The 57,671-nt window shown below is 61.7% G+C and carries 42 protein-coding genes and 4 pseudogenes (2 of these 46 only partly in view); 10 read left to right on the top strand and 36 right to left on the bottom strand.

What is annotated here, in order from left to right; all coding sequences use genetic code 11:
- The 16 genes and pseudogenes from tssI to PQR32_RS17030 all read right to left on the bottom strand — a co-directional run.
- Window positions 1-756, bottom strand: partial view of a type VI secretion system tip protein TssI/VgrG gene (gene tssI / locus PQR32_RS17105; protein ID WP_408228953.1) — the 5' portion only. It extends 1,158 nt beyond the left edge of the window; only the first 756 of its 1,914 coding nucleotides appear in the window; it begins with the start codon at window positions 754-756; the stop codon falls past the left edge of the window.
- A gap of 1 nt (window position 757) precedes the next feature.
- Entirely contained in the window at window positions 758-3,448 is a 2,691-nt protein-coding gene (tssH, locus tag PQR32_RS17100; RefSeq protein WP_408228950.1) for a type VI secretion system ATPase TssH, read from the bottom strand.
- A gap of 21 nt (window positions 3,449-3,469) precedes the next feature.
- Complete coding sequence (gene tssG, locus PQR32_RS17095) at window positions 3,470-4,660, bottom strand: type VI secretion system baseplate subunit TssG (RefSeq protein WP_408228947.1); 1,191 nt, start codon at window positions 4,658-4,660, stop codon at window positions 3,470-3,472.
- Complete coding sequence (gene tssF / locus PQR32_RS17090) at window positions 4,615-6,378, bottom strand: type VI secretion system baseplate subunit TssF (RefSeq protein WP_408228944.1); 1,764 nt, start codon at window positions 6,376-6,378, stop codon at window positions 4,615-4,617. Before tssF ends, tssG begins: the two co-directional genes overlap by 46 nt.
- A 1-nt stretch (window position 6,379) precedes the next feature.
- Window positions 6,380-6,835: a type VI secretion system baseplate subunit TssE gene (tssE, locus tag PQR32_RS17085; RefSeq protein WP_408228941.1), complete on the bottom strand. Its 456-nt coding sequence runs from the start codon at window positions 6,833-6,835 to the stop codon at window positions 6,380-6,382.
- 62 nt (window positions 6,836-6,897) lie between these two features.
- Window positions 6,898-7,389, bottom strand: coding sequence for an Hcp family type VI secretion system effector (locus PQR32_RS17080; RefSeq protein ID WP_408183459.1), 492 nt, complete (start codon window positions 7,387-7,389; stop codon window positions 6,898-6,900).
- 69 nt (window positions 7,390-7,458) lie between these two features.
- Complete coding sequence (tssC, locus tag PQR32_RS17075; RefSeq protein ID WP_408228938.1) at window positions 7,459-8,955, bottom strand: type VI secretion system contractile sheath large subunit; 1,497 nt, start codon at window positions 8,953-8,955, stop codon at window positions 7,459-7,461.
- Between the two features lie 51 nt (window positions 8,956-9,006).
- Window positions 9,007-9,570: a type VI secretion system contractile sheath small subunit gene (tssB, locus tag PQR32_RS17070; protein ID WP_408228935.1), complete on the bottom strand. Its 564-nt coding sequence runs from the start codon at window positions 9,568-9,570 to the stop codon at window positions 9,007-9,009.
- Window positions 9,571-10,255: 685 nt separating this feature from the next.
- Window positions 10,256-10,585 (bottom strand): annotated as a pseudogene (locus PQR32_RS17065) (DUF188 domain-containing protein); the annotation flags it as partial.
- 217 nt (window positions 10,586-10,802) lie between these two features.
- Entirely contained in the window at window positions 10,803-11,105 is a 303-nt protein-coding gene (locus PQR32_RS17060) for a YuaX family protein (RefSeq protein ID WP_408228932.1), read from the bottom strand.
- A gap of 795 nt (window positions 11,106-11,900) precedes the next feature.
- Window positions 11,901-13,028, bottom strand: a complete 1,128-nt coding sequence (locus tag PQR32_RS17055; RefSeq protein ID WP_408228929.1) for a zinc-dependent alcohol dehydrogenase family protein — start codon at window positions 13,026-13,028, stop codon at window positions 11,901-11,903.
- Window positions 13,028-14,689: an acetolactate synthase large subunit gene (locus PQR32_RS17050; protein WP_408228926.1), complete on the bottom strand. Its 1,662-nt coding sequence runs from the start codon at window positions 14,687-14,689 to the stop codon at window positions 13,028-13,030. Before PQR32_RS17050 ends, PQR32_RS17055 begins: the two co-directional genes overlap by 1 nt.
- A 39-nt stretch (window positions 14,690-14,728) precedes the next feature.
- Window positions 14,729-16,762, bottom strand: a pseudogene (locus PQR32_RS17045) (acyl CoA:acetate/3-ketoacid CoA transferase).
- A gap of 56 nt (window positions 16,763-16,818) precedes the next feature.
- On the bottom strand, window positions 16,819-17,613 hold the full coding sequence (locus tag PQR32_RS17040) for a class I SAM-dependent methyltransferase (protein ID WP_408228923.1): 795 nt from the start codon (window positions 17,611-17,613) through the stop codon (window positions 16,819-16,821).
- A gap of 107 nt (window positions 17,614-17,720) precedes the next feature.
- Window positions 17,721-18,308 carry a polyhydroxyalkanoate granule-associated phasin gene (locus PQR32_RS17035; RefSeq protein WP_408228920.1) on the bottom strand — a complete coding sequence of 196 codons (588 nt, stop codon included), beginning with the start codon at window positions 18,306-18,308 and terminating at the stop codon, window positions 17,721-17,723.
- A gap of 36 nt (window positions 18,309-18,344) precedes the next feature.
- Window positions 18,345-18,551: a hypothetical protein gene (locus PQR32_RS17030; RefSeq protein WP_408228917.1), complete on the bottom strand. Its 207-nt coding sequence runs from the start codon at window positions 18,549-18,551 to the stop codon at window positions 18,345-18,347.
- Window positions 18,552-19,239: 688 nt separating this feature from the next.
- Here PQR32_RS17030 and PQR32_RS17025 point away from each other — a divergent pair.
- Window positions 19,240-20,049: a transglutaminase-like domain-containing protein gene (locus PQR32_RS17025; RefSeq protein ID WP_408228915.1), complete on the top strand. Its 810-nt coding sequence runs from the start codon at window positions 19,240-19,242 to the stop codon at window positions 20,047-20,049.
- Window positions 20,050-20,149: 100 nt separating this feature from the next.
- Here PQR32_RS17025 and PQR32_RS17020 read toward each other — a convergent pair whose 3' ends face one another.
- The 5 genes from PQR32_RS17020 to PQR32_RS17000 form a co-directional block, all read right to left on the bottom strand.
- Window positions 20,150-20,587, bottom strand: coding sequence for a response regulator (locus PQR32_RS17020; RefSeq protein WP_408228912.1), 438 nt, complete (start codon window positions 20,585-20,587; stop codon window positions 20,150-20,152).
- Between the two features lie 450 nt (window positions 20,588-21,037).
- Window positions 21,038-22,021, bottom strand: a complete 984-nt coding sequence (locus PQR32_RS17015) for a helix-turn-helix transcriptional regulator (RefSeq protein ID WP_408228909.1) — start codon at window positions 22,019-22,021, stop codon at window positions 21,038-21,040.
- A gap of 128 nt (window positions 22,022-22,149) precedes the next feature.
- Entirely contained in the window at window positions 22,150-22,386 is a 237-nt protein-coding gene (locus PQR32_RS17010; RefSeq protein WP_408228906.1) for a hexameric tyrosine-coordinated heme protein, read from the bottom strand.
- Between the two features lie 462 nt (window positions 22,387-22,848).
- On the bottom strand, window positions 22,849-24,183 hold the full coding sequence (locus PQR32_RS17005; RefSeq protein WP_408228903.1) for an MFS transporter: 1,335 nt from the start codon (window positions 24,181-24,183) through the stop codon (window positions 22,849-22,851).
- Between the two features lie 339 nt (window positions 24,184-24,522).
- Window positions 24,523-25,785: a citrate synthase gene (locus tag PQR32_RS17000; RefSeq protein WP_408228900.1), complete on the bottom strand. Its 1,263-nt coding sequence runs from the start codon at window positions 25,783-25,785 to the stop codon at window positions 24,523-24,525.
- Window positions 25,786-25,960: 175 nt separating this feature from the next.
- On the opposite strand from PQR32_RS17000, the pseudogene PQR32_RS16995 reads away from it, so the two are divergent.
- Together PQR32_RS16995 and PQR32_RS16990 are read left to right on the top strand one after the other, a co-directional pair.
- Window positions 25,961-26,341: pseudogene (locus tag PQR32_RS16995) on the top strand (cupin domain-containing protein); the annotation flags it as partial.
- Window positions 26,327-27,316 (top strand): PDR/VanB family oxidoreductase, encoded by a 990-nt coding sequence (locus PQR32_RS16990; RefSeq protein ID WP_408229165.1) that lies wholly within the window; start codon window positions 26,327-26,329, stop codon window positions 27,314-27,316. The pseudogene PQR32_RS16995 and the gene PQR32_RS16990, both read left to right, overlap by 15 nt.
- Window positions 27,317-28,008: 692 nt before the next feature.
- Here the strand turns inward: PQR32_RS16990 and PQR32_RS16985 are convergent.
- Window positions 28,009-30,033, bottom strand: a complete 2,025-nt coding sequence (locus PQR32_RS16985) for a YcaO-like family protein (RefSeq protein WP_408228897.1) — start codon at window positions 30,031-30,033, stop codon at window positions 28,009-28,011.
- Window position 30,034: 1 nt separating this feature from the next.
- Entirely contained in the window at window positions 30,035-30,262 is a 228-nt protein-coding gene (locus tag PQR32_RS16980) for a hypothetical protein (RefSeq protein WP_408228894.1), read from the bottom strand.
- Between the two features lie 605 nt (window positions 30,263-30,867).
- Here PQR32_RS16980 and PQR32_RS16975 point away from each other — a divergent pair.
- Complete coding sequence (locus PQR32_RS16975) at window positions 30,868-31,134, top strand: hypothetical protein (RefSeq protein ID WP_408228891.1); 267 nt, start codon at window positions 30,868-30,870, stop codon at window positions 31,132-31,134.
- 95 nt (window positions 31,135-31,229) lie between these two features.
- Here PQR32_RS16975 and PQR32_RS16970 read toward each other — a convergent pair whose 3' ends face one another.
- The 4 genes from PQR32_RS16970 to PQR32_RS16955 form a co-directional block, all read right to left on the bottom strand.
- Window positions 31,230-33,095 (bottom strand): S8 family serine peptidase, encoded by a 1,866-nt coding sequence (locus PQR32_RS16970; protein WP_408228888.1) that lies wholly within the window; start codon window positions 33,093-33,095, stop codon window positions 31,230-31,232.
- Between the two features lie 420 nt (window positions 33,096-33,515).
- The gene (locus PQR32_RS16965; protein ID WP_408228885.1) at window positions 33,516-34,754 is read right to left on the bottom strand and encodes a phosphatase PAP2 family protein; all 1,239 of its coding nucleotides are present in this window, start codon (window positions 34,752-34,754) and stop codon (window positions 33,516-33,518) included.
- 51 nt (window positions 34,755-34,805) lie between these two features.
- Entirely contained in the window at window positions 34,806-36,527 is a 1,722-nt protein-coding gene (locus PQR32_RS16960) for an adenylate/guanylate cyclase domain-containing protein (RefSeq protein ID WP_408228882.1), read from the bottom strand.
- A 408-nt stretch (window positions 36,528-36,935) separates the two neighbouring features.
- Entirely contained in the window at window positions 36,936-37,958 is a 1,023-nt protein-coding gene (locus tag PQR32_RS16955) for a LuxR C-terminal-related transcriptional regulator (RefSeq protein ID WP_408228879.1), read from the bottom strand.
- A 512-nt stretch (window positions 37,959-38,470) separates the two neighbouring features.
- Here PQR32_RS16955 and chrA point away from each other — a divergent pair.
- Both chrA and PQR32_RS16945 read left to right on the top strand, forming a co-directional pair.
- Window positions 38,471-39,799, top strand: a complete 1,329-nt coding sequence (gene chrA / locus PQR32_RS16950) for a chromate efflux transporter (RefSeq protein WP_408229162.1) — start codon at window positions 38,471-38,473, stop codon at window positions 39,797-39,799.
- An 814-nt stretch (window positions 39,800-40,613) separates the two neighbouring features.
- On the top strand, window positions 40,614-41,909 hold the full coding sequence (locus tag PQR32_RS16945; protein WP_408228877.1) for an NRAMP family divalent metal transporter: 1,296 nt from the start codon (window positions 40,614-40,616) through the stop codon (window positions 41,907-41,909).
- 1,611 nt (window positions 41,910-43,520) lie between these two features.
- On the opposite strand, the gene PQR32_RS16940 is transcribed toward PQR32_RS16945, so the two are convergent.
- Complete coding sequence (locus PQR32_RS16940) at window positions 43,521-43,985, bottom strand: PRC-barrel domain-containing protein (protein WP_408228874.1); 465 nt, start codon at window positions 43,983-43,985, stop codon at window positions 43,521-43,523.
- A gap of 21 nt (window positions 43,986-44,006) precedes the next feature.
- Here PQR32_RS16940 and PQR32_RS16935 point away from each other — a divergent pair, with 21 nt between their 5' ends.
- A complete protein-coding gene (locus PQR32_RS16935; RefSeq protein ID WP_408228872.1) occupies window positions 44,007-45,287 on the top strand; it encodes a hypothetical protein in 1,281 nt (426 codons plus the stop codon).
- Between the two features lie 41 nt (window positions 45,288-45,328).
- Here PQR32_RS16935 and PQR32_RS16930 read toward each other — a convergent pair whose 3' ends face one another.
- The 3 genes and pseudogenes from PQR32_RS16930 to PQR32_RS16920 form a co-directional block, all read right to left on the bottom strand.
- The gene (locus PQR32_RS16930) at window positions 45,329-45,793 is read right to left on the bottom strand and encodes a hypothetical protein (RefSeq protein ID WP_408228869.1); all 465 of its coding nucleotides are present in this window, start codon (window positions 45,791-45,793) and stop codon (window positions 45,329-45,331) included.
- 204 nt (window positions 45,794-45,997) lie between these two features.
- A complete protein-coding gene (locus tag PQR32_RS16925) occupies window positions 45,998-46,873 on the bottom strand; it encodes a VOC family protein (protein ID WP_408228866.1) in 876 nt (291 codons plus the stop codon).
- A 55-nt stretch (window positions 46,874-46,928) separates the two neighbouring features.
- Window positions 46,929-47,478: pseudogene (locus tag PQR32_RS16920) on the bottom strand (MFS transporter); the annotation flags it as partial.
- A 7-nt stretch (window positions 47,479-47,485) separates the two neighbouring features.
- Here PQR32_RS16920 and PQR32_RS16915 point away from each other — a divergent pair.
- The gene (locus PQR32_RS16915; protein ID WP_408228863.1) at window positions 47,486-47,833 is read left to right on the top strand and encodes an NAD(P)-dependent oxidoreductase; all 348 of its coding nucleotides are present in this window, start codon (window positions 47,486-47,488) and stop codon (window positions 47,831-47,833) included.
- 160 nt (window positions 47,834-47,993) lie between these two features.
- Here the strand turns inward: PQR32_RS16915 and PQR32_RS16910 are convergent, their stop codons facing one another.
- The 3 genes from PQR32_RS16910 to PQR32_RS16900 all read right to left on the bottom strand — a co-directional run bounded on the left by PQR32_RS16910 (window position 47,994) and on the right by PQR32_RS16900 (window position 52,692).
- A complete protein-coding gene (locus PQR32_RS16910; protein WP_408228860.1) occupies window positions 47,994-49,460 on the bottom strand; it encodes an MFS transporter in 1,467 nt (488 codons plus the stop codon).
- A 181-nt stretch (window positions 49,461-49,641) separates the two neighbouring features.
- Entirely contained in the window at window positions 49,642-51,591 is a 1,950-nt protein-coding gene (locus PQR32_RS16905; protein ID WP_408228857.1) for an aconitase family protein, read from the bottom strand.
- 198 nt (window positions 51,592-51,789) lie between these two features.
- Complete coding sequence (locus tag PQR32_RS16900; RefSeq protein ID WP_408228854.1) at window positions 51,790-52,692, bottom strand: LysR family transcriptional regulator; 903 nt, start codon at window positions 52,690-52,692, stop codon at window positions 51,790-51,792.
- A 278-nt stretch (window positions 52,693-52,970) separates the two neighbouring features.
- Between PQR32_RS16900 and PQR32_RS16895 the strand changes: the two genes are divergently transcribed.
- The gene (locus PQR32_RS16895) at window positions 52,971-54,530 is read left to right on the top strand and encodes a serine hydrolase (RefSeq protein WP_408228851.1); all 1,560 of its coding nucleotides are present in this window, start codon (window positions 52,971-52,973) and stop codon (window positions 54,528-54,530) included.
- Window positions 54,531-54,541: 11 nt separating this feature from the next.
- On the opposite strand, the gene PQR32_RS16890 is transcribed toward PQR32_RS16895, so the two are convergent.
- Complete coding sequence (locus PQR32_RS16890; protein ID WP_408228849.1) at window positions 54,542-54,862, bottom strand: DUF1330 domain-containing protein; 321 nt, start codon at window positions 54,860-54,862, stop codon at window positions 54,542-54,544.
- A 138-nt stretch (window positions 54,863-55,000) separates the two neighbouring features.
- Window positions 55,001-55,666: a GntR family transcriptional regulator gene (locus PQR32_RS16885; RefSeq protein WP_408228847.1), complete on the bottom strand. Its 666-nt coding sequence runs from the start codon at window positions 55,664-55,666 to the stop codon at window positions 55,001-55,003.
- A gap of 243 nt (window positions 55,667-55,909) precedes the next feature.
- Here PQR32_RS16885 and PQR32_RS16880 point away from each other — a divergent pair, with 243 nt between their 5' ends.
- Window positions 55,910-57,671, top strand: the 5' portion of a protein-coding gene (locus PQR32_RS16880; RefSeq protein ID WP_408228844.1) for an alpha/beta hydrolase domain-containing protein. Its footprint extends 509 nt past the window's final position; the window shows 1,762 of its 2,271 coding nt (coding positions 1-1,762); it begins with the start codon at window positions 55,910-55,912; the stop codon falls past the right edge of the window.

Below are 57,671 nucleotides of genomic sequence, written 5' to 3'. Positions count from 1 at the left end.
GATGCCGCTCGCGCCGTGCGTTTCCGCGGAGGTCTGCGCGCTCAGCGTGCTCGCGCTTTTGTAGTCGTAGTCGCCAACCACATAGGTGGCCGCGACGAGCCCCGTCGACATCTCGAAGCTGCTCACGCGCTCGCTCGCGTCATGTCCGACCGAGTCGCCAGAAAACCGCAGCGTCGGGACCGCGCCGGGCTGGTGCGCCGACGGACTGTCCGCGAGCACCATGGTGTGCGCGCCGTTCGCGAAGGTGAAGAAGTAAAAGATGCCCTCCTCCTCCATCAGCCGCGAGATGAATTGCAACGCGCTTTCGTCGTACTGCACGCAGTAGTCGCGCACCGCATAGCTGCCGGTCACGCGCGATTCGACCGCGATGTTGAACGTGGACAACACCTGCTGAACGATGGCGAGCGCCGTCATGTTCTGAAAGATCGCGCGGTCGCTGCCGAGCGAAAGCAACCAGAGCCGCGGCGCGAGTTCCGCCGAGTAATAGCCGTACTGCGCGTTGGCGCCGACCTGCGCGAAACGCGTAACGATGCCGTTGAAATAGCGCGGCGCCGCAGCCGGCCCCTCGATCGTCACCGTCGCGTTCTGGCCGATGATGGTCTGCGCATCGAGCGCCGGGTTCGCCGAGCGCATGCGCAGGTTGAAGCGAAACGGCGCCGAGATCGCCTCGTGTCCGCCAAAGCCGTCGAGCAATAGCACGTCGGCGCCGAACGGCGAAGTGATCGAGAGCAGGCAGCCGGTTTGCGTCACAGCCACGTTACTGGTCTCCCCGCGGCGCGAAACGGAATGTCACGCCGCCGGCCGGGTCGAAACCGAGATGCACACCGCCGAACGGTTCAGCGACGGAAATGCGCTCGAGCACCTCGCGCGCCAGTTCGGGCAATACAGATTGCGTGAGGATGTGATCGACGTTGCGCGCGCCGCTGTCCACTTCCTTGCAGCGTTCGGTGATCGTGCTGGCGAACGCGTCGTCCCAGGTGAGCGGTGCGTGATGATTGCGCTCGAAGCGGGCGGCGAGCCGCGCGAGCTTCAGGTTGACGATCGAGGTGATCTGCGCGTCGCCGAGGTGATAGTACGGCACCAGCACGAGACGGCCCAGGAACGCCGGGCTGAACTGCTTGAGCAGCGCCGGGCGCAGACGCTCGATCAACTCGGCCGGCGGCGGCCGGCGGCCGCCCTGGCTGGCTTCGGTGATCACGTCCTGCGCGGCATTCGAGGTCAGCAGGATCAGCGTGTTGCGGAAGTCGATCGGCACGCCTTCGCCGTCTTCCATCACGCCTTTGTCGAACACCTGGAAGAACAGCTCCAGCACGTCCGGATGCGCTTTTTCCATTTCGTCGAGCAGCACGACGCTATACGGGCGGCGCCGCACGGCTTCGGTCAGCACGCCGCCGCGCCCATAGCCGACGTAGCCCGGCGGCGCGCCCTTGAGTCCCGAGACGCTGTGCGCTTCCTGGAACTCCGACATGTTGACGGTAATCATGTTGCGCTCGCCACCGTAGAGCGTGTCGGCCAGCGCCGCGGCGGTCTCGGTCTTGCCGACGCCGCTCGGTCCGATTAGCAGGAACACGCCGACCGGTTTGCCCGGATCGTCGAGATCCGCGCGGAAGGTGCGCACGCGCCGCGCAATCGCATCGAGCGCTTCGTCCTGGCCGACCACGCGCTCCGCGAGCTTGTCGTGCAGATACAGCACCGTGTGCAGTTCGTCGGCGAGCATGCTGCCGACCGGGATGCCAGTCCAGCCGGAGATCACCTTGGCGACCATTTCCGAGTCGACGCACACCGGCACCATCGGCTCGTCGCTGCGCACGGCTTCGAGGCCTTTTTCCAGTCTGCCGAGATTGGCGGCGAGCGAAGCGCTGTCATCTTCGTCGATGGACAGATCGGTGCCCGCCACATGTTGGGCGATCCTGGCACGCCACGCGAGAATCTCGCCAACCGCATGCCGTTCTGTCGCCAGCTTGTCGCTCATGCGCGCGTGCTGCGCGCGCTGGTCCTCGAGCTGGCGCGCGAGCGTGGCGATCGCTTCGGCGCGCTCGGCGCCCGTCGCCGCTTCGTGACGCAGAATGCGCAACTGGTTTTCGGCAGCGTCGATGGCTCGTCCCAGTGACTCGATCTCTTCGGGGACGCCGTTCTGCCCGATCGCTACGCGCGCGCAGGCCGTGTCGAGCACGCTGATCGCCTTGTCCGGCAACTGGCGCCCGGAGATATAGCGCTGTGACAGTTTGACCGCGTCGCGCACCGCTTCATCGAGAATCTCGACACCGTGATGCGCGGACAGCTTCGCCACCATGCCGCGCAGCATTTCGATCGCGACCGCTTCGGCCGGCTCTTCGACCTTGACCACCTGGAAGCGCCGCGCGAGCGCCGGGTCGCGTTCCACATACTTCTTGTATTCCGCCCAGGTGGTGGCCGCGATCGTGCGCAGTTCGCCGCGCGCGAGCGCCGGCTTCAGCAGATTGGCCGCGTCGCCCTGGCCTTCGCTGCCGCCCGCGCCGATCAGCTGATGCGCTTCGTCGATGAACAGAATCACCGGCACCGGCGAAGCCTTCACCTCGGCGATCACCGACTTGAGACGGTTTTCGAACTCGCCCTTCACGCCGGCGCCGGCCTGCAGCAACGCCAGGTCCAGCGAGCGCACGGAGACGTTGACGAGCGCGGGCGGCACTTGACCCAGCACGATCCGTTGCGCGAAGCCCTCGACGACCGCCGTTTTGCCGACGCCCGCTTCGCCTGTGAGAATCGGGTTGTTCTGGCGGCGGCGCAACAGCACGTCGATCAGTTGACGGATTTCCGCGTCGCGTCCGTAGATCGGATCGATCGCGCCCGAGCGGGCTTGCGCGGTGAGGTCGATCGTGTATTGCGCGAGCGCGGACGCGCGGCCGCCGTTGTTCAGATCGGCGGACGGCATCGCCGCTGGCTGGGCCGCGCCAGCCGATGCCTTTGCCGCGCCTGCGCCAGCCGCCACGCTGCCTTCGGACGATCCCGCGAGAATGTCGGACAGCCCATCACGCAGCGCGCCACGCGCGATCTTGAGCAAGGCCGGCGCGGAATCCATCAGCATGCCGCGCAGGCTGTCCACTTCCAGCAGCGCCAGCACCAGCGTGCCAGAACGGATCTGCTGCTCGCCGAGCAGCATCGAACTGAGCAGCCACGCTTCCTGGAAGAGCGGCGAAAAGTTCGGCGACAACGCCGGCGTGCGGCCATTGCCGCGCTTGAAGTGGTCCACGGCGTTCTGCAACTGCGCGCTCAGATCGGCGGCGCGAATTTCAAAGCGTTCGAGGATCGCTTTCAGATCCGGGGCATCCGATTCAATCAGCTGCAGCAGCAGATGCTCGATGTCCACGTTGTAATGCGTGTGCCGCACGCACAGTTGCGCGGCCTGTTCCATCGCCAGTTTGCAGACCGGATCAAGCCGGCTCAGCAAGGTTCGAATGTCGATATCCATGGGGTCTCAGTGGCCTTCGTCTTATCGGCGACCCATGGCTGCGGCCATGGCGTTCGCTGCTGCTCGCATGCTGGTGCGGGCCGCCGTGGCGGTATGGAGCGGCGCCTCGCCCGTGCGCATCGCCAGCCGGACCGCTTGAGGCCGGGCAGTGGCGGCGCGTGAGGTATCGCGCTGGCCGCCGACCCACGAGGTCCAGCCAAGCCGTGCCGCCGCCGCGCCGCCCAGTGCGCCCGCGCTGGCCGGTTTCGCGCGATGCAACACGAACGACACCTCATGATCCTGCTGCAGATAGCTGCGCACGAGCCACGCCGCGAGTTCGTGCGCGTCGCCGCCCGGCAGCAGCGCGGTGAACAATGTCTCGGACAGGTCGAAGAATTCGATGCGCAACCCTGCCGACTGACTCCACGTCCGCCGTCCGAGCACCGCAAGTCCGCCGAGTCGCGGCGCGCGCGTGCCGGGGCGCACGAGACGCAGCGAATCGGCCGCATCGACCGTATGCCAGCCGCCGACGAATTGCGCGCCGCGCACCGTCACACCGAGCCGGTCGGAGAGCAGCGCGAGCAGGCCCGTCATCGAACGCGGCGCGCCGCCGAGCAGGCCGGCATGACGCAGCCACAACGACGCGCCGCGCGGACCACGCGGGCCGCCGTGCAGTCCGAGGTTGCCGAGCGCATCGAGGCAGGCGGCGAGTTCGGCGTCGCGCGGCGAGCGGCTCGTCAAGGACGGCGCGAGCTTCTGCCGGCTCCGGTAAAGAAACGAGAGAAAGCGATGATTGAAGATGTCGAGCAGGTCGCCCATCGCGGTTTCGCGCGCGGCGCGCCGCGCGAGCACCATCTCCGTGAACGGCATCGGCAATGGACCATTGGCGCCGGCGAGCGTCATCACCGGCGTGGTCAGCGTATAGGTTTCGCGCGGCGGCTCTACGTCGTTAGCCTCTGCATGATCGGCTTGCGCGCTGTGCGGTTGCGCGTCGTTCGCCTGCGGATGACGCTGCGCGCTGCGGATATCGCTCGCTTCGAACGCGAGCGAGACGAAGCCGCGCAGACGCACGGCCTCGTCGGTGCCGTCGCCATAGCCGAGCGCGCGCGTCCACGGCTGCGCGCGTTCGAGCAGATGGATCGCCTGAAACAGGTCGAAGCCTTGCGGCTGCGCGACGAGACGAGCGATCAGAGCGTTTGCTGGCTGCCGGTCATCGGCGCCCATTGCTTCCATGTCTCATCTCCGCGGCGCACGACCAGCCGCACAAAGGAATTGACCGACGTGTACATCGCGAAGAAACGCGCGAGTACGGCACCCATCAGCAGCGGCGAGCCGCCGACGAAGGTATCGGCGTCGAACTCGATGCTGACCTCGGTGCCGCGGCAATAGCCGCGCCAGGCTTCGGTGCCGACGTGCGCGGTGATCGGGCGCGCGTCGATGCTGCGAATGCCGCGGATCTGCGCCTCTTCACGCGGACCGTCCGAGGCGAACAGCCGCAGCATGTCCTGCAACTCGCGCCGGCCGGTCGCGCCGCCCACCAGCGAGTGATAGTTGCGGGTCAGCAGCGATACCAGCCGCCACAGCGTCGCGCTGTCGAGCGGCGGATTGCGCTGCGAGGTCGGCTCGTACAGACAGCGCGCCCGCGCGTTCTGCGAGACGCGCTCAACCAGCATGCGCGCGCCGACCGGCACCTGTTCGGCGAGCCGCCGATTGGTGCACAGCACGTTGGCATACACCACCGGCGTATCCGGCTGGCCGGTCACGTTGCCGGCGTCGACGAAACCGAGATACAGATCGATGCCCGGCGCGTTGCTGCGCACGCTCTGTTCGCGGCGCGCCGACCAGTACATCGTTTCGCCCGCCGCGCGCGGATCGTCGAGACGGTCCGCCGCCGTAAAGCACGGCAAGGTGACGGCGCGATCCTGCGCGGGATCGGAGGCGATCACCGACAGGATCGAATGAATTTCAGTGATCGCTTCGCGCTTCTGGTCCGCGACCAGACGGTACTCGTAATGGCGCCGGTCGATCACGATCGGCTCGCTCGTCTGCGAGAACAGGTTGACGATGGGCGTGCAGCCGAGCCGGAAATGCTGGGCGCCGAGCATGCCGAGTCCGCGCGGCACGCGATCCAGATGCAGGACGATCTCGCAGGTGCGCCCGGTGCCGAGCTTACCGGCGGGCACGTGCAGATCGAAGAAATGGAACTTGCGCGGAAACGCGAAATACTCCTGCATCAGCGTGTAAGCAGGATGCGCGTGCGAAGGCTGCGGCAAGACGGTGTCTTCCGGCGCATAACCGACTTCGCGCCACGCCGAGGGCGGCAGCGTCGTGGCCGGCCCTTGCTCGGGACGCACGCCGACATCCGTCACGTTCGCGACCAGCAGTTCATAGAGCGGCATGGTCACGACCCAGTCGCCATGCAGATGCACGCGCAATCGCGTGAGTTCGAGTTCGGAGAAATCGACGCCCGCATCGCATTCCAGCGTGAGCCGCAGCGTGGCGTCGTCGCCGAATGCGGCGCGGCTGATTCTGAGCGGCCATAATACGGTTTCCCACGCGGTACGAAAGCGGCAGGCATCGCCCGTCTCCGTCATCGCAGCGAGGCCGGTGTGGCGCGGTACGCGAAAGCCTGCCGTCACCTTGCCCTGCGTCGGGTCGAGCTCGAACTGCGCGACGGTCATGGACGGCACCGTCTGAATCATCGAGGGGCATACGTTGTCGAGCAGCGCGCTGGCGATTTGCGGCGCGGCCTGGTCGAGGTCGCGATGCACGCGCGCGGCGAGAAACGCGGTCGCCTCGATCAAGCGCTCGGTATGCGGATCGAGCGACTCGGTGCCATGCAGCGCGAGGCGCGACGCGACCTTCGGATAACGCTGCGCGAAATCGGCGCCCTGGGTGCGCAAATACGACAGTTCGCGCTTGTAGTACTGGAGAATGTCTTCGGCGGCCATGTCAGTCTGCGTCCTTCCAGCGTGCATCAGCGCTGCCGCGCGCACCGCCCTGCAATTCGAAGAAGACGTGTTCGACCGACTGGTTCACGCGCATTTTGCCGTCCACCGTTAGCACGGCGTGGCGCTCGTCGCCGGACGGAAAGCTGAAGTCCACCTCGACGTCGGCCAGTCTCGGCTCGAACAACGCGATCGCCTGGCGCACGGCGGCGACGATGGCGTCGCGGTCGCGCTGCGAGCGCAGCGACAGATCGGAGAAATCGGGCAGCCCGTAGTCCAGCACGGTTCCGTCGCTCTTCGCGAAGGTTTCCATCGTCAGGCTCGAACGCGCATTGAGCAGACGCGACAACTCCCGCGCGACGGATTGTCGAAGCGCGTGCTCGCCTTGCAACCATGCGTCAGCGTCTTCGACAAGACGCTCGAACAGAGGAAGGGGAAAGCCGTTGGCGATTGCCGACATACGCAAAACCGGTTGAACCGTCACAGAGCGAAAACGCCCGCCTCGCGGCGGGCGGCGAAACGTTACGCAGCCGGGCTGATCGCCTTGTTGGTGGTCAGATCCCAACCGAACGGCGCGGTGCCGGCCAGCGTCGAATCCGCGTTCTGCTGGGTGTATTGCGAGGTCATCGCCGTGAAGTTGATGGTGAACGAGTCCATCATGCTCGAGCCGCCGCCGCTCGTGGTGATGTTCGCGATCATCGCGTTCGTCAGCACGTACTTCATCTGCAGCATGAACTTGCCGCCTTCGTTACGGCCGATCGAGATCGTCGCGTTGCCAAGCTTCGTGCCGGCCGTACAGGCGGCGTACAGCGCGGGCGTCGACTGATCGGTGTCTTTGCTCAGATTGAATTCGCTGAACGACGGACGGCCGAGCGTGCGCTCGGTGTTCGACGTGTCGGGGTTCATCGTGATCGCCACGCTTTGCGAGAACGACGTCAGCTGAATGCCGTCCTTGAAGCCGTCGATCAGCGAGTTGCCCTTGACGTCCTTGAATTGCAGGATGATGGTATCCATAACTTGCCTGAATCAATAGGTGAATGAAAGCGGTATGACGCGCGCGTGGCGCGCGTCATACATCGACGATTAAGCAGCCGCGCCCGGCAGATCCGCCACGAGGCGGATCGAGGCCGTCAGCTCTTCCATCTGGAAGTGCGGCTTCAGGAAACACGTGGCGCGATACGCACCGGGCTTGCCCGGTACTTCGGTCACGTCCACGCGAGCCTGGCCGAGCGGATAGCGCGCCTTCTGCTCATGCGAGGCCGACGCGTTGATCAGCACGTACCCGGCAATCCAGTTGTTCAGATAGGTCTCGACATCGGCGCGGGTCTGGAAGCTGCCCACCTTGTCGCGCATGATCACCTTGATGTAATGCGCGAAGCGCGACGCGGCCAGCACGAACGGCAGACGCGCGGAGAGTTGCGCGTTGGCGTTGGCTTCGTCCTTGTTGTAGGCCTTCGGCTTGTTGACCGTCTGGCCGCCGAAGAAGGTCGCGAAGTCCGAGCCCTTCGAGTTGACCAGCGCGATAAAGCCGAGATCGCTCAGTTCCTTCTCGCGGCGATCGGTAATCGTGACTTCCGTCGGGCACTTCAGCGTGATGTCGCCTTCATTCGTCTTGTACGCATGCGCCGCAATACCGTCGACCTTGCCGCCGCCTTCCACGCCGCGAATCGCCGTGGCCCAGCTGTACTTCGCGTAGGCGTCGGTGATGCGCAGACCCAGTTGATAGGCGGAGTTCGCCCACAGGTACTTGCTATGGTCCGTGCCGTCGACATCCTCTTCGAAACCGAACGATTCGACCGGGTTGGTCTTCGCGCCATACGGCAGACGCGCCGCGTAGCTCGGCAACACTAGCGACACGTAACGCGAGTCTTCCGATTCGCGGAAGCTGCGCCAGGCGGCCAGTTCAGCGCTTTCGAACGTCTTCGACAGGTCGCGCGCCACGCCGAGTTCGGTGTACGACTTCAGGTCGAACAGGCTCGGTGCGGCAGCGGCGATGAACGGCGCATGCGCCGCGGCGGCCACGCGCGAGATGCGCTCGAGCAAGGCCATGTCTTGCGGATGACGACCGAACGAGTAATCGCCGACCAGCAGCGAGAACGGGTGGCCGCCGAACGTGCCGTACTCTTCTTCGTAGATCTTCTTGAACAGCACGCTCATGTCGTGGTCGACAGCCGTCTCGAGGTCCTTGTGCAGTTCCTTCTTCGTGACGTTGAGCAGTCGCAGCTTCAGGTTCGTACCGGTCTCGGTGCCGAACACCATGTCGTGCAGGCCGTACCACGACGCTTCCAGTTCCTGATAGGCCGAGTCGTGCATGATCGCGTTGAGCTGGTCAGTCAGCAGCTTGTCGATTTCGGCGACGCGTTCGTTGATCATCGCCACGACGCCCTTGTCCGGGCTCGTGCGCATGCCTTCGTCGAGAATCTGCGAGGCGAGCTGGCCGATGAGCTTTCGTGCGTAGCCGCCTTGCGACGGCTCGACGGCCATATTGCCTTCCTGAACGATGCGCTCGAGCAGGCTCAGCTCGGCGACTTGCGCGCCGGCGTGTACGCCCGCGGCTTCGGCGGAGATATTCGTTTCCATCTGGGTCAGTCCTGAGAGGAGTGTCGCTTCAGCGACGCTGAAAATGGGCCGTCACTCGGACGGAGTGTCTTCCGTCGTCGGCGTGACTGCGCTCGCCTCAGCCGCTGCGGCCGCCGGCGCATCGCCGACGTAGGCCTGGCTCTTCAGCTTCTTCAGTTCTTCCGAGTTCTGAACGATGCGCTCCAGCATCGAATCGAGTTCGTCGTTGCCGTCGAGCTTGGCAAGCAGATCGCGCAATTGCTGACGCGCTTCGAGCAGCTTGGCCAGGCGCGGCACCTGACGCACGAGGCTTTCCGGATGAAAGTCGGCGAACTGCTGAAACTTCAGTTCGACTTTCAGATTGCCTTCGCCCTTCATCGTGTCAGGCACCGACAGTTCGAGGCGCGGCTCGATCTTGCCCATGATCTCGTCGAAGTTGTCGCGATCGACATCGACGAAGCGACGCTCTTTCAGCTTGGGCAGCGGCGTGGCTGGGTGGCCGGAGAGATCGGCCATCAACCCGACGACCATCGGCAATTCACGCTTTTCGATAGCGCCGCCGAGTTCGACGTCGTACGTGATCTGAACGCGAGGCGGACGATTGCGGCCGACCCATTTCTGCAAACTATTGGACATGAACATCCCCGAGATAAAGAGAACTCGAATTACGTTTTGACAAGGCGTCCAGAAGCACGCCCCTGACTCGATTCAGGTGCAACACATAGCGGGGATAAGTTTTAAAGCGAAGGACTCGCACTACGTCCTTAGGGTAATACCGGATACGCGCATTACGCCGGACGGCGTCTACAGGTCCGCCCGTCGCCGTGTATCCGGTATGGTTGCAAGTCGATGCGAATCCCCGTCACGCATCAGCTCACGAATAGCAAAGAAATTAAAAAGTCCGGGAGGTATATGACACGCGTTGGTCACGCACGCGACATTTCCTTTTGTCTGATGTTAGGCCTGAATTTATTTTTGATTACCAATTGTTTCCGATACTTAACTTTATTTGATAACCGCCGCATATAGCGCTGCAATGGCGACGTATCGAGTCTCCCTCAGGCTGTTTGACTGAGAGCGCCAATTCTAAAGAGAAATTTTTAGGATTCAAGGAGAATTTATTCCCGCTAATCACACCGTCTCCCCTCTTTTTCGGCACGGCGCGCGAATCCTGAAGGCCTGAAATGCCAATCATTTTCGGCACGGCCGTGCTGAAAAAGCGAGCGGCGAACCGGTTGGATGCTTTGCCTGTTCTCGTCACTTATGCTGGCCCAGGCGGGCCCGCTTACGCAGGGCCAGGTGGCTCCGGCGGAGCGAATCACACGGCACGCATCGTCAGACGCTCCTGCAGTTCCCCGATTGATCCAGCGTCCGTGTAGGGCGAGCACGAAAGCGCTCTTCTCAAGCACGGTAGCAGCCAGAGGAATTTCGGCAGTAGTCACCAGGTCACCGCCTCGAACGAGCCCGACAATCTGATTGTCGGCAGCGTCAAAGCCGGATGGGACTTGCACGGTCCGTATGAAAGCGGAAGGCGGGGTGCGCAGATACTGATTGGTCACCGGCATGACAGGAATTTCGACCCGCCGCGCGGCCCGACAAGCATTGCCTTTACGACTGCCGGACAGGCGTCTGGAACAACCAGTATCGGCATTGCAGCATGCCTGTTGTTGTTAAGTTGCGGCATCCTGTCGTGCCACACGACAAATTCGAGGTATTTATCGCTATAGCCACCTTGTTGCGATCGGAAAGGTGGCTCGGCTCTATCACGCTGTTCGAGAAACAAATCAGGCGTTTGATTCCAGCTCAGTGCATCATGACGTGGCTACCCGATCGCCAATCGGCGATCGGGTGATATTGGCGCGACAATATCAATGCAAGGTGTGGACGCTGCTGATGACTTCATCATCATCGTCGTCATCGGACGAGGCTTGCTCAAGGATCGCGCACCGGAAGTCCGACTTGACGCGAAGGATGGCTGATTCGATACGTGCATCGCCGCGATGGCCGCTCAGGCAGGTATTGATCGCCTCCTCGACGGCGAGAATCGCCTGCTCGATGCTCTCAGGATCATCGCTATCGTACCCGACCTCAACCTCAATACTCTCCAGCAGGTTCAACGCTGTTGCAATGTCCTCGGAAGCGACGAATAGCGTCTTGGCATTTTCTCTCATCTACCCTCCCCGTTGGGTTGTCCAGAGTGATCAGACAGGTGCGAGTTACGTGACTATCGTTACACATCCAGAACAAACCTGCCGGGCGATGAAGGTGGGTGTTGGGTTCGAAACAACGGAAGGGTTGCTGTACGCGGTGAAGCGAATAGAATCGACTGTTCCACCTTGAGGCATGTTCATTGCGTCCGGCAAAATCCCGCGGGGCTGAAATTGTCGCGGAACGCTCAACGACACTTGCATGCCCCTTGGAGCTTCCGCTTGGGCGGCCGCTTTTGCGGCCTTTTGCCGTGCATGGTTGGCCGCCTCACACCGACAGACGAGTCATCGCGGTCCACAGCCCTCTCTTCCTGCGGCACGGTTCAGCAACGCAAAGCCGTCCATTACCGACAACACCGGCACGGTCTGCTCGTGGACCGGGTGCTGAAGGGTTGTGTCCATTCTGTTTTCACAGTTGTCGATTGCCCACAGCGACTACTCAGGAAGTTGCCTCGGCGCCCTACCGTTCACATGCTGCTGCAAAGCATCAGTGTCCTGCCAGATCATCGCCCGGAATTCAAGCGACGCAAAAACGAGCGCAGTGAGAAGAAACAGCGTTAGTGGATTCATGACAGCTACCCCGATTGAAAGACGCCACGCAGCGAACTGGAAAATCCGCTCTGGGCATTCGTCTGTACGACGACCATCGCACAATGTCGCCGTGAGTTGATTTAATAGACGCTACAGGCAAGTGCGGGGAATTTCAGTACGGTCACGTACCGGGAAGGAAAACTATAATGCGAGAGCTCGATTCAGGAACTATCCAAACATTACGACCTGTCGAATCGCTTTTCCTTCGTGGAGCAGATCGAAGCCATGATTGATTTCATCTAGCGTCAGACGGCCGGTGAGTAGTTTGTTGACCGGCAGCCTGCCCTGCATATAAAGATCGATGTAATGGGGAATGTCGCGCGCCGGCACGCACGTGCCGATATAGCTGCCTTTCAGTGTGCGCTCTTCAGCGACCAGACTCACTGCCGGCAGCGGCCATAGTGCGGTAGACGGCGGCAGACCCGCGGTGACGGTCAACCCACCGCGACGGGTGATGCGATAAGCGAGATCCAGAGCGCGAATGGCGCCTGCGAATTCGAAGGCAAACTCGACCCCGCCTGAGCTCAACGCCCGGATCTGCTCGACGGCGTCATCGCGGCCCGCGTTGACCGTGTGCGTGGCGCCGAGGGCGCGCGCCTGTTCCAGTTTCGCATCGGACAGGTCGACCGCGATGATCTGGCGAGCGCCGGCCGCTTGCGCGCCGATCAGGGCTGCCAGCCCCACTCCCCCCAGACCGACCACGGCAACAGAAGCGCCTGCACGGATTTGCGCCGTATTCACCACCGCGCCGACGCCCGTGAGCACGGCACATCCGAATAGCGCTGCTTCGTCGAGCGGCACACTGGCATCGATCCTGACGACCGAGCGCCGCGATACGGTCGCGTATTCCGCAAATACCGAGCAGCCAAGGTGGTGGTTCAATGTCTCGCCACCGCGCGTAAGGCGACGCCCGCCAGAGAGTAGCGTGCCCGCGCCGTTCGCCGCCGCGCCCGGCTCGCACAAGGCCGGCCGGCCTTCGGCGCATGGTGCGCAATGACCGCAGCTCGGCACAAACACAACCACGACGTGATCGCCAATCTGAAGATCGGTAACGCCGGCCCCCAGCTCGGCGACGACGCCAGCGGCCTCATGTCCGAGTGCCATCGGCATGGGGCGCGGCCGATCGCCGTTGATGACGGACAGGTCGGAGTGACACAACCCCGCGGCGGCGATTTTGATAAGCACTTCATCAGGCCCCGGCGGCGCAAGGTCAACCTCGTCGATACGCAACGGACGGGAAACGGCATACGGATACGCTGCGCCCATTGTTTCCAGCACTGCTGCCTTGATCTTCATTACGCGACCTCCATGACCCGATTGCCTAGTTCCTCAACAAAGACGCGGACGTTTTCCGAGTAGTCGACCGGTACGATGACCAGTTGCACCCCGCCTTCGCCGAATGCGCTCTCCAATGCGGGAGCCAAAGCCTCTGCCGTCTCAATGCGCCTGCCCTTTGCGCCGTACGCATCCGCATATTTGACAAAATCAGGGTTACCGAAAGTCAGTCCCCAATCAGCAAATTTGTCGACGGCCTGCTTCCAGCGAATCATTCCGTAGGCGTCGTCCTGAATGATCAGCACGACGAGATTGAGCTTCAGTCTCACCGCCGTCTCGAGTTCCTGCGAGTTCATCATAAAGCCGCCGTCACCGCAGACAGCCATGACACGACGATCCGGATAAAGAATCGCGGCCATCATCGCCGATGGCAAGCCCGCCCCCATGGTTGCCAGCGCATTGTCGAGCAATAGCGTATTCGCGCTACGGGTTCTGTAGCACCGCGCGAACCAGAGTTTGTACATGCCATTGTCGAGCGCAACGATGCCGTCGGCCGGCATGATCTTCCTGACGTCGTGAACGATGCGTTGTGGCGTCAACGGAAAGCGCGATTCCTCCGCCCGTCCCAGTGTGCGTCTCAGGATATCCTCGCGCAGCGGCGCCAACGCCGCCGCGTGCGGCAGGTCTCCCTCCAGCAGATCAGCCAGGCGCCCAAGGCTCAAACCGAGGTCTCCGACCACTTCCGCGTGCGGGAAGAACACCTGCTCGACATTGGCCGGCGTATATCCCACGTGAATGACCATCGGCCCGCCGGGCCCCATGATAAAAGGCGGTTTCTCGACCGTGTCATGGCCGATTGCGAGGATCAGGTCGGCGCGATCGATCGCCTCGTGCAGGTAGTCGCGTTCGCTTAGCGCCGCCGTGCCCATCCAGAGTTCTGACGCCTCCTCGCGACCGATTGCGGACACGGTGCCCTTACCCATTTGCGTGTTGAAGTACGGCATGCCCGTGCGCCGGATGAAGTCGGTCAACTGCCCGGCAAGACGGGGGCGGTTGCTGGCCGCGCCGAACATGACCAGCGGACGCCTGGCGCTCTTCAGCAAGGCAGCAGCCTGCTCGATTGCTGCCTGCCCGGCGACAGGCAGGTCGACCGCATGCAATGGAATCAACGGGACGTCGCCGCCTACCTCCGAGCCGGCCACGTCTTCCGGCAACTCAAGATGCACCGGACCCGGCCGCTCTTGCGCAGCAACCCGGAATGCCTCGCGCACCACGGTCGGAATGCTGGCGCCGTTGACAATCTGCCGGGACGCCTTGGTGAGCGGTTTCATCGTCGCCACGATGTCGACGATCTGAAAGCGAGCCTGGCGCGCTGTCATGATGGCCTTCTGTCCGGTGATCAGTACCATCGGCATTGCACCCAGATGAGCGTAAGCCGCGCCTGTCACGAGATTCAACGCCCCGGGGCCAAGCGTCGCCATACAAACGCCAGGCTTTCCGGTCAGGCGCCCATGAGTGGCCGCCATGAAGGCCGCCGATTGTTCATGGCGAGTCACGATGAGCTCGATACCCGAGTGCCGCAACGAATCCAGGACATCGAGGTTTTCCTCGCCCGGCACGGCAAAGATGCGTTCGACACCTTCATTCTCCAGGGCCTTGACGAACAGGTCGGATGCTTTCACAAATAGACTCCTTGTTTCTTCAATACGCGGCCAGGCACTTCAGAACGGCTGGTGGCGTCGGCGTGGGAACTGGAGCACGCCGTCGCTGACAGCTTCGTGCTGCTCCCTCGCAAACGCCATGGCGTCGGCACGCGTTTCACAGACATGGGATGCAGAAGTCGCGTCGCGGAAAGCCGCGCGCAGCTTTGCGCGCATGAACGCGCAGCTAGTAAAGCGGCTCACCGACTTGTAGTACTGCGATTGCAGCCGCGCTGCCATTTCAAAGTACTGATCGGCGACTGCGTGGTCCAGTCTGAATCCGTCGTAGTTGACGATTAGCGAGACTTTCTGTCCGATGGGTTTGCAGAATGCCTCGAACACGCGGCGCACGCTTTCAATGTCGCTATTGGAGCGAACCGCCATCCCTTCGAAATTTGCAAACAGGGTGTTTTGCTCTGCTTCGTAGCTGAGTCTCTGAGCGAATTGCGAATCAAGCAACACGGTTGCCAGATTCATCAGTTGCGGCAGGAAGATTCGTGAATTCATGGGTCGTGGACTTAGCACGATCGGGGCGAAGTCCATGTGCGAAAGAATGTCCCGATCGACGTCAATGCCCGGTGCGACTTCCGTCAACTCGAGCCCTTCTGACGTTAGCCGGAATACACAACGCTCCGTCACATACAGCACTGGCTGGCCGCGTTCGGCAGCGAGTCGTCCGTTGAATGTGATCTGCTCGACCGACTCGACAAGTTTCTTTTGTGAGCCTTCCGTCACGATACGAAGACGCCCCGCCTCCACCACGACTTCAAGGCCACCCGCCGTGAACGTTCCAGCAAATACCACCCGCGAAGCATTCTGACTGATATTGATGAAGCCGCCGGCACCGGCTAGTCGTGGACCAAAACGGCTTACGTTGACGTTTCCGCTTCGGTCGATTTGCGCCATACCGAGGCACGCCAGGTCCAGGCCGCCGCCATCGTAGAAATCGAACTGCTGGTTCTGGTGAAGCAGCGCATCCGTGTTGACGGCAGCGCCAAAGTCCAGGCCGCCCTGCGGCACGCCGCCGATGATCCCAGGCTCCGCGGTCAAGGTCAGATGGCTCAGCAGATGCTCCTCCGCGGCGACAGCGCCAACGACCTCAGGAACGCCGATACCCAGGTTGATCACGCCATCAAGCGGAAGTTCGAACGCGCAACGACGAGCCATCACCTTCCGCTCGTCGAGCAGCGGGCATTCGTTCGCTCCGGCTGGAATCCTGACCTCGCTGGAAAACGCCGGGTTATAGGCCGTCCCGTAAGTCTGCGGCTGCGCGTCGGGCGATGCGACTACAACACGGTCGACGAAGATGCCCGGAACCACGACTGTGCGAGGGTCGAGTGTTCCGCTCGCCGCGATCCTCTCCACCTGCGCGATGACGAGTCCGTTTGAGTTGTGAACTGCCATCGCGACTGCCTGCGCATCGAGCACCAGCGCTTCGCGTTCCATCGTGATATTGCCTTCCGGATCAGCCGTTGTGCCGCGAATCAGCGCGACGTTGAGCGGAAAGACCTTGTATAAAAGCCAGGTCTTGCCGTCGAGATCGATCGTGCTAACCAGATCCTCGGTGGTCCTCGCGTTGATCTTCCCGCCCGCCTGACGCGGATCGACGAAGGTGCCCAATCCCACTTAAGTAAGCGTGCCTGCCCTGTGGGCCGCGATGTCGCGGTACAGATGCGACATCGTTCCAAGCGGCAGGTTGTAGGCCTCGATCAGATTGTCGGTCGCCATCCGAGCAAGCTTTGGCACTAACGACCAATGGCCGCCAATGGCGCGTTTGACCAATCCCTCCAGGGCGACCCGGTTGAGCCCGCGGTCCTTGCCATCGCCCGGCGCCGCCGCGAACACCAGCGTCAGATCCCGTGGGAAGCCGGATTCAGTGAAACGCCGGGCCAACGCCGTGATCAACTCGTCCGGCGTGCCAATGCCGACAAAGCCTGAACAACAGACAGCGTCGCCGTCGCGGATCAATCCGATGGCGTCGTCAGCGGTGACAATCTTGTCTTGCATAGTGCTCGCCTGAAAGAGGTGAGTTCGCGGCGCGCGTCGCCCTGGCATCACCAATGAAACGGACGCGCAGTCCGTTCATGCGACGCTTGCGACATCGATGCCCGTCATCCTGCACGTCCGGCTAGTCGACGGTCTTTCAACTTCACATGCACCAGGAACGGCAAATGACTCTTCGCGAGCGGATGAAGGCGGCAAAGGTCTGCCGCCAACCTTGCCCAGCCACGTGGCGCACAATACTCGAACGTGCGCAGCGCTGCTATATCCGACGACCAGCCATGCAGACGCGTCTCTACCTCATCGCCATTGATGCCCCACGGCATCGGCGGCAAACGGTAACGCGGCGTTGTCATGACACCCCATTGGGTGAGCCCGGAAAACCAGCGCGGGATCGCGTCAAATGCAATCTCGGCGCCCGGAAAGCGCTCGGCGATCCGGATAAACAGGCGTCTCACCGCATCTGGCTGGAGATACATGAACAGCCCTTGTGCAACGACAAAAACATCAGCGCTGGCTTTGATCCCATTTGCCCAGTCCGGCTCGAAAACACTTGAAGCGATACAGCGAAAGCGCCTCGAAGAAGGCAGGAATCGCTCGCGTAATTCAATCGCCGGCGGCAAGTCGACCGTGAGCCAGGTCATGTGGCCGTTGTCTACACGATGAGCCTGTGTTTCAAGCCCCTCCCCCAGCGATATGACCAGTCCTTTCGGATGCCGGTCGAGCCAGTCTTTCAGGAGCTGATCGATTTCCGCGGCCCGCGCGGAGAAGGAGCCAACGGGATGGCCGAAGTGGCCCGCGAAATCGTAGTCAATGGCGTTGCAGATGCGCACGCTATCCGGATCGACAAGAATGGCGTCGGCGCGACGCGATTCGCAGGCCCGGTCGTAGAGCGTCCACAGCATCGTTTCCGATATACCCTCCAGTCTCGAGGGGATCCGGGCTATTTCACGATCGCTTCGTTGACGTGACGCAGGGCGATCTTTCGCGCGCGGACGCTCTATGGCGGCGGTCATCCCGCGCCCAGGCGTTTTGCATTCGCGGTGGCACGGCCATGAATCGGTGCGAGCATTTCCCGGACCAGAGAGGTCATTGAACTTGCCAGATACAAGGGGTTCGAGGGAGACTGAACGACGGTCGTCAAAAGGCTTGGCTGATGTTCACACCCTTGCGTGACCGGGCGCCTTGAGGCAAATCCGGTCGGCGCCGTTGACATGGCGCAGAGCAGATTGCAGGTATCGCGAGTGAACTCGACGGCTAGCTTGATAAGCCCGGAGTTCATCGCCTCTATCGATTCCGATGTCGCCTCACATTTCTCAATGCCCATGATGCTGAACTCAGCCCGGTCACGCGGACTGGGCACCGGACCCGCCAATGCCATGCGTACAGTGCGCAGGCGCACCACTTGGGTCGTTGCATTGAGCAGTTCACAAACCTCGGCAAAGAGACGGAACCAGTTGCAGGAGACGTCGAAGACGGGTTCATGGCGTGACGAAACAGGTGTTATGTTTTCCATATAACAATCCACTTGATATGGATGCCTAAAAATATTGAATTTTGCACAGGCGAGAAATGTGCCGGCACGGCCTTTAATGTTCATAGAAAGGGGCAAACGCCCACGCGGCCGTCCCGGCCCTCAGGCCCATAGTTCCAGCGCGGCAATGTCGAAAATATGAAGGGGCGCAACGCTCAAGGCGCGCGTCATACTCAAAAGCACACCGACGAGGCGTTCGCGTTGCTTCACGACGTCCGGCAATGACCCCAGCATAAGCGGATAAATGCTGCACCGCAACACCTGTTTCAATGCCGGCTGGCGAGTGGCTTTGTTTGGCGGATCAGGCATAGGCGTTGCGCAGACTGCGGGTCCACTACCCATCGTTGGTTATTGCGTCGGAAGTCATCGAATTGAGCCTGGCTTTGTCAATGGAATCCGAATTTGTCAAAACCAGGCTTTCCGAGGACGCAAATCGTTGAGACGAAAAGTGATTTCCTCGCGATGGTCGCCCCATCTCAATCGAATCTACTCGTCTATCTCCAGCGACGCGCTGTCCGCGCCTAATTCGGGCGACGGCGACGAGTCCAGATAGCCAGGTACATCTGTTGCGCAATCCGTTGGTACATGAACCGGGTGGAACCGCTGCTTCTGATAGGCGCGCTGACCCCGACGCGACTGAAGAAAACGAAACTCAATCTTGGCCCCGGGCACCCGGAAGCAGGCGGTCTGACAGCAACGCTCGGCGCCGAGCCCTTGGAGAGCATCATGGCATCCCGTACGATTACTAACGTCATCTGCCCATGCGGGCATCAGGGCTCAATCATCGAAAGCAGGTACGACGACGGCCGATCGCACTGGTACCTCGCGACACTGCGCGAGTTGTCCCACAACGGAATTTACGACGGCCTTGACGCACTCTTCTCAGAGACGACGCCGGCATGCCCGGCATGCGGACGGTCGTTAGGACCCGAGCACATGGTGGCGGACGAGCATTGCGTCGCAAGCGGTGCGGTTGCTTTGTAAAGGCGGAGGGGCCATGAACCTTCGCGTCGGCTTTGAACTGGTCTTTTCGTGCAGCCAGCCCATTCCCATGCTCCTCATGCTGAACACCCATTCCTCGCACGTGGATGATGTGATCGAACCGGATCGCCTGCAGGTCGATCCACCGATACCGCTTACGCAGTATCACGACTCGTTCGGCAATCTTTGCAGCCGTCTGGTCACACCTTCCTACGGCTTCCTCACGCTTTCGACCGAGGCGTTGCTGAACGTATCGGACCGCCCCGAAGAGCCGGCGGCGGAAAACTACCAGAGTCCGGTGGAGCATCTACCCGATGAGTGCATGCAGTTCCTGCTCGGAAGCAGGTATTGTGAAACTGACCTGCTGTCGAACACGGCATGGGCATTGTTTGGCGGCACGCCCCAAGGACGGCCTCGCGTGCAGGCAATTTGCGACTACGTGCACCGGCATATTGCCTTTGACTACCAGCAAGCCCGGCCGACAAGAACAGCTCACGAAGCCTACCAGGAAGGAATCGGTGTGTGCCGGGACTACGCACACCTGGCGGTTGCGCTGTGTCGCGCGATGAATATTCCCGCGCGCTACTGTAGCGGCTATATCAGCGATGTCGGTCTGCCGCCGCCCTACGCGCCGATGGACTTTTGCGCATGGTTTGAAGCATATCTAGGTGATCGCTGGCAGACTTTCGATCCCCGGAACAACGCGCCCAGGACTGGCCGTGTGCTGATGTCGCGAGGTCGCGACGCAACCGATGTTGCTCTGAGCAACGCGTTCGGGCCGGCCGTACTCGTCAAGTTCAAAGTGGTGTGCGAACCCGGTGGTTAACGCTTCCGTGCAGCGTTGTACGCTGTGCGCTCCTCACTCGGCGCGTACATCGCCGCGCGGCGTGGCGCCAGGGATAATCGCGAGCGGGGTCGTGGCAACCTCAAGGCAGGCATTTCGATGACACAGGTTGCCACCGGGAGATAGCCCGGTCTGAAAAGACCGGCGGCATTGTTTCGCGCGAGGGCCGCGACAGGAGCAGCAGACCTACGGTCGACTCGAACGCGTCGAGGTCAACGGGTTTAAGGAAGAACGCGTTCCACAGAGTCTGCTTTTGGTGCTCCGGCGGCAGAGCGGAAATCATGATCACCGGTATCTGTGCAAGCGCCGGGTATCTCTTCAGGCGTCGGCACAACTCGACTCCGTCCATCAGCGGCATGTTGCAGTCCGTGACAACGAGATCCGGCAGCGTACGTCCTGCTTTCTGCAATGCAATTTCGCCATTTGCCGATTCCAGAACCCGATACCCACGCCACTCCAACGCCATTCTGAACACCATCAGGATGTCTGGTTCGTTGTCGACGAGAAGGATGGTTGGCATGAACGCGAGTCCGGGAAGAATAGGTATTCTCCGCAACAACCATACCGCAAGCGCCAGATAGGTGACGGCCGACGCTCCCCGACGTCGAAAAACCTCACCGCGGTCGCGATGGTGACCTTCCGGCTGACCGTTGAGGGATGAGCACGATAGGGAGCATTGATCCCTGCCGATGACGGTTGCACGCACTAGCCAGGTTGAGTCGCCGGGATTCTGGCGTTCTGGATTCCTACCAATGTCAGCTCGCGACGGCTGCGCAGTTCCGGCAGACTCGCTTCTCCATTCACCTTTCCTTCGGACTTCCGCTTCCGCATAAAGCCGCTCCTTGTCTGGCAGACGCCGCGCGACGACCCGCGTCGGATTCACAGCGGTCGTGAGGATCAGCTTTGCCGCTCATCGTTGTGGCAAGATCAGATGGCGATTGTGAGTCGCCTTCCACGCCAGGCACAACCGTCATTCGTGGGGTTCCGGCTCGTGTCCACCCTGCCGGAATTTGCGAGGCGATACGCCTACCGCCCGGCGAAACGTTCGCGCAAAGTGTGAAGGGTCTGCAAAACCGGCACGTTGTCCGATCTGAGCCGTGGTCAGGCGCGAGAAAAGGCGCGATTCGAGCATCCTGGCCGCCACGGCGACGCGCGCGGATACGAGAACAGCACCGAAGGCCCGATTGCGGGAGGCCAGATGGCGATGCAGCGTTCGTGGCGAAATGTCGAGCGCGTGTGCCACTTCGCTGGCTGTCAGCGAGAGCTCTCCGCAGCGTTGCCGAATACAGTCTTCGATGCGATCGGTCAAAGATGCGGCACCTCGCGCTGGGGAGTCGCCGCCGACGGCAATCTCATTGGCGGCCAATGCGAGCAGGGCGCCCAGATGGTCTGCGATGAGTTGCGGCGGAAGCGGTGGACGGACCATGCTTTCCGGTGTCAGGGCCGTGATGAAACTCGTCAGCGCCCGACCCCACGGAGTATGCGCAGTGATGCGGCGGCCCAACAAAGCCTCCGGGTCCGGCAACCACTGATGCACCCAGTCGACCGGAAGCTGGAGATTGACAAAGTCATAGTCTTCCAGTGTCTCGACCGTCAAGTCCAGTTGCGAGTCGGTGAAGGCAGTGATGTTTGGGGCGAACAGATTTTCCTCGCGCTGCCTGAGTCGCCACGATCCCCGGCGGCTCGCGAGCACGTTGAAGTTGCGGTCAATCTGGCGCTGGATCTCCAGCTTACCGCTTCGAACCATATGCGCACTGCCGCTGTGACGCATTAAGGAGAGAGGTCCCAGGTCCACGGCCTCGATCGACGCGCAAAAACTCGCTGCGTCGGGTCCCGAGAAGCTGAAGGGAATGAGCGCGGTCGCACACGCAGCTTCGAAATACGCCACGCGTTGCGCCCGAGGAACGGTGCTGGTCGACCATGTCCGAATACTGGGCAGCGGGCTGTCACTCATGTTGATCACCGTCTCGACGAACGATCACGCAGAATAGCACCCCTCGACAGCAGTAGCGAGCCATCTCAGGGGCTACCCTGCTCACCGCGCTGTCAACGGATCGCGCGGCGCGTTTGCGGCGTGTGCGATTAGCTTCGCCAATAGTTGTTCGCTGCAGCGATGGTGGCGAACTCGAGCGCCACGACGTGGCCAACCTGAATCAGGTCTGAAGCGTTGGTCGCATAGACGTCGCGCAACTTTGCCCGTACGTCGTCGTCAGGTTGCGTGGCCTTGATCACAAGGCGCGCCATTTTGATCGCCAGGTGCCGACCATCCTCGGGCGTCGCCGTGATGAGGGAATTGCCGGGTACGAGAGTGATGTCCATCGAACTACTCCTTCAGACTGATTGATAAAACCGTCAGCGGCGCCTTTGACAAGGCCGTACCATGAACCGGATCAGCGCGTGCGGCGATTGACGGTCCCGTTTTTGCTCCACCATCCTGCCAACTTTGAGCAGGACGCCCGCGAACTCCGAGTTGGGCCAGATATCGAGCATGGTCACGGGCGCTCTCCAGTATGAAAGGGCCAATACATGATGACTGGCGTATGAGTGCCAACGTGAACCGTAAATCCGGTCTGGGCGTGCCATTGGCCTTGGCGGGTTGCGCATGTGTGCCCGGTGCTAAAACTTATGACGTGTGCCAATACGTACGCTGGCCTGCTTGTCCGTGGACGACGGCGCGAATCCGCTGATGCTGGCGACCGCTTCCTGATTTTTCCCAATTCACTTTTACTGCGAGATGCTTCTATCTTCGAGAACGGGAAGTGAGATGTGCTTTTACGGCGTTCATATCTGAGTCAACGCATCGAGATGTGATGATGCGGAGCGCCGATGATCGATCGCAGAGATAGCAATGGCAGCGATGACGGCTGGAATTGCGATCGCGTAGAAATCCTGGACTAATGGCAGTTCCATGACGACCACTGCGCCGACGAGAACCGGCGCGATAATGGCGCCAAGGCGTCCGACGCCCAGCGAGAATCCGACTCCCGTCGCCCGCATCGCAGCCGGATAGTATTGACCGGCATAGGCGATCGTGACAATCTGGTTACCGATAGTCGCTGCGCCTGCGAGCGCTACGAGGACCAGAGACCATGCCATCGGCAGACGATACCCGAGCAGCGCAATCGAAACCGCCGCGAGCACATACATGCCGACGAGAACGCGCTTGATGTGAAAACGGTCTGCGAGCCAGCCGCCGCCCACTGCGCCCAAGACCGCGCCGAGGTTGAGCGCGAGGATGAAGCTCAATGCGGAACCGAGTCCATAGCCCGAGCCGAGCATCAGTTTCACGAGCCACGAACTGAGCGCGTACACCATGAAAAGGCACATGAAGCAGGCGAGCCAGAACATCAAAGTGCTGAAGGCTCGTCCATCATCGAAGAGCTGGGAAACCACTGCTTTCGAAGCATTGCCGCTATCGGAAAACCGGAACTGTGTCGGTTCGCCAGGAGAAAAGCGCGGATCAATTCGCGCGAGCACACTCTTCAACTCGTCGGACCGATTCGTCGCGAACAAATAGGGCATCGATTCCGGCAACGCGCGCAAGACGAATGGCACGAGCAGTACCGGCAGGCCCGCTGCAAGAAAGACAGATTGCCACCCGTGCGCCTCGATGAGACCTTTACCCAGCAGCGCAGCGGCCACGCCGCCGATTGAATAGCCGCTGAACATCAGTGTCACCATGGTGCTGCGCACGCGTCGCGGCGAGTACTCGGTCATGTGCGCGACCACGTTGGGCATAACGCCGCCCATGCCGAGGCCCGCGATGAACCGGCTTGCGCTGAAGATCAGAGGGTCATGTGCGAAACCCGCCGCTGCTGTAAATACGCTGAAGAGCGCAAGGCACAGCGCAATCGTGCGGCGTCTTCCGATTCGTGCAGAGACCATTCCGAATACGACGTTGCCGAACATCATGCCGAAGAGTGCGGTGCTGACCATCATCCCCGCTTTGGCGGGCGTCACGGCCAGATCTTTCATCATCGAAGGCAGCGCAATGCCTGCAACCGCGAGATCGTATCCGTCGAAAATGATCATCAGCGCGCACCAGAACAGCAGGTTCCAATGAAATGAATTGAGGCGGGCGTTGTCGAGCACGTGCTGCAGGTCTATCGTGCGCATGGTCGGAGTACCGTTATCTAGAGTTCGCAACGCCACGCGATGAACGGCGTGGTACGTGAAGACATTTGCTTTGTTGTCTATGGAAGGAGGCGGTGAGCGTTCCGAACGCGCAAGCCGGATGCGTTCATGTGTCTCCTCCTGAACGGACTGGCTATCCGCGATCGGTGCCCAGATACTAGGGAGGTCATAATTTTTCGATCAAGATTGATTTTCAAAATCGACTATCAGGACGTGACACATTCCTGAGCAAAGACGAAGTGAGGCAGCTGCAAGGGAATCCATGCAGCGAGGGGAATGGGATTGTTCGGTCGAAAGCGGTCTTTTGCCGCCGGAACGCTGTCAGCCGCTGTTGGGCGCCGCGGAAATGTACTTCGCGCGCGGGCGCAGCATGAACGCCTGCATGCGCTGCTCGACGACGTGAGCGCACCAGCCTGCCGTGCGGCCGAGAATCCACAATGCGGTGGCGCTTCCTCCAGGCATGCCAAGTGCGCGCGTCAGGGGCACCAACGCTAGAGCGAGTCCTGGCGTCATGCCGTCCTCGTCGCGCAGACGTTCGAGAACCTTCAGCGTTTTGCGCACGGCCGGGTCGTTATCACCGCAGCGGCTCGCCAGCGAAAGAATCCATTCGGCTCGCGGGTCACCCGCCGGATACAGTGGATGATTGAAACCGTACAGGCTGGCGCCGCGAGTGCGCACGAGTTCGAGGCGCGAATTCGACACGCCGCCACGCGGATCGTCGAATAGCTGCGTTTCCACACGATCCGTCACTGCCCCCGTCGAATAGCCCACATGTGCGCTGATGGCTGCGGCGACGCAGTTGCAGAGCCCTGCATCGATCGAGGCGGCGACACGAGCCGCGAACGTGGCAGGCGTGAGTTCGTGATCGGCGAGGATCACGAGCGTGGAATTAACCGCCTGCACCGCTTGCGGCGTTACCGGCGCGCCACTCGCACGCAGCGCCCATGCGGCGAGCGATTCGCCCGGTTTGCGCACGATGTACCGGCCATTCTTCGAAAGAAAACCCAGGCAACCGGTAAACGCATGAAGAATCGTGCGTGCCATCTGCACGGTGGCGCCATCGGCCATCTCGGCTCGATCCCTTCCGCGCATGCCGAGCGACAGGGCGACCATGGCCATCAGGTTGCCGATGTCATCGGGTGCGACGGCCTTTGCGTGCGCCGCGAGCAATGCGGCCGTGTCGGGGGAAATGTCGGCTGGCGGCCAATCGGCCTGCGTGTCCTGCCAGACACCCGTGATCAGAAAATGCACGACCACCTCGAACGCGTGCCCCCCCTGCGCCAGATCGAGTGCGCGGCGGTTGCGATAGACGGGGCCGCGCTCGTCGATATAGGTGATCGATGATGCAACCACAGGTTCGCCCCAGCGCATCGAAGTACCGGCCGTGACGGAGCGCGGCAGCCTTCCGCGCCCACGCGCCGCGAAGCGTTCGACATCTTCGCTTGCGTAGAGATGACGTTTGCTCCCGGCCACGGGGACACTGCGAATGAGACCACGACTTACGTACGAATACAGCGTGGCTACCTTTACTCCGAGCGCCGCAAGCGCTTCTTCGCGGGTCAGAAAGTCGTTTTGCTTCTTCATGTCGATTTTAAAAATCAATCTTGATCAACTATGAGCGGGATATCTAGTATTCGCACAGGGAAACGAGGTTGAATCAAGTATAGCCACGTTCCCACACCCCGCAAATATCGCGTTTGATACGGGCACGCGTGCAGCCGTGCCGACGAAAAGCGCGAACCATTCTGGAGGAGACGAAATGAATGTCGCCGTGCGCGATACCCAGCCGTCCGGTGCGACGACTGCCGAAACCCCGGTCACGTGGCATGTGGACGAAGTGCCGTGGGTTCCGCTGACGGGACTGTTTATCAACAAGTCCGGCTATAAGACGATCGCCGACACGACGTATACCGGTAACGCGTACAGCATCGAACTGACGTCGGTTGGCCCCGGCGGATTCTCTCCGACCCATGTCGAGCCGCATGCTCACCTGTTTTACGTGCTGTCAGGGCACGGCGAAGTGACCGTCGGCGACGAAGTCAAAGCGGTCGCGGCCGGTTCGGTCAGCCCGATTTCGGCAGGCGTGCCGCACTCCTTCCGCAATCTCGGCGATTCGGCGCTGGAAATGCTGGTGGTATACCATCCGCCGCGCGTGCGCAACAAGCCCGAAACGACGCAATTGCGAGCGACGGTCCACGCGATTCGCCATGAGGCGCAGCGCGTCATCAGCGTGGAGTTGCGGCCGCAGTTCGGCTCGACATTCCCCGCCTTCGAGCCCGGTGCTCACATCGATCTGCATCTGCCCAACGGGATGATCCGCAGCTATTCGCTGTGCAATTCCGCAGAAGACAATGACCGCTATGTGATCGGCGTGCTCAATGTCGAAGACAGCCGCGGTGGATCGCGCTACGTGCATGAGCACTTGCGGGTCGGCGCGCGGATCGAAATATCCAAGCCCCGCAACAATTTTCCGTTGCGCGAAGACGCGGTCCATACCGTGCTGATTGCGGGTGGAGTCGGCATCACGCCGATCCTGGCGATGGCGCGGCGGCTCCGCGCGCTCGGACGATCGGTGGAGCTGCTGTACTGTGCGCGTTCGCGTCGCGAGGCGGCGTTTGCCGAAGAGATCGACGCGCTTGGACTCGAGGTCAAGTGGCATTTCAACGACGAGCACGGTGAGCGCGTCGACCTCGTGCAATTTCTCGCCACCCGACGCTGCGACGCGCATTTCTATGCGTGCGGCCCGACGCCGATGCTCGATGATTTCGAGCGCCACTGCAGCGAGCTCGGACTCACGCATGTGCACCTCGAGCGATTCGTCGCGCGCAGCGCGCCAGCGCAAACGAAGAAGCCCTACCGAATCGAACTGAGCCGTTCGGGACGCAGTCTGGAAGTCGTACCAGGCAAGACGCTGCTGCAGACCCTGCTCGATGCGGGCATCGATGTCCAGCACGGCTGCACGCAAGGTTTGTGCGGTACGTGCAAGACGCGCGTGCTGTCCGGCGAGCCGGACCATCGCGACACGGTACTGAGTGCGAGCGAGCGTGAGAGCAACACGGTGATGACCGTGTGCGTCTCGGGTTGCAAGGGCGAGTCGCTGGTGCTCGATCTCTAGGAAAGCGAAATGCAGCGCCCGGCGTCGTCGGGCTGGCGGCAGACATGAGAGGACGATGAGTGGATGTATGCCTGCCATGCGAGCGAAATTCCCAACGCGCACGACTTCGTGACGATGCAGGCGGCCCGAACGCTGTCGGAGATCGTTAATTGTGCTGGCGGTGTCCATTGAAGCGCAAATGTTGTCCGTTAATGCTGCTTACGCGCCTATCCGCCGGGAACGTGGACTCACTACCCGTCACGACTGATGAAGCGCAGTGCGTTTGCCCTATCTCGAACATCCACGCAAGGAATGCTGGGCCCGCTGACTGGCGCCTAAAGTGTCCTACAGTATGGCGTTTCTCATCAACGCATTAAGACGGGGGTTTTCGGAAGATCGCCACGCGGGCTGTTGGTATTTATGTTTGCCGTTGCTTGTGCATAACGTACCTGTCGCATCAATCGGCACAGCGTTAGCGGAAATGAAGGACAAGTTGAGCGCGCTAGCGAAATTGACGAACAACAACACGGGCGAACCAAGGCGCAGATCCGCGCGCGACGACTGGCAAAGCAAGGAGCAAGGGATTGACGACGACTGGGTGCGGCGGCTGAGGCCGGGCACTTCGCACAGGTCAATTCCGCGGAACGTTGAGCTTTCCGATCGACCGCTTTCGCGACATGCTGCTGGATGCGGCGCCCTGTCTCCGAGCGCGTTCACGCAATCGGATGTGGCATCGTTTGGATCGGGCCGTTCAACAGAGCCGTTAGCCTCGGATTATTCCGCCGCTCGTAGCCAAATCCGAAGTGAATCGGCTGTGCGTAGGTTCCAAAAGCACGCACGACGCAGAGCCCCGCCAAGGCTAGATCCGGTGTCGTGACGTCAACCGCCGCTGTTCGAATTCCACATGCCGACAAGCGAGCAACGCAGGCTGTCAGGCTTGACTGTTCCCGATACCTCTTGCGTAAGTTCGCCAAGGTTACCGAGACTTGAGCGTGGCGCAGACAATCCAAACCCGCCGCGTTATCGGCGTGGCAATAGTACAGCCCGTGATCCAGACTGCCCACCACGTCTTCGGGCGCACGTACGTGTCGGTGCCGTCCTTCGCGTGTCAACCTACGCATGTACGCTCCGTAGTGCCCGTGTTCGAGTACGGCCTTCCGCAACGCGATATCGATGTCGGCATGCGTTCCTAATCCGATCGTAGCGCCCGGCCACGAAACACCGTTCCCCAAGCCAAGGCAGGCCACCGTTGGATAACCGGTATCGCAATCGAGGAGGTATAGCTCCGTGTGCGCGCCGAGCCTCCGAACGTCGTCAAGCGCCTTGCGACTTATGTCATCGCAGTCGTCAGGATCGATGCGTTTTCCCTTCATCCCCGCCAACCAGTGCAGGATGAACGAGTCTCGCTCGATCAACTCATACACCGCGCGCAAGGCCGCGTCATTAAATGAACTCCCGGCTGCAAGGCCGTTGCTGGTGGTCTGGCCGATGGGCGGCTCGTCTCCAGTGAAGTTGATGTAAGTCGCTTGCGCTGGAACCAGCACTTCAATGCCCGTATCCAGCCAACGACCCTTCGCCCATAGCATCGGCGAGTTGGAATCGATCGGTTCAAAGGCAAAGTTGGACCGGGCGTACTGCTCATTGTCGTACAGCACCAGCCATCCGGGATCAAACGCTCGATCGCCAAGTTCGTTAAGAGAGCCCTTCGTCAAATCCGCGTGGTTCCAGAACGATGCCGCGTAGCGCTCGACGCCCTCGCCGATCGCGCTCAGCAACGCCTCCTCTTGCGTTGATCCCTTTCCCTCCCCCTGCAGGATGGATTCTTTTGCAGCTCGACGGAGCACAGGCTGAGCCATCATAGCGCTAGCGCAGATAGGCATGGCGGGCGTGTCGCTGCCGTCCCCTGCAAAAACGAACAGATGCCGGACCACGCCGGCGCGTGGGTCGGCAAGCGCCCGCAGCCTTTCGGGGACCAGCACGGAGTGGTTAATCGGCGCCCATCGCTGAGACGCTATCGTGCCGCCGCACGTCGCGCACCACGGCATCGGCAAAATGGCATGCAGGGTGGTTGACCGGTGTTTCGCGACCAGACACCCATAGCCCGCGACATCCGGGTAGCGAATGGCGAGGATGACATTATCGGCGACGGCCTTTGCTATCGCCGGATCGTCGGCGACCACGCCAATGTCATCGTTCAAGGAGTCGTTGAGCCTTTGGCGCGCGCAATGCCAACAAGCGGACCATCCCGGTGCCGTGACTGGTCCCAGGAATGTCTCCTCCCCTCTTCTCCAGATGGAGATCGAAGGGCAGCCGCGTCGATGCAAGTCGTCGGCAATGCGAAGCGACTCGCCGTCATCAAGGTCGGACAGGTCCGAAACGACGAAATCGCCATCCCTGATCTGTGTGCCAATTTCAATGCCCGCCGTCGCGAGGAGCGCTGTGACTTGCTGAGCAAGGCCCGTTAGTCTGCTGATGGACACGCGCGCAATGCCTGCAGATTCTTTGGCCTTTATCCTTGCCTTCCCCGAACTCTCAATAATGCCCGCGTCAAGCAGTTGTGTCTCCAGCCCGCAAACACTGTCCGGCAAACGTTTTTGGTCTCCGGAGTACAGTGCAGGCAAGACCACTGAAACCAGCGAGGTTGCCGACGACCCCTCGAGTCGAAAACAACCTCTCGATGTTGAAACGAATACGCCGCCGCACGTAGCCACTACGCGAAGCCCCAATGCCAGGTTCAAGTTACTCGCCTTTGGCACTGGTTCCGACGTCCCGCCCCAGGTCCGCCGGAGCCGCGCCAATCGTTTCCTGAACGTTGCCCGCTTCTCGCAAGGTGTTCAGCGCCTTCATGAAGGCTGGGCCGCACGGCTCGCATTGGTTGCATTCCATACAGTGCAGTCGATGGAAAATGATGCTGCTGATCGTCGCCAACGAGTCAACGAGCTTTTCGATTTGGAAGTCTTTGGGCATTGCAGGCTCTCCTTGTAACTGGAACCAGCCGCGCATATGGCCATGAACAATTTCCATGACCCGGCCAGTGAGCATCGCCGCACTCAGTCCTAATCCGTCAAGACCCGATGGAGCGCAGCAAGCAGCCGGACAAACCTGGTGCAAATGCCGGGTTGTCGCGTCGACCGTAGCTGAGCAGTTTCTTACGAGAGCAGCGGCGCTCTACTAACGTAAACGTCGCGGGTGGCCCGTTTTTAAATATCTAACTCGTTTCGCAGCGAGCTTCGAACGGTTATCGACGAAGGTTGTCTCGCGGAGTTCGCGGAGAGATTGCTGGCTCTTCTTCCCGAACATCGCTTCTCCCGGGAGCGCGACTTGCGCGACACGATTGGTTGGTGAGCCGGGCGCGTCCGGCGCGCATCCTTCGTCGTCTATCACCAATGGCATATAGCCGAGTCAGCACCTGCCACACATACTGCGATCAACCTAAGCGTCTCTGCAACCTCGCCCGATCGCATTCACTCCGTTCCACGGAGCGACCCGCTTTCTCCCTGGACACGGCGCACATCGGCGCTTCGGTTCGGCGCAGCGGGTACATGCGCCACCACCTCGAAAGGAGAGTCAAAATGAAGACAGCACTTTTACTGTTCAGCGGCATGCTCTGCGCGTGCTCATTGCAGGCAAACGCGCAGGAAACCACCACGCAACAGCCGCCGACGGCAACTGAGATCATGAACAGCTCGCAAGGGTCAGACATGTCGACCAGTTCGATGTCGGGCGGCCCCGCGATTCAACAGGGCAAAACCCGCGCCGAGGTCTATCAGGACCTCGTGCGCTCGCAGCAGAACGGAGAAGCGGCGAGGCTCCAGCAGCTATTCAAGGGAGGTCAATGATCTTCCTGTCCGCTCCGGATCCCGGCAGCGGACGCACGTGACACACGACGAGGGCCGGGTGAAGAAGACCCGTTCCTCGACGCGTTATGGCTTCGCTACAGCTTGATACCTCTTTTCTTCCAGCGCGGCGAAGGCAATCTGCCGGAACCTGCCCGAATCTCAGGCAGGCGCGGCACATAGGCATGTTGACCGAGCGGCACCGGCGGTGGATTCAGAGTGCCGAGGCATGGGGCTAACAGGTGAGGGGCCAGCGTCACCGGCTCCGGATCGAGGGAATCCGCCTCGTTGTCGACCCATGCGCGAGCGGAAAGCAAAGGCGTGAAAACATTGGGCTGCAATCCATTCCCGTACTCGATGATTCTTTGCCTCGCCAGCAAGCGGGCCACCTGCGGAGCCGCTGCGCTGGTTCCGCTCAACGCAACAAGGCAGCCGCTGCGCGTACTGGCGCCCAGCACACCTGCGCATGCGACGGAGTCTTCGCTGACAGCCGCCGCATCCGGACCGGATCGCTTCGTCTCCCGAAGGGAAGGTCCGGTCGATGAGTAGGTCGCGGCGCGTCCGTCAGTTCTGCGATAGGCGCCGACCACGACGGTGTGCTCGCCGGTCGCAATGGAACTCAACGTGCCACTACGCTTGATCCAGGTCGACGCATTGCCTTCGTCGAAGTCCCGGACGTGGGCCCCAAACACAAACCTCTTGTACTCCGGATCCTCGAAGCGCGACTGGCGCCCCCGCAGCGGATATCCGTAGGCCGTTTCGTTACGCTGCACCCACGCATGAATCTCCAGATCGTGACCCGACCCGTTCGTCAGCGTCACGGTCCAGTTACCCGCCGGCGCCGGATCGCGCTGGGGCTGATTCATCGTCGTGGGGGCGAGTGCGATCAGGATCATATTGCGGTCCCCCGTCGCGACGCGATCCAGATAGACCGCCGTGCACAGCACATTACGCCCCGGTTGCCATGTGTAGAGATTCTTGACAGGAAACACGGGGCTCTTGTCTCCCCACGGTGGAGTAATCTGAACGGTCACGCTGGATGCATCGGCACCCTTCGGCAACCATATCTCAAGAAAACCAGGCGTGGCGCAATCGGGCAAGACTCGCCACGTGATCGAACTCAACGTTCCGCTCTCAACCGGGAGTGTCGCGTGACAGCGGAGCATGTTGCTGTTTCCTGCGGGTACGACGATGGATAGATCGCGATGCAGGCCGATCAGTTCGTCCATCGCGCTTTCAATGATCGAACTGCCGTCGTGCGGACCCGCCATATAGCCGTAGCTCAGGTTGAGTACAACCGAGTACGCCGCGCCGCTGGCAAGATCGTCGGCCCGACGCAGGAGGTAGCGGATGGCGTCGAGTGCGTGAACGGCGAACCAGAGCCCGGACGTGTCGCGAATCGTTCGCCCTGCCGTCTTGAACTGGACGCACAGGATACGCGGCGGTTGAACCGTTCCCGTCCGCTCCCCTTCCAGGATCAATGCGGCGGCCTCGATCTTGTTGGGCCTCACGCCGCAAGCGAGATCCATGACCTCCGTGCCGTGCGCCCAGCGTTTGCGCGCACCGACGTAACCGTTGAGCCGATACACGGCGTCTTCATCGCAGAGTCCGTTGCTCACGCACTGCTTAAGCAAGCCGTTTATCTCGTCGCGTGCCAGCTCACGCCCGTAGTGCACGCCGAGCGGCGCCGCCGCCGCGTCATCCTGATTCCAGAAGTATTCGATACGGGTCGACGGAATATCGGCGACGGAACGAAAGCGTTCGTGAGCGAACGCCAGTCCGTCGTCCATGACTCCCATGAACACGGCGTGCGGCTGGTCCGGCGCGTCAGTAGACGCTGCGCCTGGTTGAGCAATGGGACCGAAGACGGGCGCCGTTCCCGGCACGCGCGCTTCGGGACCGGGAGCCAAAGACTGCGCCGCGTCGCCAGGAGCGATCGGCATCCCGAGTTCGAAGCGCTTCACGACACCCTTCATGGCGCCATCGATTTCTGTGAAGAACTGCTTTGTCACGATCGCAGTCAGGAAGCGCGACGCTTCCAGATCATGCGGCGGAAAGCGATAGATGGTCGATACCTGAATCCACGTCTTCCACGCGGCGTTCGCGTTTTCCAGACTCTCCGCGAACGCCTGCGCGGTAAGTGGCGGAGCGCCATCTGCTGGCCAGTGCGCTTCCAGTTCGAGGATGACGCGCACCCAACCCGTGGGTTGCCCTCCGAGGTCAGCAAATGCCGTTGAGTCTGCCCACGCCAGATAGGGATCGGCGCGGGCGCTGTCAGCGGGGCGTCCGGTCCAGTTGAGCCCACTCCACGTGCCGCCGCCCGCCAAGGATTGCCCGCTCATATGCCACCTCGTATGCCACCCTTTCTGCACGCATCGACACGCTTACGGCAAACGCGTGTTCTGGAGACTCTTACCCGTCCACTCGCTCTCCGCCTGGTTCCATAGCCACGACAGAATGTCGGATCCATTCACGGCCGTTTGCACCGAGTCCCAGCCGATGAACGAGAAGTAGGCTTGCACCTGTGCCGCGGTCATGGCCGGATTGTTCGCGATATAGGCGGCGACATCGGCGTCGCTCAGCGGCTCGTGATAGTCGAAATCCGGGTTGCCGTGCGGATCATTGGCGTTGATATCCTTGCCCTTGAAATAGCGCGAAGTAATCATGCCGTTGCCGCCAAGCTTGCGCTTACACCGCGCGACAAAGTATTCCCCGAGTGAAGTACCGAGCACGTGACCCGCAATGCTGTCGATCGGAAAATGCACACCCGCCACCGTTCGATTCACCGCGACGCGGTACGCCTGCCTCATCACCTGCTGATGGAATACGGAGCCGGGCAACTCATTGAACAATGCGCACAGCACCACCGCGATAATGAACGCCTGGGTCGAATGGCCGCTCGGTAGCGAGCCATGCCCCGGTGTCTGGATCATCGGCTGGACCTGGGTCGAGTACTCGATGGCCCTTTGCGCCGCTATCGCATGCTTGAAGCGAATTTCCACGAAAATCGCGAATCGCACGACAGTATCGAGCAGTTCGAGCGTCTTCGGCGTGCGGCTCGGATGCAGATAGATAAGGGTGCTCCAGAACGCCACTTGCGGACCCATCTGACACAGTATCTCCGCAGTACGGTCCTCGCGCAGGTCCGAATAGAAGTCCAACCAGTCGAGTTGTTTCGTGAAGACGTCCACACCCGGCCTGCTCAAGGAGACGATTTCCACGTCCGCGCCGCTTGCCCGGTGAGACAGCATGGCGGTGGAAGGGTCGGGAAACGAAAAATGCAGACTGGTCAGCAGTTCGAAATCGAACACCGTCGCGCGCACCCAGGGTTCCCATCGCCACAGTTGAGCCGGATCGTCGAGCACCGGCGGTGTGGCGAGATTCTGCAGTTTCTGATTATCGAAGTTGAGCGTGACCCGTTCCGGAGGCCGCCAACTGCCCACTATCCCATCCCGGTGTCCAATCAGCGCTTGCGCGAGAAGCCGCCCGTCGCCCGAATTGCCGCCGCCGCCCGCATCATAGACGCCACCCGCGCCGCCACCGCCGGGCGGAACTCCCGCACCGCCTGCCCCACCTGCCCCACCCGCTCCACCTGCTCCACCCGCTCCGCCAAGTCCGCCCACGACATGTCTCCTCTCTCAGGGATCCAGCACCGCATTCATTGCTTCTTTTATCTAGCCAGGCAATCCCGCCTGACGGAGTGCCTCCGACCAGATCTTGCCGGTCTTGTATGCGCCGCTAGGCGAGCGTTCGAGATAACGCTGCACCGTCAGTGTCGGCTCGATGGCCAGCACTTCGCCAACCGTCAAACGTGCTGCCTCGACGTTGCCGAGCAACGACTGCGCGATCGCCAGCGCGCGTAACGTGGACGTGTTGGTACGGTTCACCCGCAGGGACCGTTGCGCCAGTTCCACCGCGCGTTCGTAAAGGCCTGCGGATAGCGCGGCCGTTGCACCAAGTGATTCGTAGAAGTAGCGCAATGGATCGAGCGGCGAAAGCCTGAGAGCACGCTCGGTTGCGTCGACAGCCTCTTCGCCCTCGCCTTCGAATGCGTGCAGCGTGCCTTTCAGCAGCCATGCAAGCGAATCGTTGGGATTGACCGACAGCGCGAGCGCGTAGCGCTGCTGCGCGACGTCGAGTTGCTTGAGCAGATTCGTGTGCACGAATCCGTCGATGGTCAACGCGAGCGAACACTCAGGATCGGCGTCGAGGGCGCGTCGCGTGCATTCGAGCGCCACATTTGCTTCGCCGCTGCGGTCATCGGTCCAACCGCGATTGAAGCGCAAGACATGCCACTTGGCGAGCCATGCATGCGGCAATGCCTGTCTGCGCGCGCGTTCGATCACCACTTCCAGCATGTCCCGCGCGCGGTTGAAGTCGTCCGCCACGCCGCGGTGCATCAGCACGATAGCGCTCATCAGCAGCGTCGAGATTTCGAGCGTGGGCAACGCCTGCGATCGTGCCCGATGCAATTCGCGATTGATAATCGCATTGCTGACTTCGCCGACCACCCGGCCGATCAGTTCGTCTTCGCCGAGCATGATCTCGGAAGTGTGGCCTCTGATGCTCTCAGTCCACAAAATGTGACGCGATTTGGCCTCGGCGAGCTCGGCGACGAGCACGAACCGATCGCCCGACATTCGATATGCGCCCGACAATACGTAACGCGCGCCAAGAAACCCACTGATTTCGTCAAGTGACGCGCCGCGCTCGCGAAACGCGGTCGTGGACAAACGCGAGATCACCTGAAGCTCGGCCGTGCGAGACAAGGAGGAGATAATCTCGTCGGCGAGCACTTCGCCGAGCATCTGCTGTTCGACGTCGCCGCCACGCAAGATGAATGGAATCACCGCAATTGTGGGCCGCAGCTCCGGCAAAAAAGCGGCGCCACGCTCGATCAGCGGACGTGGACCGGGCGGACCGATCCGATAGGCGCGCACCGGATGCTCGAAATGCTTCAGATGGCATTCGCCGAGGTCGTCGATTTCCGCGTCCAGTTCGGAAGTAAGCTGATCCCGTACCTGCGCGGACACCACGATCTCTCCCGGTCCCGCCAACGTGTAGAGGCGCGCAGCCAGGTTGACGCCGCAGCCGTACACGTCACGCTCGTCTTCGTACAACTCCGTGACGTGCAAGCCCATCCGCAAGAGCATGTGCCTGCTCGCCGGCTCGCCTGCGTTGACCTCGCGCGACGCGCGCTGGATCGCAAAGGTCGCGGCGAGTCCATCCTGCAGGCGGACGAACGTGACCATCAGTCCGTCGCCCTCAGTTCTGATCAGGCGGCCGCAATGCGCCGGCACAAACTCATTCTCGATCTGCGCCTTGAACGCGCGCCAGCGCCGTGCTGCTTCGACCTCGTTATCCTGCATCAGCCTGCAGGACTCAACGAGGTCCATAAACAGCACAGCGCGAACGACACAAACCAGTCCATCCGGTGAAAGGGGGAAATCTGCCATCACTATTATTCAAGCCATTTTTTTGGCGTGCACGGGTCTTATACACAACAGACTTCACCGCCCCTGCGCATTCTTTCAAATGTCACGTCGGAAGCGCCGCGGCCACGTATGCGCAACCTTTCAGCGCTGAGCCGAAATGCTCGAAGTAGGGGATCTCGCCGCCCGACGGGGCGACGCGAACACGCGCCCGACGTCTTCAGCAGACTGGTGATTTGTATGTGTTATAGGTCAAAAAAACATTGGAAAAACGGCTTTTTTTGCCCGCCATCCGCTTTATGTCAGTCGATATCGGACAAAGTCGAAGCGCGTTGGAATGCCGAGTCCGCAATAAACGTTCGACAGTCACAATTAACGCCTCGTGCGGAGTTTATCGGCCTCCAATCGGCGGGTAATCAAGTGGATCAGATAGGTGGCGAATTCCGGGTCCTGATAATAAAGTCGCATCGCGTCGGTCGCCGAGACCACCAGCAACTCGCATTCGCTCTTGCAACGCGCCGTGCACGTGCGCTGATGGTCCGGAGAGAAGAGTCCGATTTCGCCCAGTATCGTGCCCTGCCCCACCTCGATGCCGATCTCCTCGAGCATGACGGTTCCGCGCACCACGTAGTAAAGCGCATCGCTCCGGTCATCTTTGTGAAAGAGGATGTGGCCGGATTGAAAACGGGTGGGCGTCGTGTAAGCCAGCAGCCGACTGATTGAAAGCTGGCCGTCCAGCGCGTGGTGAAGTTGCACATCGCCGACCTTCTGCAACCGCGCTGCGGCAACGCTCGCCTGCCCCCGACTTCCGACCTTCAGAGCTTTGTACACCGTATATAAGTGTACTTTTACGGTCCCTTCCGTAATGTTCAACTGTCGCGCGATCGACTTGTTCGAATCGCCGCGTGCCGCAAGCGCCAGCACTTGAAGTTGGCGAGGCGTCAGGAAATGGGGATTGGGATTGGCCGCGACGGCGGAGCTCTGCAGCGCGTCGGTGGAAGCGTTGGGCGCCGACCAGCGAATGGCCGATGGCGGATACCGCCCGCCGGCAACGAGGAGGCGCAGTGCACCGACCAGTGCATTGCCAGACTCCGATTTACCCAGGTGACCTGCTACGCCAGCCGAGATGAATTGCTCGACGGTCTGAGGATCGACCGAGGTCAACAGTGCAAGCACTGGCAGGTTCGGTGCATAGTGATGAGAAGCGCTTGCGGTAGTGAGCGCCTCCGGTAAGTAGTCGCCGTCGAGCATGAGTACATCGACCGTTTGCCCGCTATCGATAGGGCTCAAAGCGTAGTCGGCGCATTTCACTTCGGCGCCGTCGGCCACGTCGACGAGCAGACGCGCGACGCCATCGCGAAACAGACCTGCGGGAGCAATGAAAAGGATCAGCATGAGCCGTGCGCGCTTTTCAAGTGGCTAACGGCCCGTCGACGCCTGCCTTGCAACGCGCAGCGGACCATTAGTATGATGAAACGAGGGTAGTGACTCACACACCGCGTGGGCACCGCTAACCGTTATAGGCGACGCCCCAACATAGCGTCACGCTCCCTATGCGGATCGACGCGTTTATGCGACGGCCGGCCGAGACCAGGCGTTCGAGGTTGCAAGACTGCATGCGAATGACAACGCATCTTTCCCCTGCCACACCCATGCCGCGTAGGTCGTCAGCCGCAGACCGACGTGAAATTGTCACCGTTTCGGCAGTAAAGGTGTCAATCTGGCTAATCTGCCGCGCCGTCAGCAATCTCCTCATCGCTTTGATGCACTCCATCGAGCGGACCAGCCGGATTTTCCCGCGACGGAATTCCGGTTGCCGGCAAGATTCAATCGCGAACTGAAACATCCGGAGTTTTCAAGTGCAACAAAGTCAACTGGCGCCAGATAACGAAACGAGCAATCAGCGCATCGAGGCTATCAAGTCGGTGACATTCGGCCAAGCGCTTTGGTACTGGCTCAAGCTCGGCTTTATCAGCTTCGGAGGTCCGGCCGGACAGATTGCCATCATGCATCAGGACCTGGTCGAGCGAAAACGCTGGATTTCCGAGAAGCGATTCCTGCACGCGTTGAACTACTGCATGGTCCTTCCCGGACCGGAGGCGCAGCAGTTGGCCACCTACATCGGTTGGCTGATGCACCGCACGTGGGGCGGCATAATCGCCGGGGGATTTTTCGTTCTTCCGTCGCTTTTCATTTTGATAGGACTGTCCTGGGTCTACATGGCCTTTGGCAGTGTCCCGGCCGTGGCAGGCGTGCTTTACGGCATCAAGCCGGCGGTCACGGCCATCGTCGTCTTCGCCGCGTACAGGATTGGCTCTCGCGCACTGAAGAACGCGTGGCTGTGGTCAATTGCTGCAGCAGCATTCCTGGCTATCTTCGTAGCCAACGTCCCGTTCCCTCTCATCGTCCTGGTGGCCGGCATCATTGGTCATTTTGGGGGTAAATACGCTCCATCCAGATTCGTGGTCGGCGGAGGACACAAGGCCAGTGACAATGCGTTCGGTTCCGCACTCCTTGACGACGACACACCCACTCCTCGACACGCGCTCTTCACATGGAAGCGATTCGCCACCGTGCTTGCCGTCTTCCTCCTCATCTGGCTCGCTGCTATCGGGACACTTAAGCTGATGTTCGGCTGGACCGGCACGCTTACGCAAATGGCCTGGTTCTTCACGAAAGCCGCCCTGCTAACTTTCGGGGGCGCGTATGCGGTGTTGCCGTACGTCTACCAGGGCGCCGTCGATAACTACCACTGGTTGACCGGACTACAGATGATAGACGGTCTGGCGCTCGGAGAGACCACGCCTGGACCGCTCATCATGGTGGTTTCGTTCGTCGGCTTCGTTGGTGGCTGGACCAAAGCAGTGTTCGGACCGGATGCAATACTATCCTCTGCCGTCGCCGCGTCCATCGTTGTGACCTTCTTTACGTTCCTGCCGTCCTTTCTGTTCATTCTGCTCGGCGGTCCTTTCATCGAAACGACCCATGGCAATCTGAAATTTACTGCGCCGTTGACAGCCATCACTTCCGCTGTGGTTGGCGTCATCGTGAATCTCGCCGTGTTTTTCGCCCTTCACGTGTTGTGGCCGCATGGCATGCAGGGCGGATTCGAATGGCCCTCGCTGCTTATAGGCGTGGCTGCCGGTATCGCACTGTTCCGGTTCAAGGTCGGGGTGATACCCGTCGTGCTTACATGCGGTGTCATCGGACTCGCACTGAGACTGTTTGTTTTTTGAGGGACCCTCCTCCTTCACCAGTCGCCGATGCTGCTCAAGCTGCCGTACGTCAATAGAAGACGCGACAGGGAAGCGGCAAGAATCTCGCAGCGGTATCGGACCTCTCCATTCCTTATTTCCTCGAACAGCCACCGCGCGATTCTCGGGCGTCGGAATTTCCATGGGCTTTTTCTTGATACGGAGCAGACGTACCCAAGGTTTCTGAAGGAAAACTTAAGAACACATTCCGGCGAAAGCACGTCCGGGCGCCCGATTTTTAACTGATACTTTGCGCGGGAACGCAATCTCCGACTCCAGTTGGCACGCGCGGACATGGGAAAAGGTTCGTGGCCCGATTCATGCTGCGATGATTGTGAACCGGCAGGAGGCCAGGATGAAAACATGCACTTTCACTTATGTCGAATGCCCATGCGGACATCGCGGAGCGCTCATCGAAAGCCTGGATGTCGGCGACCCTCAAGACCGCCGCTATTGGACGCGGCTGCGTAACCTGGCCCATACCGGGACGTACGACGGTGGAGACGGACTGTTCACGGAAATGAGGCCCGGGTGCCCGGCGTGCGGCCGAAGCCTCGGTCCGGATGATGTCGTTGGCCGCAGTGAGTTGCAGGGGACGGGCGAGGTGCTGCGGCTAAAAGACGGGTCAAGGCCGTCGGAAACGACGGTCAGCATCGGTTACTGACAGGGGGCACGGACGGTCCGTCAGATGGCTTCCGTACATGCAGCGTACCTTGCAGCGCCCGAATTGAAAGGTCCATGAGGCATGACCGTCCCCGCTCGCACTATGTTCGACATTTTTCCCACAGGCGCCGTAATGGACATCGACATCAACCCGTCCGACAAGCCGGATCCCGAGGTTCAGTCGTGGCTGGAAAAGCTCGGCCCGGGCCTGGTTACCGGCGCCGCGGACGACGATCCGAGCGGCATCGCGACCTATTCGCAGGCGGGTGCGCAGTTCGGCTTCAACATGCTGTGGACCATCATTATCACCTATCCGCTGATGGTGGCCATCCAGATCGTGAGCGCCCGATTGGGGCGCGTGAGTGGTCACGGCCTGGCGACAAACATCAGGCGGCACTATCCCGCATGGCTGCTCTACACCTCCGTGGTCCTGCTCCTGATCGCCAATACGATCAACATCGCGGCCGACCTCACGGCAATGGGCGCGGCGGTCAACCTGGTCATCGGCGGCCCAACACGTCTTTACACCGTTGCATTTGCACTGATATCCGTGCTGTTGCAGGTCTTCATTCCCTATCGCAGTTACGTACGCGTACTGAAGTGGCTGACGCTCGCGCTGTTCGCTTACGTGGCCACCGTGTTTGTCGTGCAGGTCCCATGGCAGACCGTGCTGGTACGCACGTTTGTTCCGCACCTGTCCTGGAAAAGCGATTACCTCACGACGATCGTCGCTGTACTGGGTACCACCATCAGTCCGTACCTGTTCTTCTGGCAGGCTTCACAGGAGGTGGAAGAGATGCGCGCCGAAACGGGCCAGCGCGCACTCAAAAACGCACCAGAGCAGGGTCGGTCCAACTTGCGCCGCATCCGGATGGACACCTGGATCGGGATGGGATTTTCAAACGTGGTGGCTTTTTTCATCATCCTGACGACTGCCGCAACCTTGAATGCGCACGGCGTGACTGACATACAGACGTCTTCGCAGGCCGCTGTTGCCCTCAAACCCATCGCTGGAAACTTCGCGTTCACTCTGTTCAGTCTGGGAATCATCGGCACGGGCCTGCTCGCGTTGCCAGTGCTCGCGGGATCTGCAGCCTATGCAATGGCGGGTGCGTTTAACTGGCGAAACAGCCTCGCTCTGAAACCGCAACTGGCAAAGCGTTTTTACGGCATCATCGCCCTGTCTACACTAGTCGGTCTCATGATCGGCTTTACGAGGATCGACCCTATCAAGGCGCTTTACTGGAGCGCCGTGATCAACGGCGTGGTTTCCGTCCCGATCATGGGACTGATCATGTTCATGGCGGTGAATCCGAAGATCATGGGCAGCTTCATCATTCCAGTGCGCCTTCGCATCAGCGGCTGGGCCGCGACGATGGCAATGGGCGCTGCCGCGCTCGCCATGTTCTGGTTCATGCTCGCTCCTTGAGTGCGCGAGCCGTGCGGGCGCGCGAGCCACCCTGGATTTATATTGCATACCTGCTTCGCGCATCCAATGTCCGGCCTTAATGGAACCCGTCCAGGAATGCCAGGCCCGCAACCACCGCCGAGCAAGAGGACGCTCGACACCCGCCCTCGTCCGAAAACAGTCGGCCGCGGAACAAGAAGTGATGAATTGCGAACGATCGGAAAATCGATAGTCCCGTTTCTCATCTTCTCCTGAACTGCGCGTCGATCCCTTTACGATCGGAGCCCAGAGGCGTTCCTGAACACACTGGCGAGTCAATCGGGCTTCTTCAGTCCGCTCGGATTCTCAGGTCCCCCGCGCGTCACCCCCTGATCAGCCGGCGCGCTCGCACCGCGGTTATCCGGCGCCGTCTCACGTCGTCCGGAGGCCGCCGACGCAGAATGGGGCGTGCGGATTGCGCCAGGCATGCCTGATCGATCGCCACCCGGAGACGTCTCCGCGACGCTAGCACCTCGCATCCCCGCCCCGGCGCGGGCCGTCCCTACACCACTAACTCCAGCCGCGCGGGCCGCGCCTGAATTCTGCGCGGATCCGGTCGCCGCAAAAGTCGACATCAGTGCTGCAGCTGCGAAGCATTTGAAGAGGATTTTCATTTTCGTCTCCATCGTCAGGTGCGCGCATCGATCGGTGCGCGCGCGCGTTAGCCCGACGAATCGCTGCTCACGCGCCGAAGGTTTCTCCCATGAAGGCGGACGGGCTCCGCCGAATTCTCACTGACGTGATCTGATGATCACAGCGGCCGGGCTGAAAGCCAGCCATCATGGGCACAGCGAACGCTCCGTGGCTTACGCCCCTCGATGGCTCGATGAACCATAGAGTGCGGTACGCGGGCGTGGGCGTAACAAAGGCGCTCGCTTGAGCAGTCTTCACCAGAAGTTCGCCTCCATCTCTCGACATCCGTCACGGCTGTACACGGACAGTCGAGGTCTCCCTGCGGTTGGCCTGATCACTTCGCTGGCCGACGCACCGCGCGTCATGCTGCTGCTAGTGCTGTGCGTCGGCGCAATCGTCCTCGAGCCTCGCCGGACTACTGGAATTGTCAGCCGCTCACCCCATTCTCACTGTCCGCCGACGCGTCGCGGTGGGGGCTGCCAGAACGACGCGCCAGCTGACCTTGGGGGACCACGACCCCGTCGCCGTCAAGTCTCCCGAAGATCCGACTCGTGCCGCAGATTGCTTCGAAGGTTTCCGCCACGAGCGCTCCGTACAGTTCACTGCGCGCCTGATGCGGCCGTGTCTGACGCGCCCTTGGCGTGCGGGTCATTCTGCGGCATGCGGGTGGGCGATTTATTTGTGCTCGAACCTTTCGAAGTGGAGGTCGTGCCGGTCGTCCCGCCGGTATCAGGCTTGCTCATGCCGGTGCCGCCTTGTCCGGCAGTGCCACCTCCCCCTCCACCAGTTCCGCCGCCTCCAGCACCCCCTGCTCCCTGTGCGAACGCGGCACCGGCGAACGCGAACAGAATTACCGAACAGACTACCGCTTTCCTCGCTGCTTTCATCATTGCCTCCCTAATTGCTTTAACGCCAGGGCAGCACTAACGTGCCGCTCTGGCAGCGCTCCAAGCCCACGTTCTAGATATCGCTCTGCCGCGGCTCGTCGACATCGCGTGCAGCTGACCAATACGGATCGCGGTTGTAATACTGATGGACCGTCGTACCCCACGCAGCATCTGCCATTGACGGCCAGTGATCCTTGTCAAAGCCCGGATCTTCCTTGATTCGCTGGGCAGCAATGCTCACGCGGAAGCATTTCTCATCCGTATCGAGCGTCAGGGCGCGCCAGGGTATGGCGTGCAGGTTCGTGCCCATCCCAAGGAACCCGCCTTCAGCCAACACCGCGTACGCCACTCTGCCGCCGCGTACGTCGAGCATGATGTCTGAAATCTTGCCGACGTCTTCGCCGTCCGACGAAATGACCTTTGTGCCCTTGAGCGTCGACGCGGCCATGACGTCCGGGCCTGGCCCGTCACCCCCGCCGCCGCCGACAATCTGCGCGCCGCTGCCGGACACGCTGCCCCGCGGATCCAATGTGCTCATGATGTACTCCGAAATATCAGGTTGACAATCTTTACGCGCAACGACTATGCCCGCTGGCTGCGCTCGCCGGGCCAAGCTTGCAGTCGCTCCTTCGCACGGTTTGTTTTCGATACCGCCGAAATATTTCCTGGGCGTCGGGCGCACCACGTTCTCGCGTCGATGGCGTCCACAACAAACGCAAACCCGCGGCTTCCGGTGGTGCTGACTTTTCGGCGCCGCGACGACTTTCTCGTACGCGACGCTGCCTGGTCCGAGCGGCACAAAAAATGCTGCCTACGCAGACGATTCATCCCGCGTGGGCATCGCGGTGATGCCGAAAGGGTTGGCGTCGACAACGGCGGATCAACAAGGTCATGGAGGCTGTCAATGAACAACACAATAGATCCAGCGGACTACACGCTGGCCACGAAGGATCCTGCGCTGTTAGGCCGTCAACATGAGGCCGCGGTCTCATGGGGAGCCGTGTTCGCGGGCGGCGTCGGCGCGGCCGCGTTCGCCCTCATCCTGCTGACATTGGGCACGGGCCTCGGCCTGACGTCGATCTCCCCGTGGTCATCGGCGCCCTCGAATGCGAAAGCGTTCGGCTTTGCCGCCGTCGTATGGGTTTGCGTCACTTCGATTCTCACCTCTGGACTAGGCGGCTATCTGGCGGGACGCCTACGTGGCCGCTGGCTGACAGTCGACGCCGATGAAATGCACTTCAGGGACACGGCGCATGGTTTTCTGAGTTGGGCCGTGGCGACGCTCTTCACCGCCGCCATATTGACATCAGCCGCGTCGGGCATTGTGCGGGCCGGCGCGCAGACCGCCGCGGCAACTGCCGCGGCAGGTGGCCCGGTTACGATGGGGACGATCCAACGCGGCAATGCAGAGGCTGCGACGAACACGTGGCCGCTCGGCTACTTCGTCGATTCGCTATTCCGGATGCCCGCCGGTTCGTCACTCGCCGTACCCGCCACCCCGGAAGGTCGCAACGAGACGGCACGCGCGGAAACGGCGCGGATATTCCTAAACAGCGCCGCAACGGGCGATCAATTGTCGCCGGAAGATACTGCCTATTTAACCCAGCTTGTTGCGCAGCGTACCGGTCTTACGCCAGAAGCAGCACAATCTCGTGTGGTGACCACCTACACGCGCCTGCTGCAGAAAATCACTGCCCTCGATGTTGCCGCCAAGGATGCCGCCGACAAGGCACGCAAAGTCACAATCGGTGCGTCGCTGTGGTTATTCATCTCGCTTCTGATGGGCGCATTCTCTGCGAGTCTGATGGCAACTCATGGCGGCCGCGTACGCCAACCCTGATTGAAATTACGATCCATTTACCGAAGGAGGTGTGTATGCGCTCAATTCTTCTTTACATGCTCGGGGTGCCCATTCCCATCATTATTCTGATCGCGTTGTTCTGGCATTAGGCGCCGTCTTGCCGTCGATCGTCGGAGTTCCTGACGTTCGACAAGCGCCGGTCTTCGAAAAGGTCGCAACGGGCGCGCCGCAATTGAGAACGTCGCGTCCGTCTTGACTCTGCAATAATTTCGATCAACCGCGTCCGGGCCCGGATCGGTCGGCCCAAGCTCCGCGGTGGATGGCACGATGTGGAAGCCATCCACTGCTTCAAGGCGTGGCAGCCTGAAGATCATGCTTTCGAGCCGGGTTAGCTCAGCCGGCTTACGGCAGACGGCATTGAAACCAACCTCTTTCATTTCCCGCCCCGTTTGAAGGCGCCCGCGCTGGTCCAAGGTCGGATCATCCGGGCATTCCCGATTTTCGAAATCTGGGTTCACTGGTTTGTTCTCGCTGGGCAGCATCACGCCCGAGCAACTCACGGAAGCGCGAGTCCGGATCGAAAGAATCGTCGTGGAAGCGGCGGCGCCACGACTGACCAGCGAAGATATGATCGCACTCGAGGCCAACCTGGAAGCAACCCAACACAACGCGCCTCCGACGCCGGAGCAGAATCGCAGCGAACCGGCAGCCTTAGGGAAGGCGCGCATCGTCGACGTTACGAGCGCCGACTAGAACGCGCCGCTGCGCACATCTCCACCCATACGGTAATCCCGGTTACTTTGCTCCGGATTCCGGTTCACCAGCGGTCGCGCATAGAGCGGATGGTGCAAACTACGAACCTCATGTTCGAGCTTGAAGCAATGCGCGCCGCTCGCGAGATCGATGAGGTCGGCGAAGCGATATTGATGAGGCTCCTCGCTATAGGCCAGCCCGCGTGCGGCGAGCCGTGCGTACGGTTCGGAGAAGCGGGCCACATAGATCTGCAGGTGGTGCCCATCATAGTCCGGGCTTGCATCGGGCGTTTCCGCGTAGATAAGTTGCTGATGCGTCCCGACCGCAATCACCGCCTGCTGCGAACCATGGTGATCGCGCACTTCGACGGACGCATCGAGCATCCCGCGGTAGAACGCCGCAATCGACCCCGCGCAACCAATGGGCACATCGAGTTGCACGTAAGCAATCCCGAGATCGATACCCGACCATGGCACGTCTGCCGGGTACGCGTCGGGATCGAGACAGTCGTAACGGTTTCCCCACGGGCAGGTAACCTCCGTGCAGTCGGCCCGCTCGGTCCATCCGAAGCTGGTTTCTTCGAGCACCGACCGAACCGCGCCCAGCCGATCAACCAGCGACTGCCGCGTGCCCACGACCAGACCGACGCGCCCGCGCAGGCGTTGTGCGTCGCCGTGCGGCAAGTGAATCTGTGACCGGCCGACGTTGATCCACATATTGCTCACGCCGGTCATCAAAAAGGGATCGCGCGTGAGCCCAAGTCCGCTGACGTAGAAAGCAGTCGCGAGACGCTGGTCCGGTATCGTGAGGTTGACATGCTCGAGCAGGACCAGATTGCCAGTGTCCTCGCGTGCGTAATCGAAACGCTCCATCTGATTGCCTTCGAAGGTCTATGCGTTAGGTAACGTCAATGCTTAAGTACAGGGCTCATGCGGAGTTCTTCGTCGCACCACCGACCTCGGGCAATTCAACGCGCCGGATATCCCCAAGAATGAAAATATACGATGCCGCGCCCAGCAAAGCCACTGCGCTGATGAACACGAGCCCGCAATAGAACGAGCCGGTCAGTGCAAGGATAGCGCCGATCACGTTCGGCGTGACGATCCCTGCGATGTTGGCCGTGAAGTTGAAAATGCCACCGGTCAGCCCCATCAGGCGTTTGGGCGCAATGTCTGGAATGATCGACCAGCCAAGGCCGCCCATGCCCTGTCCGAAAAACGCCAGCGAGCGTACGGCGATCGGCGGCATCGCTCTTCATATATATCGCTGCCACAATGCTCGACGAAAGCAACAGTCCGCTAATGATGGGGAGCTTGCGCGCCAGGTTGATACGTCCAGTGCGTCGCAGCAGCAGATCGGAGAGCCACCCACCGAACAGCACGCCAACTGAGGCACCGACGAACGGCAGGATCGCGAAGAACCCGACCTTGAGCCACGCCATATGGCGTTCGCTCACGAGATAGGTTGGAAACCAGGTCGCTGACGTGCTGATCCTGTCCTTGCCGGGTGGCTCCGCCACTCACCATTTGGTCGATGCAACGGTCTTGCACGCGCGGGGCCCCGCCGGCATGCTCGTCAACGTCGCCAGAGGCTCCGTCGTCGACGAAAGCGCGCTCGTCGAAGCGCTGACGCAGCGAACGCTCGGCGGCGCCGCCCTTGACGTCTTCGAGAATGAGCCGCACGTGCCACGCGCTTTGCTGACGCTCGACAATGTTGTGCTCACCCCTCATATCGGAAGTGGAACGACCGAGACGCGCGAAGCCATGTCGCAACTCGTACTGGCGAACATTGCGGCGTACGCCGCTGGCCGCCCTGCCGTATCGCCCGTTTGATCCACACTTGCCCGACCGAGGTGGCGAAGACAAGGGACGCCCGCCTCCAGCAGTTGATCGTCAATGCGCTTGCGTAGCTGGCCGTTCTGCGCACGAAGCACGTCGGCCTCTCCGCTTGCCTGCAGCCGCACAGCATGGTTCTGACGCGTCTCTCCACAAGCTACTGAGATATTTTTTCCAGCTCAATACCCTTCGTACGCGGTCCCATCAACCCGATTGCCAGCATGACGATCAGCATCGCCCCAGCGATAAAGACGAAAACACCAGTGGTGCCAAACTGCTTCAACACAGCGGCAATCAGAAACGCTGTGAAGATCGCCGAAAAGCGGCTCCATGAATAGACGAACCCTACCGCGCGCGCGCGAATGCTCGTTGGAAAGAGTTCGGTCTGGTAGGCATGGAAGCTGTAGGAAATGATATTGCCGGCAAGCGTCAGACACACCCCGAGGCTCACCAGCAGCACCGCGCCCGATGCCTGGCTGAACCACAGCCCGCAGACAATATTCACGGCAGCCATCACCACAATCACAGTCTTGCGCTCGAACCGGTCGCCGATGAAAAGCCCGATAACCGGACCTACTGGCGCAGCCAGCGCGATCACGCTCGAGTACATCAGGCTCGTGGTAATCGTGATGCCCTGCTTGATGAGCAGCGTCGGTACCCAGTTCGCAAAGCCGTAAAAGCCCACCGTCTGGAAAATGTTGAAGATCGTCATCATCAGCGTGCGGCTGCGGTAAGGGCGCACCCACATATCACGGAAGCTCCCCCGCGGCGCGACCGGCATCGGTGGCGCGGGCGGCGGCAACTCACGCCCGTACTCGCGACGCACTTTCGCTTCGAGTTCGGTCATCACACGATCGGCTTCGGCAAGACGTCCCTGCTGCGCGAGCCAGCGCGGGCTTTCCGGCAACGCGCGACGAATCCACCATACGAAGAGCGCACCATGTGCGCCGATCAGCACGACCCAGCGCCAGCCGTCGAGGCCGAGCAGCGTGCGCGGCACCAGCAGATACGACAGGAACGCCACCACGGGCACCGCGGTAAAGCCGACCGCCTGCTCGCACGCAAACGCGCGGCCGCGAATCTGCTTGGGCACGAGCTCGGAAATATACGTGCCGATCGTCACCAGTTCGACGCCGATGCCGATCCCCGCCACGAAGCGCCAGAAGTTCAACCCGGTCGCCGTTTCCTGGAATGCCATCACGACATTGGCCGCCGTGTACCACAGTAGCGAATACGTAAACACGGCCCGGCGTCCGAAGCGATCCGCCAGAAACCCGCACGCGATCGTGCCAATAAAGAGGCCGCTGAACAGCGCCGCGATAAAACTCGCGACGCCGGTCGAGCCGAACAGGCCGTGTGTGGTCGCCGTCAGCAGACCGCTTTTGACGAGGCCCGGCGCGACGTAGCCGGAGTACAGCAGATCGTAGAGTTCAAAGAAGAAGCCGAGGCTCAGCAGCACCACCAGCTTCCAGACGGCGCGCGTGGCGGGCAGCCGGTCGAGGCGCGCGGAAATGCTGCCGGCGTCGAGCGGCGCGGCCGCAGCGGCGCGATTGGCCGCGCCATCGGAATGCGCCGCGCCGCCGCTCTTCTTCGCGACGGAGCCGGCGTGATCGGGGGATGCCATTTTGTCTGTCTCCTGTGTCGAGCGGAGTTGGCGCTTTAGTGCCCTACTCCGGTCCCAAGCAACATAGTTGCCGATGACTCTGGCGAAAGAATAAGCCTCGCCGGGCCGGTCTCGTACCGGCCTCTCGTACTTTTGCGCGTCACACGCGCCACGATGCCGGGCCCAAGGTCCGGCCAGCATTCTAGCCGCGCGCGCGCTTCAATTGTTCGAAGGTCGTAATTTTTCCGGCCAGCGCGCTCGCCGCCACCGTGTACGGACTCGCGAGCCACACATTGCCCGGCCCGGAACGGCCCGGAAAATTGCGGTTGATCGCGCTGATCGTCACCTCGTTCGCCTCGGCCGATTGACCCGGCCCGCAATTCGCGCACGACCCGCAGCCCGGCATGACGAGCGTCACACCCGCGCGTTCGAAGACCGGCAAATAGCCCTGCTCCTCGCAATACGCGCGCACTGCCATGGTGCCGAACTGCAGGAACAGACGCGTGCCATCGGGCACACGAATACCTTGCTCGACACCCCAGCGCAGCACCTCGTAATAGAAATCGAAGTCTTCGCGCTTGCCCGCGGTGCATGAACCACCGTAAGCGATATCGATGGCGACGTCCTGCTCCAGTTGCGGCGCCGGCACACCGTTGCCGGGATCGCCGGGGCGCGCGAGCATCGGCTCGATGGCGCTTGCATCGATGCAAATCGTGTCGCGATAGGTCGCGCCCGCATCGCTTTTCATCCAGTTTTCAAGCGTGAAATCGACGCCGCGCCGCTCTTTGAGAAACGCGACCGTGCGTTCGTCCGGTTCGACGATGCCGGTGAAGCCACCCAGTTCCGCGACCATGTTGGTCAAGGTCGCGCGCTCGTCGATCGACATCGCGCGCACGGCCGCGCCGCCGTATTCGAACACGAGGCCGATCGCACCGCCCGAGCGGATCGCGTCCATCTGCAGCAGATGCAGTACCACGTCCTTCGCGGTCACGCCGTCGCGCAAATGACCGCTGATTTCGATGCGCAAGGTCTCCGGCACCTTGCAACGCACATAACCCGTCACCCAGCTATTGGCGATTTCCGTTGCGCCCGCACCGAATGCGAGACAGCCGAGCGCGCCCGAATGCGGCGTATGCGAATCGGTGCCGCACGCCACCTGTCCCGGCAACGCGTATTGCTCGGCCATCAACGCGTGACAGATGCCTTCGGAGCCCGGCATGCTGTCGAGCGCGCCGTGCGAACGCACCGGATAGTCGCGCGAGAACGACGTATGCCCTTCCATCAGATTGGCGACGCCCGGCAGCAGACCGTCGCGCACATGCGGAATGCTCTGCGATGCGAGCACCAGATGATCCTGGAACGCGATGATGTGATCTGGCGCATGCAGCGGCGCCGGCTTGCCGAACGCGCGATGCATCAGGTGCGCGCACATGCCGGTGAAGTAGTCGTGGCTGAAGCGCCAGTCAGCGGCGATGAACACGCCGTCGCCGCGCTGCGCGCCCACGCTGCCCGGATGCAGATGCCGTTCGATGATCTTTTCGACCAGCGTCTTCGGCTCCGCGGCCTGCGCCACGTTAGTGTTATCGCCCACGCGCGGCGCGGGCCAGTCGGCAAACTTGCTGTAGGCGAGCAGGCCGCCGCTGCGAATGATCTGCTGCGTGAGCGCGTCGCGGCCTTTGAGAAACTCGTCGATGGGCACCGCTTCCCCCGCGATCAAACGATCGAGCACGGAAAAGTCAGTGGTGGTGAGAATGCCGATGTTGTCGCAATTCTGCTGATAGATCCGCTCGAAGCTCTCCGCGACGATCAGCCGGATACCGGCCGAGAGCTCCGCCAACGGACTCGATTCGCGCGATGAACCCTTGCCGTAGCGCTTGCCCGCCACCGTCACCTGAAAGCCGCCGTTCTTCACCGCATCGCGGCCGATCGGCATGCGCTCGCCAGTCTTGAAGCCGACGTACGGATACTGGCCGAGGCGTTCGTCGTACGTGAGCATCACGGTGACCGGCGTGATCTCGTCGGTGGAGACGTTGTCGCGCAATGGGCCCGCCGTGGCGCGCGTGAAGTTCTCGCCGGCGAGTTGCGCCTCGATCACCGCGGGGTCCTGGGACAGGTACAGCACGCGGCCGTCCAGACGAATCGTGTCGCTCATATGCATTCTCCTTGCGCTCACTATACGGCGCGCGCGGGCAATGCCGAAGTGCCGGTACGGCAACGCAGACCTCTCGTTTGGCGATGATCGGTGCGATCGTGCCCGACACGGTCCGGGCGGTGGCGCGACGCCGCCGGCATACGACACCCGGCAGCCGGCGCAGACATGCCTCTGCCGATTCGCCCGCCGTCGCCCGCGTCAAACGCCTTTGCCGAGAAACCCGACCAGTGCCGCCGCGCTCGCGCTCAACTGGTCGCGCGCCTTGAAGATCATGATGAGGCGGCGCACCGCCCACGCATCGCTCAAGGACAGCAGGCTTACGTCGAGCGCATTCACATAGAGCAGCCCGACCTGCTCGGGCACGACCGCGATGCCGAGCCCGGCGTGCACCATCCGGCAAAGCGCGTCGAGACTGCTGACGCGAATCTTCACGTCGAGTTGCCGCCCCGCAGCGGCCGCCTGCCGCGTGAGCAGTTGCGTCAGCGCGCTCTCGCTGCGCAGGCCGACGAAGCTGTCGTCGAGCAGTTCGTCGAACGTCACACGCAACGCGCCGGCGAGTCGATGGCCGCCCGGCACCAGCACCGCGAGACGATCCTGCCGATACGGCACCTGTTCGAACGCCTCGCTGCCGGCCACCGGATTGCAGATGCCGAAGTCCGCCGCGTGCTCACCGACGATCCGCAGCACGTCGGCGCTGTTTTCCTCTTCCAGTTCGATCGACACTTCCGGGAACGCGCGCCCGAACGCGGCCACGTCTTCCGGCAGAAACTGCACGATCGAGGACAGATTCGCCACCACCCGCACGCGCCCTTTCGCGCCCGACGAAAAGCGCGACAGCTCCGCGCTCATCTGTTCGATATTGCCGATGATCGCCAGCGCGTAGCGCAGCACGGTCTCGCCGACCGGAGTCACGGTGATGCCGCGCGACTGGCGCTGGATCACTGGCAAGCCGATCACCGCCTCGATCTCGGCGATGCGCCGGCTGACGGCGGACGATGCGATGAACTCGCGCTCCGCCGCGCGCGCGATGTTGCGCTCCTGGCAGACGGCGACGAACAGGCGCAGCGAGGTGAGGTCGAGTTTCTTGAGAAGGTTTTCCATTGTTGCTTCTTCATACGCGTGAGGCCGAAGAACTCGACAGCGAACCCGGCATCAGGATGAAGGTATCTACGCAAAAAAGATGGGCAAGTGTAACGCTCTTCTCCAAGCCAGAATGCCTGCCATTCCCGCAACCGGCTTTCGATTCGCTTCTTTGCTGCCTACACTAGGCAACGCGTTCGCAACGGAACAATGCGGCTTGACGCGACGCGTCAAGCCGTCACGGCCGCCGTACGAGCCTGGATTCAAACAAGCCAGAAGAAGTTATCCGGAGACACGACATGACCTCAGTGCAAGGACGCCGGCGCTTTCTCGGCGTGGCGCTATGCGGGGCCGTCACCGCATGCGGCGGTTCCAATGAATTGAACAATTCGGGCAGCGGCGGCAACACCAATCCAAACGGGCCTGTGCCTGATTCCCAGATCGACGCCGCCCTCGCGCAACTGGACACGCTCGCCAACAATCTCATGACCAGCACCGGCGTGCCCGGCATGTCGGTCGCCGTGGTGCGCAACCTGCGAACGGTCTATGCGAAAGGCTTCGGCACCCGGCTGATCGGCTCGGGCCTCGCCGTGGATGCCGACACGGTGTTCCAGCTCGCGTCGCTGTCGAAGCCGGTCGGCTCGATGGTGGTCGCGCATCAGGTCGGCATCGGCGCCGTAACGTGGGATACACCGTTGCGCGCGCATCTGCCGTGGTTCACGCTGGCGGATCCGACCGTGAGCGCGCAGGTCACGGTCGGCGACATGTATGCGCACCGCTCCGGCTTGCCCGATCACGCAGGCGATCTGCTGGAAGACATGGGCTATGATCAGACCACCATCCTCGAACACCTGCGTTATTTGCCGCTGGCGCCGTTCCGCCGTTCGTATGCCTATACGAACTTCGGCCTGACGGCGGGGGCGATCTCGGTGGCCACCGCCACCGGACTCGATTGGGCAACGCTCTCGGATCGCAGCCTCTACCAGCCGCTCGGCATGACCAGCACGAGTTCGCGCTACGCTGATTTCATCGCCCGCGCGAACCGGGCTACCGGGCACGTGCAGCGCAACGGCCAATGGGTCGTCGGCCTGGGCTCGATGCCGGATGCGCAAGCGCCCGCGGGCGGCGTGAGCTCCTCCGCGATCGATATGGCGAAGTGGCTGACGCTGATGCTGGGCCAGGGCGTGTTCAACGGCACGCGCATCGTCGACGCCGCCGCGCTCAACGCGGCGATCAGCCAGCAATCGCAGATCCAGCCGGCCGGCAACGGCCAGAACGCGTCCTACTATGGCTTCGGCTTCAACGTCGGCACCACCGCGGCAGGGCGCGCGACATACAGTCATTCGGGCGCATTCGGCGCGGGCGCCGCGACCAATTTCGTGGTGGTGCCGTCGACGGGCTGCGCGATCGTTGCGCTCACCAATGGCTATCCGCTCGGCGTGCCGGAAACGCTCACCGCGCAGTTCTTCGATATCGTGCAGTTCGGCTCCATCCAACGCGACTGGTTTGCGGCGTATAGCGAGGCGTTTGCGGACCTCAACAAACCGGCCGGTTCGCTCGTCGGCGTGACGCCGCCCGCAGCGCCGCTACCCGCGCGGGCGCTGTCCACCTACACGGGCACCTATAGCAACGACTATTACGGGCCGATCCAGATCTCGGCGGCGAACGGCGCGCTGCTCCTGACGATCGGCGCCACGCCCTTGCGCCTGCCGCTTTCGCACTGGGACGGCGATACCTTCACCTTCATGCTCGTCAACGAAAACGCCGCGCCGGGGACGATCTCCAAGGTGTCGTTCCTGAGCAATCAGGTGACGCTCGAGTACTACAACGCGGAAGGGCTCGGGACGTTCACGCGTTGATGCCGCCGCTTTCATCTCAGGATATCGGCCGCCTTGTGCCGCTCGTCCACGCCGTCGATCAGGATCACCGGCCCGCGCGCATGCCGCGTGCGCAACGGCAGGATGCGCTGATATGCGTCCGATGCGTACCAGGCGCGCGCGGCGGCGAGATCGGGGAACGCAATCGCGATCAGATCGCCGTGCCATTCGCCTTCGAGGATTTCGGGGCGTGCGCCGTGCACGATGAAATGGCCGTCGAACGGTGCGAGCGTGCCGTCGATGCTGTTGAGATATTCGACGATGTCGTCGCCCAGTTCGACGTCGTGCAGATGGGCAATCGCATAGGCGGTCATAGTGAGGCTCCTGGCAGTGGGTGGATGCGAAATGAAAACTCGCATACCGCCTATGGTCGCCTCGCGTATGACGCACGTCGATTACGTGAGAGGTAAAGAAAATTAGAGCCCGGCGCTTCAGGCAACCGCGCCCCGCCGCTATTCCGCGCTGACTTGCGCGAGCGCGGCGATCAGGTCGCCGAAGCGTTCGCCCTGAACCAGAATGTGCCCTCTCAACGCGGCGGCGGCGGCTTCGCCGTCGCCCGCTTCGAGCGCATCCACGACCGCCTGATGTTCGTCGAACGAGGCGGCGACACGTCCCTTGACGCGCAACTGCAAACGCCGGTACGGACGCAGCAGCTTGTGGAGCGCCTTCGCCTGGTCGTGCAGAAAAGTGTTGTGGCTGCCGTGATAGATCAGGCAGTGAAAGCGCTCGTTCAGGTGGTAATACTCATCCGGGCTGCCGGCGTCCCGCGCTTTCTGACACGCGACATGCGCCTCGCGCAGCACCTGCAGTTCCTGTGCGTTCATGCGGCGCGCGGCAAGCCGGCTGCACATCGCCTCGAGTTCGGCCATCACCTCGAACATCTCGATCAGCCGGTGCAGGCTGATCTTCGCGACCACGGCGCCGTGCCGCGGCCGCATCTCCACCATGCCTGCCGCGGCCAGTTGGAGCAGCGCTTCCCGCACGGGCGTTCTGGACACCTCGAAGCGCGCGATCAGTTCCGCCTCATCGAGCCGTGCGCCGGGCGGCAGGTCGCCGGTCGCAATGGCTTCCTCGATGGATTCCCGCAGCCGGTCTGCGAGCGTGAGCTTGTTTGTCATGTTTGGACTCCAGACGGAATCGAGTTCACCACAACGAGCATGCTGCCACTGTACGCGTAAACGATAGTTGAGAACGGCGTCGGTCGAATTATAAATACGGATGAGGCTTATAAATATAAAGATAAACCCCTTACAAAATATTGACAGGCCAATTTGGGCATATCGGCGTTGTTCGCCCGATCACGGTCCGTCGCATCCACGCGCGCGCACTCCTTTTCCCTGACCGTGTTCGGAGGCCTGACCATGAAGGTGCAGTCGGTAGCTGTATCCGTAGGAGTCGGTGTCGGAATCGCCTTGCTCGGTGGCTGCGGGCACGACAGCGTGTCATCGTCCTCGCCCACCATGGCGAAGGGCGCCGGCTTCATCCAGAGCTTCCAGATCGTGTCGAGCGCTCCGGCGTTCGGCGGCGCGACGCCGGCCGGCGCGGCGGGTCCCTACCAGGTGATCAGCGCGGTCGTGCACGGCGAACTCGATCCGAACGACCCGCTCAATGCGGGCATCGTGAACCTCAAGAACGCGCCGGTCGGCAGCGACGGCTACGTCGCCTATACGACCGACGTGGTGATCCTGCGCCCGCAGAACGCGTCGGCCGCCAAACGCGTGCTGTTCTACGACGTCGTGAATCGCGGCAGCAAGATCGGCGCGGCGTCGTTCGTGGGCGGCGGCGCGCTCGATACCGGCGCGGCGCCCTCGTCCAGTTTCCCGTCGCTGCTGCGTAACGGCTATACGATCCTGTGGAGCGGCTGGCAAGGCGACGTGCCGCTTGTCGGCAACAGCACCACGTCCGGCGCCGGCCTGCTCGGCGCCAGCTTCCCGGTGGCGACCAACAAGGACGGCACGCCGATGACCGGCCTGAGTCGCGAGGAATTCATTCCGGACTACGCGGGCGGGCCGCCCACCACCATTCCGTTGACGTATCCACCGGCCAATCTGTCTGATAAGTCTTCGGTCACGTTCACCGCGCGCCAGTCGTGGCTCACCGCGTACGGCAGCATTCCAGGCGGCCTCGAAACCTATACCGCGCCGTCCCAGCCGGTGACGACCTGGAGCTACGTCAGTACGCCGAATAATGTCTACGAAGGCAATTATTCCGTCACCTTCACGCCGCCCGCCAGCGTGCCGGGCCCGAACGGCGCGCAGGTCGCGCCTGACGCCGGGACCATTTACAGCTTCGTCTATCAGGCCGCCGCGCCGACCGTCGACGGCATCGGTTTCGCCGCCTTGCGCGATCTGGTGTCGTTCCTTCGATACGATACGGCCGACGCGCAGGGCGTCGCCAATCCGCTCAACGATCTGAAGAACGCGGGTTGCGCCGCCACGACATGCTCGACCAGCACGAACTTCGATATCGCGATCGGCGAAGGGATTTCGCAATCGGGCCGCTTCATGAAGGACTTCCTGTATGAGGGCTTCAACGTCGACAAGCACGGCAAGATCGTGTTCGACGGCATGTTCCCGATCATCTCGGCCGCGCGCCGCACGTGGACCAATGCCGCCTTCGCGCAGCCCGGCCGCTGGTCGAAACAGCATGAAGATCACTTCATGCCGGGCTTCCAGTTCCCGTTCACTTACGCGACGACGACCGACCCCGTGAGCGGCGCCACCGACGGCATCCTGAAGGCATGCACGGCCACCAATACCTGTCCGAAGATCATGCAGCTCGACGGCGCGTTCGAGTGGTGGGGGGGCGCGGCATCGCTGGTCGTGACCGACGGACGCGGCAACGACGTCCAGTTGCCCGCGAATGTGCGCTACTACCTGGTGGCAGGCACGCAGCACGGCGGCGGCAATGGCGTAACGACCGGCAACATGACAGTTCCGGCCGCGGGCAGTCAATGCCAGTTGCCGGGCTCGCCGGTCGAAGAAACACCGGTCGAACGGGCGCTGATTCCGGCGCTCGTCGCCTGGGTCGGCAAGGGCACGCCGCCGCCCGCGTCGCAATATCCGACCGTGGCGGCTGGGACGCTGGTCGCGCCGACCCAGGCCACGGTGGGTTTCCCGTCGC

The sequence above is a fragment of the Paraburkholderia dipogonis genome, assembly GCF_046027395.1.
In the GTDB taxonomy this organism is placed as follows: domain Bacteria; phylum Pseudomonadota; class Gammaproteobacteria; order Burkholderiales; family Burkholderiaceae; genus Paraburkholderia; species Paraburkholderia dipogonis_A.
This window is presented reverse-complemented; position numbering and strand designations above follow the sequence as displayed.

What these genes read in the sequence shown, in the direction of transcription:
- PQR32_RS16895 (WP_408228851.1), top strand. Translation starts at nt 52,971, where the DNA reads ATGACCTCAGTGCAAGGACGCCGGCGCTTTCTCGGCGTGGCGCTATGC.
- PQR32_RS16890 (WP_408228849.1), bottom strand. Translation starts at nt 54,862, where the DNA reads ATGACCGCCTATGCGATTGCCCATCTGCACGACGTCGAACTGGGCGAC.
- PQR32_RS16980 (WP_408228894.1), bottom strand. Translation starts at nt 30,262, where the DNA reads ATGCCCAAAGACTTCCAAATCGAAAAGCTCGTTGACTCGTTGGCGACG.
- tssE (WP_408228941.1), bottom strand. Translation starts at nt 6,835, where the DNA reads ATGTCGGCAATCGCCAACGGCTTTCCCCTTCCTCTGTTCGAGCGTCTT.
- PQR32_RS16900 (WP_408228854.1), bottom strand. Translation starts at nt 52,692, where the DNA reads ATGGAAAACCTTCTCAAGAAACTCGACCTCACCTCGCTGCGCCTGTTC.
- PQR32_RS16960 (WP_408228882.1), bottom strand. Translation starts at nt 36,527, where the DNA reads ATGGACCTCGTTGAGTCCTGCAGGCTGATGCAGGATAACGAGGTCGAA.
- PQR32_RS16925 (WP_408228866.1), bottom strand. Translation starts at nt 46,873, where the DNA reads ATGGAGCGTTTCGATTACGCACGCGAGGACACTGGCAATCTGGTCCTG.
- tssC (WP_408228938.1), bottom strand. Translation starts at nt 8,955, where the DNA reads ATGGAAACGAATATCTCCGCCGAAGCCGCGGGCGTACACGCCGGCGCG.
- PQR32_RS17010 (WP_408228906.1), bottom strand. Translation starts at nt 22,386, where the DNA reads ATGGACATCACTCTCGTACCCGGCAATTCCCTCATCACGGCGACGCCC.
- PQR32_RS17040 (WP_408228923.1), bottom strand. Translation starts at nt 17,613, where the DNA reads ATGCTGTGGACGCTCTACGACCGGGCCTGCGAATCGCGTCGCGCCGAC.
- PQR32_RS17080 (WP_408183459.1), bottom strand. Translation starts at nt 7,389, where the DNA reads ATGGATACCATCATCCTGCAATTCAAGGACGTCAAGGGCAACTCGCTG.
- tssF (WP_408228944.1), bottom strand. Translation starts at nt 6,378, where the DNA reads ATGGCCGCCGAAGACATTCTCCAGTACTACAAGCGCGAACTGTCGTAT.
- PQR32_RS17030 (WP_408228917.1), bottom strand. Translation starts at nt 18,551, where the DNA reads ATGCCTGATCCGCCAAACAAAGCCACTCGCCAGCCGGCATTGAAACAG.
- PQR32_RS16885 (WP_408228847.1), bottom strand. Translation starts at nt 55,666, where the DNA reads ATGACAAACAAGCTCACGCTCGCAGACCGGCTGCGGGAATCCATCGAG.
- tssB (WP_408228935.1), bottom strand. Translation starts at nt 9,570, where the DNA reads ATGTCCAATAGTTTGCAGAAATGGGTCGGCCGCAATCGTCCGCCTCGC.
- PQR32_RS17035 (WP_408228920.1), bottom strand. Translation starts at nt 18,308, where the DNA reads ATGAACATTAAAGGCCGTGCCGGCACATTTCTCGCCTGTGCAAAATTC.
- PQR32_RS16905 (WP_408228857.1), bottom strand. Translation starts at nt 51,591, where the DNA reads ATGAGCGACACGATTCGTCTGGACGGCCGCGTGCTGTACCTGTCCCAG.
- tssH (WP_408228950.1), bottom strand. Translation starts at nt 3,448, where the DNA reads ATGGATATCGACATTCGAACCTTGCTGAGCCGGCTTGATCCGGTCTGC.
- PQR32_RS16990 (WP_408229165.1), top strand. Translation starts at nt 26,327, where the DNA reads ATGCTGGTGGTATACCATCCGCCGCGCGTGCGCAACAAGCCCGAAACG.
- PQR32_RS17000 (WP_408228900.1), bottom strand. Translation starts at nt 25,785, where the DNA reads ATGAAGAAGCAAAACGACTTTCTGACCCGCGAAGAAGCGCTTGCGGCG.
- PQR32_RS17005 (WP_408228903.1), bottom strand. Translation starts at nt 24,183, where the DNA reads ATGCGCACGATAGACCTGCAGCACGTGCTCGACAACGCCCGCCTCAAT.
- PQR32_RS16945 (WP_408228877.1), top strand. Translation starts at nt 40,614, where the DNA reads ATGGACATCGACATCAACCCGTCCGACAAGCCGGATCCCGAGGTTCAG.
- PQR32_RS16975 (WP_408228891.1), top strand. Translation starts at nt 30,868, where the DNA reads ATGAAGACAGCACTTTTACTGTTCAGCGGCATGCTCTGCGCGTGCTCA.
- PQR32_RS17020 (WP_408228912.1), bottom strand. Translation starts at nt 20,587, where the DNA reads ATGCCAACCATCCTTCTCGTCGACAACGAACCAGACATCCTGATGGTG.
- PQR32_RS17025 (WP_408228915.1), top strand. Translation starts at nt 19,240, where the DNA reads ATGAACCTTCGCGTCGGCTTTGAACTGGTCTTTTCGTGCAGCCAGCCC.
- PQR32_RS17060 (WP_408228932.1), bottom strand. Translation starts at nt 11,105, where the DNA reads ATGAGAGAAAATGCCAAGACGCTATTCGTCGCTTCCGAGGACATTGCA.
- PQR32_RS17015 (WP_408228909.1), bottom strand. Translation starts at nt 22,021, where the DNA reads ATGAGTGACAGCCCGCTGCCCAGTATTCGGACATGGTCGACCAGCACC.
- PQR32_RS16940 (WP_408228874.1), bottom strand. Translation starts at nt 43,985, where the DNA reads ATGAGCACATTGGATCCGCGGGGCAGCGTGTCCGGCAGCGGCGCGCAG.
- PQR32_RS16910 (WP_408228860.1), bottom strand. Translation starts at nt 49,460, where the DNA reads ATGGCATCCCCCGATCACGCCGGCTCCGTCGCGAAGAAGAGCGGCGGC.
- PQR32_RS17055 (WP_408228929.1), bottom strand. Translation starts at nt 13,028, where the DNA reads ATGAAGATCAAGGCAGCAGTGCTGGAAACAATGGGCGCAGCGTATCCG.
- tssG (WP_408228947.1), bottom strand. Translation starts at nt 4,660, where the DNA reads ATGGAAGCAATGGGCGCCGATGACCGGCAGCCAGCAAACGCTCTGATC.
- PQR32_RS16955 (WP_408228879.1), bottom strand. Translation starts at nt 37,958, where the DNA reads ATGCTGATCCTTTTCATTGCTCCCGCAGGTCTGTTTCGCGATGGCGTC.